This window comes from Cellulosimicrobium composti, assembly GCF_010287905.1.
Classification (GTDB): domain Bacteria; phylum Actinomycetota; class Actinomycetes; order Actinomycetales; family Cellulomonadaceae; genus Cellulosimicrobium; species Cellulosimicrobium composti.
In genome coordinates this window covers 1-43,339 of sequence record NZ_JAAFAN010000036.1, presented here as the reverse complement: position 1 = coordinate 43,339, position 43,339 = coordinate 1, and the positions used below count along the sequence as shown (strand labels likewise).

General features: G+C 75.3%; 37 protein-coding genes, 7 tRNA genes and 1 pseudogene. 25 read left to right on the top strand and 20 right to left on the bottom strand.

Features of this window, described 5'->3' with window-relative positions:
* From GYH36_RS11750 to GYH36_RS11735, 4 genes are all read right to left on the bottom strand, one after another.
* A partial coding sequence (locus GYH36_RS11750; RefSeq protein WP_312028609.1) for a tyrosine-protein kinase domain-containing protein occupies nucleotides 1-1,431 on the bottom strand: 1,431 nt, incomplete at its 3' end.
* Between the two features lie 124 nt (nucleotides 1,432-1,555).
* Nucleotides 1,556-2,545 carry a GDP-L-fucose synthase family protein gene (locus tag GYH36_RS11745; protein ID WP_034603586.1) on the bottom strand — a complete coding sequence of 330 codons (990 nt, stop codon included), beginning with the start codon at nucleotides 2,543-2,545 and terminating at the stop codon, nucleotides 1,556-1,558.
* Nucleotides 2,542-3,576 (bottom strand): GDP-mannose 4,6-dehydratase, encoded by a 1,035-nt coding sequence (gene gmd / locus GYH36_RS11740; RefSeq protein ID WP_024839576.1) that lies wholly within the window; start codon nucleotides 3,574-3,576, stop codon nucleotides 2,542-2,544. The genes GYH36_RS11745 and gmd overlap by 4 nt, the downstream gene beginning before the upstream one ends.
* A 66-nt stretch (nucleotides 3,577-3,642) precedes the next feature.
* Nucleotides 3,643-4,929 carry a glycosyltransferase gene (locus GYH36_RS11735; protein ID WP_115942485.1) on the bottom strand — a complete coding sequence of 429 codons (1,287 nt, stop codon included), beginning with the start codon at nucleotides 4,927-4,929 and terminating at the stop codon, nucleotides 3,643-3,645.
* Nucleotides 4,930-4,983: 54 nt separating this feature from the next.
* On the opposite strand from GYH36_RS11735, the gene GYH36_RS11730 reads away from it, so the two are divergent.
* On the top strand, nucleotides 4,984-5,550 hold the full coding sequence (locus tag GYH36_RS11730) for an LbetaH domain-containing protein (protein ID WP_115942484.1): 567 nt from the start codon (nucleotides 4,984-4,986) through the stop codon (nucleotides 5,548-5,550).
* Between the two features lie 17 nt (nucleotides 5,551-5,567).
* Here GYH36_RS11730 and GYH36_RS11725 read toward each other — a convergent pair whose 3' ends face one another.
* The 7 genes from GYH36_RS11725 to GYH36_RS11695 all read right to left on the bottom strand — a co-directional run bounded on the left by GYH36_RS11725 (nucleotide 5,568) and on the right by GYH36_RS11695 (nucleotide 13,766).
* Complete coding sequence (locus tag GYH36_RS11725) at nucleotides 5,568-6,155, bottom strand: acyltransferase (protein ID WP_312028608.1); 588 nt, start codon at nucleotides 6,153-6,155, stop codon at nucleotides 5,568-5,570.
* Nucleotides 6,152-7,249, bottom strand: a complete 1,098-nt coding sequence (locus GYH36_RS11720; protein WP_162289920.1) for a glycosyltransferase — start codon at nucleotides 7,247-7,249, stop codon at nucleotides 6,152-6,154. The genes GYH36_RS11725 and GYH36_RS11720 overlap by 4 nt, the downstream gene beginning before the upstream one ends.
* Complete coding sequence (locus GYH36_RS11715) at nucleotides 7,246-8,355, bottom strand: polysaccharide pyruvyl transferase family protein (protein ID WP_162289919.1); 1,110 nt, start codon at nucleotides 8,353-8,355, stop codon at nucleotides 7,246-7,248. The genes GYH36_RS11720 and GYH36_RS11715 overlap by 4 nt, the downstream gene beginning before the upstream one ends.
* Complete coding sequence (locus tag GYH36_RS11710) at nucleotides 8,352-9,602, bottom strand: lipopolysaccharide biosynthesis protein (protein ID WP_162289918.1); 1,251 nt, start codon at nucleotides 9,600-9,602, stop codon at nucleotides 8,352-8,354. The genes GYH36_RS11715 and GYH36_RS11710 overlap by 4 nt, the downstream gene beginning before the upstream one ends.
* Before the next feature lie 12 nt (nucleotides 9,603-9,614).
* Nucleotides 9,615-11,138 carry a sugar transferase gene (locus tag GYH36_RS11705; protein ID WP_115942480.1) on the bottom strand — a complete coding sequence of 508 codons (1,524 nt, stop codon included), beginning with the start codon at nucleotides 11,136-11,138 and terminating at the stop codon, nucleotides 9,615-9,617.
* Nucleotides 11,139-11,339: 201 nt separating this feature from the next.
* Nucleotides 11,340-11,906 carry a peptidase gene (locus tag GYH36_RS11700; protein ID WP_115942479.1) on the bottom strand — a complete coding sequence of 189 codons (567 nt, stop codon included), beginning with the start codon at nucleotides 11,904-11,906 and terminating at the stop codon, nucleotides 11,340-11,342.
* 93 nt (nucleotides 11,907-11,999) lie between these two features.
* Nucleotides 12,000-13,766 (bottom strand): DUF4012 domain-containing protein, encoded by a 1,767-nt coding sequence (locus tag GYH36_RS11695; protein WP_162289917.1) that lies wholly within the window; start codon nucleotides 13,764-13,766, stop codon nucleotides 12,000-12,002.
* Between the two features lie 227 nt (nucleotides 13,767-13,993).
* On the opposite strand from GYH36_RS11695, the gene GYH36_RS11690 reads away from it, so the two are divergent.
* A complete protein-coding gene (locus GYH36_RS11690) occupies nucleotides 13,994-14,539 on the top strand; it encodes an arsenate reductase/protein-tyrosine-phosphatase family protein (RefSeq protein ID WP_312028607.1) in 546 nt (181 codons plus the stop codon).
* Nucleotides 14,540-14,941: 402 nt separating this feature from the next.
* On the opposite strand, the gene GYH36_RS11685 is transcribed toward GYH36_RS11690, so the two are convergent.
* The 4 genes from GYH36_RS11685 to GYH36_RS11670 all read right to left on the bottom strand — a co-directional run bounded on the left by GYH36_RS11685 (nucleotide 14,942) and on the right by GYH36_RS11670 (nucleotide 17,509).
* Nucleotides 14,942-15,208, bottom strand: a complete 267-nt coding sequence (locus GYH36_RS11685) for a helix-turn-helix domain-containing protein (protein ID WP_162289916.1) — start codon at nucleotides 15,206-15,208, stop codon at nucleotides 14,942-14,944.
* 165 nt (nucleotides 15,209-15,373) lie between these two features.
* A tRNA-Val gene (locus tag GYH36_RS11680) sits at nucleotides 15,374-15,445 on the bottom strand.
* Nucleotides 15,446-15,500: 55 nt separating this feature from the next.
* On the bottom strand, nucleotides 15,501-16,409 hold the full coding sequence (locus GYH36_RS11675) for an aminotransferase class IV (protein ID WP_024839563.1): 909 nt from the start codon (nucleotides 16,407-16,409) through the stop codon (nucleotides 15,501-15,503).
* Nucleotides 16,406-17,509 carry a chorismate-binding protein gene (locus GYH36_RS11670; RefSeq protein ID WP_115942476.1) on the bottom strand — a complete coding sequence of 368 codons (1,104 nt, stop codon included), beginning with the start codon at nucleotides 17,507-17,509 and terminating at the stop codon, nucleotides 16,406-16,408. The genes GYH36_RS11675 and GYH36_RS11670 overlap by 4 nt, the downstream gene beginning before the upstream one ends.
* 176 nt (nucleotides 17,510-17,685) lie before the next feature.
* On the opposite strand from GYH36_RS11670, the gene GYH36_RS11665 reads away from it, so the two are divergent.
* The 9 genes from GYH36_RS11665 (at nucleotide 17,686) to GYH36_RS11625 (ending at nucleotide 20,132) form a co-directional block, all read left to right on the top strand.
* A tRNA-Gly gene (locus tag GYH36_RS11665) sits at nucleotides 17,686-17,758 on the top strand.
* A gap of 49 nt (nucleotides 17,759-17,807) precedes the next feature.
* Nucleotides 17,808-17,878, top strand: a tRNA-Cys gene (locus GYH36_RS11660).
* Nucleotides 17,879-17,898: 20 nt separating this feature from the next.
* Nucleotides 17,899-17,970: transfer RNA gene (locus GYH36_RS11655), tRNA-Val, on the top strand.
* Between the two features lie 158 nt (nucleotides 17,971-18,128).
* A tRNA-Gly gene (locus GYH36_RS11650) sits at nucleotides 18,129-18,201 on the top strand.
* A gap of 54 nt (nucleotides 18,202-18,255) precedes the next feature.
* Nucleotides 18,256-18,326: transfer RNA gene (locus GYH36_RS11645), tRNA-Cys, on the top strand.
* 16 nt (nucleotides 18,327-18,342) lie between these two features.
* Nucleotides 18,343-18,417 (top strand) — tRNA-Val (locus tag GYH36_RS11640).
* Nucleotides 18,418-18,474: 57 nt separating this feature from the next.
* Entirely contained in the window at nucleotides 18,475-19,341 is an 867-nt protein-coding gene (locus GYH36_RS11635) for a hypothetical protein (RefSeq protein ID WP_024839561.1), read from the top strand.
* A 44-nt stretch (nucleotides 19,342-19,385) separates the two neighbouring features.
* On the top strand, nucleotides 19,386-19,709 hold the full coding sequence (locus GYH36_RS11630) for a DUF2277 domain-containing protein (RefSeq protein WP_024839560.1): 324 nt from the start codon (nucleotides 19,386-19,388) through the stop codon (nucleotides 19,707-19,709).
* 105 nt (nucleotides 19,710-19,814) lie between these two features.
* Nucleotides 19,815-20,132, top strand: coding sequence for a hypothetical protein (locus tag GYH36_RS11625; RefSeq protein ID WP_024839559.1), 318 nt, complete (start codon nucleotides 19,815-19,817; stop codon nucleotides 20,130-20,132).
* Nucleotides 20,133-20,136: 4 nt separating this feature from the next.
* Here GYH36_RS11625 and GYH36_RS11620 read toward each other — a convergent pair whose 3' ends face one another.
* A complete protein-coding gene (locus GYH36_RS11620; protein WP_024839558.1) occupies nucleotides 20,137-20,352 on the bottom strand; it encodes a hypothetical protein in 216 nt (71 codons plus the stop codon).
* Between the two features lie 202 nt (nucleotides 20,353-20,554).
* On the opposite strand from GYH36_RS11620, the gene glgX reads away from it, so the two are divergent.
* From glgX to GYH36_RS11595, 6 genes and pseudogenes are all read left to right on the top strand, one after another.
* On the top strand, nucleotides 20,555-22,756 hold the full coding sequence (glgX, locus tag GYH36_RS11615; protein ID WP_162289915.1) for a glycogen debranching protein GlgX: 2,202 nt from the start codon (nucleotides 20,555-20,557) through the stop codon (nucleotides 22,754-22,756).
* Nucleotides 22,753-23,091: pseudogene (locus tag GYH36_RS20340) on the top strand (alpha-amylase family glycosyl hydrolase); the annotation flags it as partial. The gene glgX and the pseudogene GYH36_RS20340, both read left to right, overlap by 4 nt.
* 296 nt (nucleotides 23,092-23,387) lie before the next feature.
* Nucleotides 23,388-25,397 carry a malto-oligosyltrehalose synthase gene (gene treY / locus GYH36_RS11610; RefSeq protein ID WP_312028606.1) on the top strand — a complete coding sequence of 670 codons (2,010 nt, stop codon included), beginning with the start codon at nucleotides 23,388-23,390 and terminating at the stop codon, nucleotides 25,395-25,397.
* Between the two features lie 53 nt (nucleotides 25,398-25,450).
* Entirely contained in the window at nucleotides 25,451-27,289 is a 1,839-nt protein-coding gene (treZ, locus tag GYH36_RS11605) for a malto-oligosyltrehalose trehalohydrolase (RefSeq protein WP_162289923.1), read from the top strand.
* A 14-nt stretch (nucleotides 27,290-27,303) separates the two neighbouring features.
* A complete protein-coding gene (locus tag GYH36_RS11600) occupies nucleotides 27,304-28,215 on the top strand; it encodes a polyphosphate kinase 2 family protein (RefSeq protein ID WP_024839554.1) in 912 nt (303 codons plus the stop codon).
* Nucleotides 28,212-28,775, top strand: a complete 564-nt coding sequence (locus GYH36_RS11595) for a GNAT family N-acetyltransferase (RefSeq protein WP_034603489.1) — start codon at nucleotides 28,212-28,214, stop codon at nucleotides 28,773-28,775. The genes GYH36_RS11600 and GYH36_RS11595 overlap by 4 nt, the downstream gene beginning before the upstream one ends.
* Before the next feature lie 11 nt (nucleotides 28,776-28,786).
* On the opposite strand, the gene zapE is transcribed toward GYH36_RS11595, so the two are convergent.
* A complete protein-coding gene (zapE, locus tag GYH36_RS11590; RefSeq protein WP_376739823.1) occupies nucleotides 28,787-29,902 on the bottom strand; it encodes a cell division protein ZapE in 1,116 nt (371 codons plus the stop codon).
* Between the two features lie 37 nt (nucleotides 29,903-29,939).
* Here zapE and GYH36_RS11585 point away from each other — a divergent pair, with 37 nt between their 5' ends.
* Together GYH36_RS11585 and GYH36_RS11580 are read left to right on the top strand one after the other, a co-directional pair.
* On the top strand, nucleotides 29,940-30,812 hold the full coding sequence (locus tag GYH36_RS11585) for a dihydrofolate reductase family protein (RefSeq protein ID WP_312028605.1): 873 nt from the start codon (nucleotides 29,940-29,942) through the stop codon (nucleotides 30,810-30,812).
* A 5-nt stretch (nucleotides 30,813-30,817) separates the two neighbouring features.
* Nucleotides 30,818-31,303, top strand: coding sequence for a hypothetical protein (locus GYH36_RS11580; protein WP_115942472.1), 486 nt, complete (start codon nucleotides 30,818-30,820; stop codon nucleotides 31,301-31,303).
* Between the two features lie 38 nt (nucleotides 31,304-31,341).
* Here GYH36_RS11580 and cuyB read toward each other — a convergent pair whose 3' ends face one another.
* Nucleotides 31,342-32,082 (bottom strand): cysteate racemase, encoded by a 741-nt coding sequence (cuyB, locus tag GYH36_RS11575; RefSeq protein WP_162289914.1) that lies wholly within the window; start codon nucleotides 32,080-32,082, stop codon nucleotides 31,342-31,344.
* Nucleotides 32,083-32,201: 119 nt separating this feature from the next.
* Between cuyB and GYH36_RS11570 the strand changes: the two genes are divergently transcribed.
* Entirely contained in the window at nucleotides 32,202-33,434 is a 1,233-nt protein-coding gene (locus tag GYH36_RS11570) for a carboxylate--amine ligase (RefSeq protein ID WP_162289913.1), read from the top strand.
* A 36-nt stretch (nucleotides 33,435-33,470) separates the two neighbouring features.
* Here the strand turns inward: GYH36_RS11570 and GYH36_RS11565 are convergent, their stop codons facing one another.
* Together GYH36_RS11565 and gnd are read right to left on the bottom strand one after the other, a co-directional pair.
* On the bottom strand, nucleotides 33,471-34,640 hold the full coding sequence (locus tag GYH36_RS11565; RefSeq protein WP_155099723.1) for a DegT/DnrJ/EryC1/StrS family aminotransferase: 1,170 nt from the start codon (nucleotides 34,638-34,640) through the stop codon (nucleotides 33,471-33,473).
* 207 nt (nucleotides 34,641-34,847) lie between these two features.
* Entirely contained in the window at nucleotides 34,848-36,284 is a 1,437-nt protein-coding gene (gene gnd / locus GYH36_RS11560; protein ID WP_024839546.1) for an NADP-dependent phosphogluconate dehydrogenase, read from the bottom strand.
* 269 nt (nucleotides 36,285-36,553) lie between these two features.
* Here gnd and GYH36_RS11555 point away from each other — a divergent pair, with 269 nt between their 5' ends.
* The 5 genes from GYH36_RS11555 to GYH36_RS11535 all read left to right on the top strand — a co-directional run bounded on the left by GYH36_RS11555 (nucleotide 36,554) and on the right by GYH36_RS11535 (nucleotide 43,193).
* Complete coding sequence (locus GYH36_RS11555; RefSeq protein ID WP_024839545.1) at nucleotides 36,554-37,174, top strand: DUF3000 domain-containing protein; 621 nt, start codon at nucleotides 36,554-36,556, stop codon at nucleotides 37,172-37,174.
* Nucleotides 37,171-38,445, top strand: a complete 1,275-nt coding sequence (locus GYH36_RS11550; protein WP_024839544.1) for an HRDC domain-containing protein — start codon at nucleotides 37,171-37,173, stop codon at nucleotides 38,443-38,445. Before GYH36_RS11555 ends, GYH36_RS11550 begins: the two co-directional genes overlap by 4 nt.
* A gap of 21 nt (nucleotides 38,446-38,466) precedes the next feature.
* Complete coding sequence (locus tag GYH36_RS11545) at nucleotides 38,467-39,510, top strand: lipid II:glycine glycyltransferase FemX (RefSeq protein ID WP_312028604.1); 1,044 nt, start codon at nucleotides 38,467-38,469, stop codon at nucleotides 39,508-39,510.
* A 192-nt stretch (nucleotides 39,511-39,702) separates the two neighbouring features.
* The gene (locus tag GYH36_RS11540; RefSeq protein ID WP_162289912.1) at nucleotides 39,703-41,025 is read left to right on the top strand and encodes a thiolase family protein; all 1,323 of its coding nucleotides are present in this window, start codon (nucleotides 39,703-39,705) and stop codon (nucleotides 41,023-41,025) included.
* A gap of 2 nt (nucleotides 41,026-41,027) precedes the next feature.
* The gene (locus GYH36_RS11535; RefSeq protein WP_162289911.1) at nucleotides 41,028-43,193 is read left to right on the top strand and encodes a 3-hydroxyacyl-CoA dehydrogenase NAD-binding domain-containing protein; all 2,166 of its coding nucleotides are present in this window, start codon (nucleotides 41,028-41,030) and stop codon (nucleotides 43,191-43,193) included.
* Nucleotides 43,194-43,339: the final 146 nt, after the last annotated feature.

Sequence of the window (43,339 nt, the reverse complement as noted above, 5' to 3'; positions counted from 1 at the left end):
GGCGCGGGCCGTGCGGCGGTCCGCGCGCGTGCCCGCCGCGCCGCCCCGCGACGGCTCGTCGGCGGTGTACGCGTAGTACCCGTACTCGTACGCGTTCGCGCCCGGGCCCTTGACGGGCACGCGGTTGACGACCATGCCCAGCGGGCGGACGCCCACCGTGCCGAGCGCGGAGAGCGCCGTCTCCAGCTGGTGGCGGTGCACGGTGCCGGCACCCGCCACGACGATCGCCCCGCCGACGCCCCGCGCGAGGATCGCGGCGTCGGTGACGGGCAGGAGCGGGGGCGTGTCGACGACGACGACGTCGTACTCGGCGCGCAGGCGCTCGAGGAGCCGCGTCATCGGCTCGGCGCCGAGCAGCTCGCTCGGGTTCGGCGGGATCTGCCCGGCCGTGACGACGTCCAGGTTGCCGTTGCCCCAGGGTTGCAGCGCGTCCTCGAGGCCGACCTTGCCGATGAGGACCGTCGTGAGTCCCACGGACCCCTCGATCCCGAGGTACCGGGCGACGGACGGGCGCCGCAGGTCGGCGTCGACGAGGACGACGCGCCGGCCCGCGTCGGCGAGCGTGATCGCGAGGTTGATGCTCGTCGTCGTCTTGCCCTCGCCGGGCAGGGAGGACGTCATGACGTAGGTGCGGGCGGCGGTGCCGAGCTCGAGGAACTGCAGGTTCGTGCGCAGCCGGCGGAACGCCTCGGCGCGGACCGCCAGGGGCGACTCCTGGACGATGAGCGGGTGCTCGGGCGCGTCCTCCTCGTACCCGATGACGCCGAGCACGGGCGCGTCGGTGATCGCCTCGACGTCGGCCGTCGAGCGCACGCGCGTGTCCAGGCGGTCGCGCAGCACGGCGAGCGCGACCCCGAGCGCGAGGCCGACGAGCAGCCCGAGCACGAGGTTGAGCCGGAGGTTGGGCGACGCGGGCGCGTCGGGCACCGCTGCCGCGCGGACGGTGCTGATCTGGACGGGCGAGTCCCCGCCGCCCGCGGGCGTCTCGAGCTCGCGGACCACGGTCGCGAGCGAGGCGGCCGTCGCGTTGGCGACCTCCGCGGCGAGCTGGGGCGACTCGTCGGTCGCGGTGACGTCGATGAGCGCCGTGTCGAGCGGCGAGTCGGCGCGCACGCGCTGCGCGAGCGAGGCGGCGTCGTCGGTGAGGCCGAGTTCCTCGACGACGGGGTCGAGCACGCGCGGGCTCGTCGCGAGCTCGACGTACGACTTGACCTGGCGCACGGTGAAGTTGGAGCCCTGGAGCAGGTCCGTCGTCGTGTCCGAGCCCTGCACGGACACGTACACCTGGGACCGCGCCGCGTACGACGGCGTCGCGAGGAGCGAGTACGCGCCCGCGAGCGCCAGCCCGAGCGCGGCCACGACGACGACGCTCACCCACCTCTTGCGCAGCAGCAGCACGTAGTCCGCGAGCTCCATCGTCGTCCCCCTCACCGGGCCGCTCCCCCTGAGCGTCGACCCGCGACCGCCTCAATCTCGCACAGGGCCCCGGACGTCGCGACCCTGGGCACGCCCTCGCGGCGCGGGGCGTCCGCGCGCACGGCACCGCGCCTCGCGGTCACCGGCGCACCTCCCGCGCGTGCTCGCGGTACCACGCGACCGTGCGCTCGATCCCCTCGCGCAGGCCGGTCCGTGCCTCCCAGCCGGTCGCACGCAGGCGGGACACGTCGAGGCGCTTCTGCGGCGTGCCGTCCGGCATCGAGGTGTCCCAGGTCGTCGCGCCGTCGTAGCCGACGACGTCGGCGACCGTCTCGGCGATCTCGCGGATCGTCACGTCCTCGCCCGTGCCGACGTTGACCTGCACCGGGCCGTCGTAGTGCTCCAGGAGGTGCAGGCACGCGTCGGCCATGTCGTCGCTGTGCAGCAGCTCGCGGCGCGGCGTGCCCGAGCCCCAGTTCGTCACCTCGCGCGCGCCCGTGCGCACGGCCTCGTCGTAGCGCCGGACGAGCGCGGGCAGCACGTGCGACCCGGTGGGCGAGAAGTTGTCGCCCGGGCCGTAGAGGTTGGTCGGCATCGCCGAGATCCAGGGCAGCCCGTCCTGGCGCCGCACCGCCTGCACCTGGAGGATGCCCGCGATCTTCGCGATCGCGTACGCGTCGTTCGTCGGCTCGAGGTGCCCGGTGAGGAGCGCGTCCTCGGTGATCGGCTGGGGCGCGAGCCGCGGGTAGATGCACGACGACCCGAGGAACAGCAGGCGCTCGACCTCGACGGCGCGCGCAGCGTCGAGCACGTTGACCTGGATCCGCACGTTCTCGGAGAGGAAGTCGACCGGGTAGGCGGCGTTCGCCATGATCCCGCCGACCTTCGCCGCCGCGAGGACGACGTAGCGCGGGCGGTGCTCGCGGAAGAACGCGAACGTCGCGTCGCGGTTCGTGAGGTCGAGCTCTGCCGACGTGCGCCCCACGAGCCGGGAGAAGCCCGCGCGCTCGAGGCGGCGCCACACGGCCGACCCGACGAGGCCGCGGTGGCCCGCGACGTAGAACACCGCGTCGCGGTCGAGGGGCGCCGGGTCGTGCCGGACGAGGTCGCGCTCGTCGGGGGTCGTCACGCGGCCTCCCACGTGGCGAGGGCGACGCGGTCGATCCACGGCGACCCGGCATGCCCGAGGGCCTCCACGTCGGCGTCGACCATGATCCGCGCGAGCGCGCGCCCGTCGACGGTCGGCTTCCAGCCGAGCTCGGCGTGCGCCTTGCTCGGGTCCCCGACGAGCGCGTCCACCTCGCTCGGGCGCAGGTAGCGCTCGTCGAACCGCACGTGGTCCTGCCAGCGCAGGCCCACGTGCGAGAACGACTCGTCGAGGAAGTCGCGAACCGTGAGCCCGGTCCCCGTGGCGAGCACGTAGTCGTCGGGCTCGTCCGCCTGGAGCATGCGCCACATGCCCTCGACGTACTCGGCGGCGTACCCCCAGTCGCGGACCGCGTCGAGGTTGCCGAGGTACAGGTGCTCCTGGCGGCCGGCCTGGATCGCGGCGACGGCACGGGTGATCTTGCGCGTCACGAACGTCTCGCCGCGGCGCGGGGACTCGTGGTTGAACAGGATCCCGTTGACGGCGAACATCCCGTAGGCCTCGCGGTAGTTCTTCGTGATCCAGTACGCGTAGAGCTTGGCGGCCGCGTACGGCGAGCGCGGGTGGAACGGGGTGGTCTCGTCCTGCGGCGGCGGCGTGGCCCCGTACAGCTCCGACGACGACGCCTGGTAGTAGCGCGTGTCCACGCCCGCGAGGCGCACCGCCTCCAGGAGGCGGATGGCGCCCGTGCCGGTCGTGTCGGCCGTGTGCTCCGGCTCGTCGAACGACACGCGCACGTGCGACTGCGCCGCGAGGTTGTACACCTCGTCAGGCCGGATCTGCGAGATGAGCGTCACGAGGCGCGCGCCGTCGGACAGGTCCGCGTAGTGCAGGAACAGCCGTGCGTCCTGCTCGTGGGGGTCCTGGTACAGGTGGTCGATCCGTGCCGTGTTGAACGTCGACGCGCGGCGGATCAGCCCGTGCACCTCGTAGCCCTTGAGGAGCAGCAGCTCCGCGAGGTACGAGCCGTCCTGCCCGGTGATGCCGGAGATCAGCGCCTTCTTCGTGGTCATGGGTCCCCCTCGGTCGTGCGTCGTGCGTACGTCGTGCGTGCGTCGTGCGTTCCCTCGTCGCGCCCGTCAGGCGAGCGCCGCCTGCTCGTCCTCGGCGCGGGCGGCGCGGGGCGCCGCGCGCGGGCGCACCGTGCCCCACCGCGCGAGCCAGCTCTCGAACCGCTCGACCGCGGCGTCCTCGGACAGGACCGTGCGGCGGTACCGCCGCCCCGCCTCCCCGAGCCGGTCCGCGGCCGCCGCGTCGGACGCGATCCGCAGCACCCCGTCGACGAGCGCCTCCGGGTCCTGCGGGTCCACGCGCAGCCCGGCGCCCGACGCCGCGAGCTCCTCGGCCGTCGTCGACCCCGCCGCCGTGGCGGCGAGCACGGGCCGTCCGGCGTCGAAGTACGACGTGAGCTTGCTCGGCACCGACATCTGCGACAGTCCCGCGAGCTCGTTGACGAGCAGCACGTCGGCGGCCGCGAGCGCCGCGACGAACGCGTCGTCGGGCAGCGGGTCCACGAACCCGACCGACCGGATCCCGGCGGCCGCGGCCTCCAGGTCGCGCCGGCGGCTGCCGTCGCCGAGCAGGACGAACCGCACGGGCACGCCGCGCCGGTCCACGACCCGCCCCGCCTCGACGACGTTCTCGAGCCCCTGCTTGGCCCCCTGGTTGCCCGCGTGGAGCACGACGACCTCGTCGTCGCGCCACCCGAGCGCACGGCGCGCGGCCGCGCGGTCCGTCGGGGCGCGCTCGGCGAGGTGGGTCCAGTTGCGCACGGTCGTGACCCGCTCGGCGGGGACGCCGAGGACGTGCACGAGGTGCGCGGCGAAGCGGTCGTGGATCGCGACGACGGCGTCCGACCCGCGCGCGACCGCGCGCTCGACCGCCCGGACCGCGCGCGCCGCGGTACCCGTCGCGGTGCCGGTCTCCTCGACCCCGAGCGAGTACAGGTCCTGCGTCCACAGCACGACCCGGCGCCGGCGCCCGGCGAGCCGGCCCAGCCGTGCCCGCGCCAGGGCGGCGGCCGCGGCGAACAGCGACGGCGACACGAGCAGCACGACGTCGCTCGCGGGCCAGCGCACCGCGGCCGAGCGGAGGCCGAACGACGTCTCGGCGGCGAGCCGGCGGCCCGGCGTCGGCACGCGGGGCACGTAGTGCCGCAGGCGGCGGACCCGCACCCCGTCGAGCGTCTCGCGCGAGGACCACGCCCCGTAGCCGTCGCGCACGCGCCACTCGGGGTAGTGCGGGTGCGTCGTGACGACCTCGACGTCGTGGCCCCGGGCCGCGAGGCGCCGCGCGAGCGCGGCCGTGTAGGGAGCGTTGCCCGACGGCTCGGGCGCGTAGTTCGCGCCGACCACGAGCACGCGCATCGCCCAGGCCGTAGGGTCGGCGGCAGACCGATCGTCTCGACCCTGGGGGCTGAGTTGAGCACTGACCGGAACGACCACGACGTGCCCGTCGTCCCGCTGCGGGACGCGCCCGGGGAACGCCAGGCGTGGGACCGCCCCGCGCTCGTCGTCTACCTCTGGGGCGTCGTCGAGCTGCTGCTCGTGACGAACCCCTGGCAGATCAGCTCGCGCCTGCGCGTCGCGGCGCTGCGCGCGTTCGGGGCCCGCATCGGCGACGGCGTGATCATCCGCCCCCGCACGCGCGTCCGGTTCCCCTGGAAGCTGCGCGTGGGCGACGGGTCGTGGATCGGCGAGGGCGTGTGGTTCCACAACCAGGACCTGGTCGAGGTCGGGCGCGACGTCGTCGTCTCGCAGGACACGTTCGTCACCACGGGCAGCCACCGCCACCGCACCGACATGGGGCTCGTCACCGCGCCCGTGCGCATCCGCGACGGGTCCTGGGTGACGGCGCGCTGCGTCGTGCTCGGCGGGACCGACATCGGCCGGTCCGCGCTCGTCGCCCCGGCCTCCGTCGTGCGCGGCGAGGTGCCCGACGGGCGCGTCTGGGAGGGTCGTGCTCTCACCGACCGCCGCCGGTTCTGACCGCTCGACCTGGCGGCTCATCCGCGCCTCCTCCGGGCGCGCTCGTCGAGCGCCCTGCTGTGCCGGGCCGCGTCGGCGGCGTCGAAGCGCGCGCGGACGACGCGCGCGGGCGAGCCGACGGCGATCGAGTACGGCGGGAGGTCGCCGGTGACGACCGACCCCGCGCCCACGATCGTGCCCTCGCCGATCGTCACGCCGCTGAGCACGATCGAGCCGCCGCCGACCCAGACGTCGCGCCCGATGCGCACGGCGTCGCGCGGCGTGGCGGGCCGGTCCCCCGACCACGTGGACTCCGCGACGGGGACGCCCACCTCGTCGAACGCGTGGTCGTCACGCCCCACGACCTGCACGGCCTGGCCGATGAGCGCGAAGTCGCCGATCTCGCCGTCGACCTCGACGATCGACCACGGCCCGATCGACACGTCGTCGCCGATGACGAGCCGGTGGGGGGCGCTCACGACGGCGAAGCGCCCGAGGCGCAGGCCGCGGCCGTAGGTGACGTGCTGGCGCACGGCGAGGCGCCGCATCACCGCGCGCACGGGCCGCACGAGGACGGGCGCGAGCTGCGTCCGTGTGCCGTAGACCGGCGTCGTTCCGCTCGTCACGCGATGCTCACCTCCTGCGGGCGCTCGACCCGGGCGCCGAGGGCGTCCACGAGGCCGCGCGCCATCGACTCGGCCGAGTAGGACTCGCGGACCCAGGCCGACAGCGCGCGGTCCGGGACGCTCGCGCGGTCGTCCCACGCCGCGAGCGCCGCCGTCGCGAGCCCCTCCACGGAGTCCGTGGGGAACCACCGCACCGCGCCGTGGTCCGCGAGCTCGATCTCCGGCGAGTGCGGCTCGTCCCGCGACACGAGCGTCGGCACGCCGAACCCCGCGGCCTGCGTGAGCGACAGCCCCGCGAACCCGGGCGACACCGCCGCGAAGGCCCGCGCGTGCACGGCCCGGAGCGCGTCGACGTCGTCGACCCAGCCCGCGAACGTCACCGCGTCCTGGAGCCCCTGCTCGCGCACGAAGCGCTCGAGCTCGGGCCGCAGCTCGCCGTCCCCGACGAGCGTGAGACGCATGCCCGGGCGGGCCTGCCGGGCCACGGCGAACGCGCGGACGAGGAGGTCGACCTTCTTGGCCCGCACGAAGCGGCCCACGAACACCAGGTGGTCGCGCTCGCCGACCTCGTCGCCCGCCGGGACCCGGATGTCGTCGCGCCGGTACAGCGCGTTGGTCGCGACCCACACGGGCGAGCCCGGCAGGTCCGCGCGCGCGTCCGCGGCGTCCGCGACCGTGTAGGAGACCGTCCCGTGCGCGAGCCGGCGCATGAGGCGACGCACCGGCGCGGTCCGCGCGCCCTGCCCGGCCCGCGGGTGCACGTGGCCCCACACGAGCACCCGCCGCCCGGTCGCGCGCCGCAGCACGAGCAGCAGCCACGCGGTGAGGCTGCGGGGGTTGAGGTCGACGACGGTCGTGCCCCGGCGCAGCGCGTCGCGCCAGTGCCCGACCTGGAGGAAGGCGGCGCGGCGCACGCGCACCATGCGCACGCGCCGGTACCACCCGACGTCCGGGTCCGTGCGCACGCTCGGGTCGAGGTGCGCGTCGCTCACCCACACGGCGAGGTCGCCGGGCCAGGTCTGACGCACGATCTCGACGCACGCGCGCCGGTAGCGCGGCATCACGGCGAGGTAGAACCCTGCGCTGGCTGTCATACGCCCTCCTCGAGGGGGTCGGGGACTCGGTCCGGTCGTGCCGCGGCCGGGCGCGCGCCGGCCGGCGGAGCGTCGGGCGCGCCCCGCAGGCCCGCGGCGCGCGCGACGACGAGCGCACGCACGTCGTCGACCGCGGCCCGCGCGGCCGCGCGGTCGACGACGACCGGCTCGCCGAGCGCGGCGAGGTGCACGCGCAGGTCGTCCGGCGCCGCGGTCGAGGGCAGCACGGCGAGCGTCGTCGGCAGCTTGTCGCTCCCGGGCGTGGCGACCGGCACGACCACCGCGCCGTTGCGCGCACCGAGCAGCAGCGCGTGGAGCCGGTCGCTCACGACGACGCGCGCCGTGCGCATCGTCGCGGTCACCCGATCGAGCTGGGCACGGTGCTCCCCCTCCCACGCCACGTGCTCGATCCCGTGCTCCGCCGCGAGGCGCGCGTGCTGCGCGCCGTCGCGACGCACCTGGGTGACGAGCACGGGCCGCGTGCCGGTGCGGCGGGCCGCCTCGATCGCGCGGCGCACGAGCGCCGGGTCCACCTCGCGGTCCCCGCGGAACGACAGCACCATCGCGTCCGCCGCGCCGGTCGCGGGGCCGTCGTCCCCTGCGAGCGCGAGGTCCGGCGCGACCCGCACGCGCGGCCCGAGCACGCCGCGCGTCACGTCGTCCCGCGCGACGTACAGCGACTGGAGCCGCACGCTCAGCGCCTCGACCGCGCGCCCCGCCCGGCCCCCGGTGCGCACCGCGCGGCCGAGCGTCATCGCCTCGCCGCGGCCGAGACGCACGAGGACCACGTTGGCGAGGTTCGCGACGCCCTTGAGCAGCGACCGGCGGTCACCGCCGAGCCGCGCGGGCCCCGGCGCGAAGACGAGCAGCGGGCGCTCGCGGCCCAGCGCCGCGCGCACGAGCCGGGCCTGGAACCGCCCCGGGCGTGTGAGGACCGTCGTGCCGTCGAGGTCGTACGACGCGCGGTAGGACGCCCCCGAGCGGCCGGCGTACACGACGACCTCGTCGCACGTCTCGCGCAGGACGCGCAGCATCTCGCGACGGATGACGACGTCGCCGAGGTTGTCCTCCTGGGCGACGACCGAGCAGAAGCCGACGACTCTCACGGGCGCACCTCCTCGCGGACCGGTGCCCCGGCCCGCGTCGGCCGCTCGTCCTCGGCCCGGTGGTGCCGCACGAGCCGGGTCGCGAGGAGCGCCGCCTGCAGCACGAGCGCGCCGCCGAACGCGACCGCGGCGCCCTCCGCACCCGCGAGGACCGCGCCGACCCCGGCACCGACGAGGCACACGGCGGACATCGCGACCGCCGCGCGCGACACGAACGCGGCGTCGCCGTAGCCCTGCAGGAGCGCGGTGCAGACCGAGGCGACGGCGCCGAAGGGCAGCGCGAGGAGCAGGATCTGCACCGGGACGACGGCCGGGCGGTACTCGTCGAGCACCGGGACCGCGTCCACGAGCGCGGGCACCCACGCCGCGAGCGCCAGGTACGCCACGGCGACGCCGGCCACGAGCCACGCGAGGTGCGTCAGGACGCGCCGGCGCGCGGCCACGCCCACGGCGCGCGTCGCGTGCGGCAGCAGCGCGAGCGCGAGCGACGTGGGGACGAGCCGCAGCGGGACCGTCGCCCGGCTCGCGAGCGAGTAGAGCCCGCCGACCACGGCTCCCCCGGTCGCCGCGACGACAGGGACGTCGAGCGTGCGCGCCTGCACCGCGACCGTGTTGACCCAGAACGGCCGGGCCTCGCGCAGCACGTGCCCGAGCGGCGCGCGCCCACCCTCCGGGAGCCGGGTACGGTTCGCCGCGTTGAGCCACGCCACGGACAGGAGCGAGCCCGCGGCCATCGCGACGCCGTACGCGAGCACCGGGTCCGTCCCGGCGGCGCACAGCGCGGCGAACCCCGCCGCGGCGACCGCGCGGCGCACGACGAGGTTCGCCGTCGCGAGGGACGCGCGGCCGTCCGCGATCGCGACGCCCGCCACCGTCTCGGCGTTCCGCTCGGCCGCGGCCCAGACCGCGAGCGGCAGGACCGCCGCGCCGAGGCCGTCACCGAGGGCCGCCGTCACGAGCCACGCGGCGACCAGCGCCGTGACGAGCAGCGGCGCCGTCGTGAGCCGGTTGAGCACGACGGCCGCCCGGACGCGCCCGTCGTCCGGCGCCTCGGCGCGCGTCCGCACGACGTACGCCGACAGGCCCAGGTCGAACACCGCCTGGAGGACGGTGAGCACCGCGACGGCCGAGCCCACGACGCCGAGCTCGGCCGGCCCGACGAGCACGGCGAGCGCCCCGAACGTCACCGCCTGGAGCGCCGCGGCCGCGAGCCTGCCGGTCGTCAGCCACGCGAACGCCCCGATCACGCTGCCCCGCGCTCAGTAGGCACCGTCACGACCCACCACCGCGCGCAGCGTCCGCAGGAGGATGAGGAGGTCCCCCGTCACGGTCCAGTTCTCCACGTAGTAGAGGTCGAGCCGCACGCTCTCCTCGAGCGTGAGGTTGTTGCGGCCGGAGACCTGCCACAGCCCGGTCAGCCCCGGCTTGACCAGCAGGCGACGCCCGATCTCGTCGTCGTACTGGTCGACCTCGAGCGCGACCTGCGGCCGCGGGCCGACGAGGCTCATGGACCCGCCGAGCACGTTGAACAGCTGCGGCAGCTCGTCGATCGAGTAGCGGCGCAGGAACGCCCCGACCCGGGTGACGCGCGGGTCCTGCTTGGGCTTGTAGAAGACCCCGACGTTGCCCGCGCCGAGCACGTCCTCGAGCCGGGACTCGGCGTCCACGACCATCGAGCGGAACTTGAGGACCGTGAACGGCTCGCCGCGCAGCCCGACGCGCTCCTGCGTGAACAGCACCGGGCCGCGGCTCGTGAGCTTGACCGCGAGCGCCGTCACGACGAGGGGGACGGCGAAGAGCACGAGGAGGCCGAGCGCGCCGACGACGTCGAACGCCCGCTTGAGCACGTGCTGCGGACCCGAGTAGCCGGGCGCCTCGACGTGCAAGAGCGGCAGCCCCGCGACGGGCCGGGTCCGGATCCGCGGGCCCGCGACGTCGGTGAGCGCCGGCGCGAGGACGAGGTCCGCGCCCCACGGCTCGAGGTCCCACGCCAGGCGCTTGACGGTCCGGGGGGTGACGAGGTCGGACCCGGTGACCATCACCGTGTCCGCGTGCAGCGGCTCGACGAGGCGCGCCGTGTCGCCCACCTCCCCGACGACGGGCACGCCCGCCACCGTCTCGTGCGGCTCGAGCGGCCCGCCGGGGACGCACGCGCCCACGACCTCGTACCCGCTGTCCCGCGCCTCGCGGAGGCTCCCGACGAGGTGCGCGACGCCGTCGCGGCCCCCGACGACGACCGTCCGCGACCGGCACCGGCCCCGGCGACGCATCCGCACGAGCTGCCGCCGCACGGCCCACCGCCCGAGCACGAGCAGCACGAGGCCGACGGGCAGTGCGATCGCGACGTAGCCGCGCGCGAGGTCGTACCGCAGGAGGTAGGCCGCGATGGCCACGACCCCGAACACGGCGACCGTCGCGTTGACGACGCGCGTGTACTCGGGCGCGCCCGAGCCGAGGCTCCGGCCGTCCCGGGAGAACGCCGCGCGCAGCGCGCACCACCAGACGACCAGGAGCGCCGCGGAGATCGCGGCGTACTGGAGGTCCAGCGTGGTGCCGCCGATCCCGTCGAACCGCACGAGGTACGCGGTCGCGACCGCCGTCGCGACCGCGAGCGCGTCGACCACGGCGACGCGGCGCGCGAGCCGCGCCTTCCAGCCCGGGCGCCGGTACGCGCCCAGGGAGATCCGGACGAGCTGCCCGGTGTCGAAGGACGGCGCGTCGAGACGCCGTCCCGAGTCGTCGAGGTCGACGGCGTCGACCTCGTGATCCTTCTCCAACGTCATGGTGCCCCCTGCGACGTCCGTGGTCGCACGGGCCGCACGACGGCACGGCCGCCCGAGGGCGCGCTCGTACCGCCGCCCGACCGGCGGCCTGCTGAGTGTCTCCGTCACGGTCCGGGACGTCGTCGTCACGGCGACGGCCGGTCGCCGAGGCGACCGGGAGGTTCGGTCAGAGCCCTCGCCCGGGGGCGAGGGCTCGTCCCCTCAGGCCTTCGTCCCGGCGGAGCGCCGGCGGTTGCGCGCGACGAGGACCGCCGTCGTGCCGCCCGCGACGAGCAGCGCCGCGCCGCCGAGCAGGAGGACGTCGTCGGACCCGGTCTCGGCCAGTCCGCCCGACGAGACGTCGTCGCCGCCGCCCTGCGCCGAGCCGGAGCCCGAGCCGCTGCCGGCGCCGTCGGACGCGGGCACCGCGACGACCTGCTGGCTCGACAGGACGGTGCCGTCGGCGTCGGTCGCGACGAGGGAGTAGGTGCCGGGCTCCGACAGCGTCACCGCGAACGACGCGAAGCCGTTCGCGGTGTTCTTGGTGAGCGCCTTGGTGCCGGCGATGGAGATGGCGCCGTCCGGGACGTCGGGCGACGTGATGGTGAGCGTGATCGTCGGGTTGCCCGCCGGCCCGCCCACCGTGACGGTGAACGTCTGGCCGACCGAGGGCGTCGTCGTGGAGACGCCGACCTCGTACTCGTCCGCCTCGTAGGCGGTCGCGACGGCCGGTGCCGCGGCGATCGCCCCGGCCAGGAGCAGCGTGGTCGCTGCGCGTCGAAGCTTCATGTCAAAGGCCCCCTGCCTTCGTCGGTGACGCGGGGACCTCGGCCGACGGGCGTCGTCGACGCCCGTTCACGCACGTGCCCCCGCCGTGCTCCCTCAGGAGAACACACTCCCGCCGCACCCGGTAGCCGAGAGGGTGGTCGTCTCGGACCTGGAACCAGGAGTTTTCCTCACGGAAACTTCCCCGGGCTGGTTGCGGCCGCTCACGAGGTCGTAGTCGTACGTCACGGACTCCCCCGGGGCGAGCGCGACGGAGCGGGCCCCGACCACGAGCCCGTCGTGCACGTGCGAGAACAGTCCCGGGCCGTCGTCCGCCCCGGACGTCCCCCGGATCCCGCCGCCCGCCGGGGCGTACACGAGCAGGTTGGTGCGGATCGTCCCGTCCCCGCCCGCCCCCAGGACGTACTCGGGCAGGCGCGCCGCCTCGTCCGCGGTGAGCGTGGACGTGAGCGTGACGCGCAGCGTGAAGGACTGCGAGCCGTCGGGGCGGCACGTGACGTCGTCGAGCGCGACCGCGGAGTCGAGGTAGTAGCCGGTCTTGGACGCGGTCGTCGCGTTGAGGTACACGCCCACGACGGGCGACGCGGGGCCGCCCGCCGGGTCGACGCCGCGCCCCACGAGCTCGCCCGACAGGACGGTGCCCGCCAGGAGGTCCTGCTCGGTCGCGCGCGCCGACCACACGAGCAGCCGGCCCTCGCGCGCCGAGCCGGCGAGCGCGTCGACGAGGCGCGCCGGGTCGCCGGTGCCGCTCGTGAGCGCCGCGACGACCTCGCGCGCGACGAGCGCGAGCACCGCGTCCTGCTCCGACGGGTCCTCGTGGTCGCGGTACACGCCGTTGAGCAGGTACGCGGCCGCGTCGTCCTCCGTGAGCCGCAGCGCCTCGCCGTCCGGGGTGGCGACCTCCACGGGGCCCACGGCGCCCAGCACCCCCGCGAGCGCGACGGGGTCCACGGCGACGACGCCGTCGACGTCCTCGCCCGTCTGCCGCAGCCACGCCTCGCGCGCGACGCGCGCCGCGCGCGGGAAGTCGGGCGTCGACGTGACGTTGAGCATGTACCGGCCGAGGTCGTCGCCGAACAGGGCGGCCTCCGCGCCGCTGAGGTCGACGACGCTCTCCGGGAGCGGGCCGAGCGCGCTCCCCGGGCGGACCTCGACGAGCGCGACGTCCCCGCCGTCGGCGCGCAGGTGGAGCACCGACCCGGCGATCCCGCCCGTCGCGCGGGGCTCGGCGTTGTTCTGCACGAGCACGAGGTAGTCGCGCGCCTCGTCGGCACCGAGCATCGCGGGGACGAGGTCGACGGCACGCGCGGCCGTCGACGTCTGGGACGCCACCTGGGCGAGCTCGTCGCGCAGGTCGTCCACCGCGGCGGCCAGCGGCCCCACGAGCGAGGCCGTGTCGATGCCCGCGACGCTCTCGAGCGACGCGGTGACGGCGCGGTCGGCCGCGACGACGTCGTCGCGCGCGTCGGCGAGGGGCGCGAGGTCGAGGGAGCCGCCCGACGGCGCGAGGGCGGCGGGCGAGGCGACCTCCACCGCGGCGGCGAGGCGGGGCAGCGCGTCCTGCGCGACCCGGTCGACCGCGCCGGTGACCTCGCCGAGCGCGCGGGCGTCGTCGCCGACGAGCGGGAGGGCGCGGGCGAGCGTCCAGTGCGGGCCGTGCGTCGCCGCCGCCGCGAGCGCCGCGGAGCCGCGGACGTCCTCGACCGTGGCCGTCGCGTCCTGGCCGGACCGCACCTGCTCCTGGAGCACGGGGAGGCGCGCGGCCACGTCCTCGAGCGCGGCGCGGGCGCGCAGCGCGTCCACGAGGAGCCACGCGAGCCAGGCGACCACGACGACGAGCGCCAGCGCGACCGCGAGGCCCACTCGTCGACGCAGTCGTGGCCGTCTCGTCCGCGGACGCCTCGGCGTCTCCCGCTCCGGCTCGCGTCGTCCGGCCGGCGCGACCGTCGTCGCCGCTCCCGACCAGCCCGGACCCCACTCCTCGTGCACCATGCCGCCCCCTGCGACTCGCCCCCTGCGCGACGGCCCCGGCGCGCTGCCGTCGCTCGCGCTACATTACCCAGACCCACGCCCGCAGGGAGGCTCAGAGCGTGCTGTCCGTCCTCGTCGTCTGCACCGGGAACATCTGCCGCTCGCCCGCGGCGCAGCTCGTGCTCGACGCCGCGCTCGACGACTCGGTCGTCGTGACGAGCGCCGGGACGCGGGCGGTCGTGGGCGCGCCCGTCGCCCCGCCCATGGCGCGCCTCGTCGCGCGCCGCGGACTCGACCCGGCGGCGTTCGCCGCGCGCGACCTGACGCCCGACCTCGTGCGCGCGGCGGACGTCGTGCTGACCATGACGCGCCGCCACCGGGCCGACGTGCTCGACCTCGCGCCGGCCGCGCTGCGCCGCTCGTTCCTGTTCACCGAGCTCCCGGCGATCGCCGAGGCCGTCGGGCCCGGGGACGGCGCCACGACCGACGCCGCCCGCCTCGCCGCCGTCGTCGCGGCAGCCCCGCGGGCGCGGGCAGTCCTCGACCTCGCGCGCCACGCCCCGGACGTCGAGGACCCGTACGGTCGCTCCGACGAGGTGTACGAGCGCGTGCTCGGCACGATCGAGACCCAGACCGACCGGCTCGTCGCCGCGCTGCGCCGGTGACCGGTCCTCCTCCCTGCCCCCTGCACGGGGAGGAGGACCGGCTGCCGTCACGGCCGGTCGGGCTCCGCGACGGCGACCACCACGACCGCTTCCCGGACGACAGGGCCGCCGCACCCGAGAGCGGCCCCCGAGCCCGTCGTGCCACGGAGACGGGCGCGTCGTGCGGGGAGGTCCGCGGTCGCTGCACCGAGGGCGACCGACCGTCGGTCGACCGTCACCCCGGACATGGGTGCAGCGTGCACGCGGCTCGTGCGTCTCGCAGGCTGGACATCCGTTCAGAAGCGCGCGTGATGTCCGCCATGCGCGGTATGCCCCGCTTCAGCGCCCGGTATGCCCGCTAGATTCACCCCGCCGGCACCCGTGGGACCGCTCACATGGCGAGACGGCGACACCGGGACGGGCTCACGCGCGCTCGCCGTCACCGTCGACGTCCGCCGCCAGGCCCGTCAGGGCTCGCGCGGCCGGACCGATGCGGTAGCGGCGGTCGTCGCCCTGCACGAGCCACCGGTGCGCGACGAGCGTCTGCGCGATCCGGAACGCGCCCGGACGACTCACGCCCAGGCTCGCCGCCAGCTCCGCCAGGCGCATCGCGCCCGACGCGGCCACCAGCTCGACGGTGCGCACCGTGCGTGACACGGACGCGAGGATGTACGGCCCCCTGCTCGACATGCTCGCGACCCTAGGAGCGATCCCGGTCGCTCGCAGCGCCCGTGCTCCGGACCGCGCCCCCGCAGGGGTTGAGAACGTCACGGCGGCAGGGACCGGTGCTGTGGGGCGAAGAACGCGAAAGGCCCCCCGACCTGCGCGATGCTGGTCGGAGGGCCTTCGGCTCGGTGGGCGATACTGGGTTCGAACCAGTGACCTCTTCGGTGTGAACGAAGCGCGCTACCACTGCGCCAATCGCCCGAGTGCGAGGTCGATACTAGCCTGAAACGGACCGGATCGAAAAACCGGCTCGCGCTCAGGGGTCGAGACGCTCGCGCCGGCGCCGCTCGAACAGGTCGCGCGCGGCGAGCGACACCTCTCCGGCCGCCACGTCGACGCCGTCGAGCCACGTCACGGGCTGCACGTTGCGCACCGAGCCCGTGAGGAGCAAGGCCGCGTCCCCGGCGCTCACCTCGTCGAGCACGGCGAACGGCAGCTCGCCGGGGCGCGCCTCGCGCACGGGCAGGCCGTCCTCCGCGGCCCACTCCAGCAGGAGCTCGCGCGTGATGCCCGCGAGGCACCCCGACGACAGCAGGGGCGTGACGAGCTCGCCGCCGCGCTCGACGAACACGTTGGCGCCCGTGCCTTCGCACAGGTCGCCCGCGGTGTTGGCGAGCAGGGCCTCGTCGCCGCCCTTCGCGACGGCGTCGGCGAGCGCGACGACGTTCTCCGCGTACGACGTCGTCTTGAGCCCCGCGACGGCGGAGCGCTCGTTGCGCGCCCAGGGTGAGCGGACGGCGCGCCCGGCGGGGCTGATGGTCGCGGGGCCGGCCGCGACGACGACCGTCTGGGCGCCCGGCGTGCGTCCCGACCCGAGCGGGCCGACGCCGGCGGTCACGGTGATGCGCAGCCGCCCGACCGCGCCCGCGCCCTCCCGGGTGCGCGCGTCGGCCTCGGCGAGCACGGCGGTGACGCCCTCGAGGACGCGCCGCTCGTCGGGGGCGTCGAGCCCGAGTCCCGCGGCCGACCGCGCGAGCCGGCGCAGGTGGCGGGTGAGGGCGAACGCCCGGCCGTCGAACACCGCGCACGTCTCGAAGACGCCGTCGCCCACGGTCAGGCCGTGGTCGACGGCGCTCAGCGCGTCCTCGTCGGGCCGCACGAGCCGGCCGTCGGCCCAGATCACGAGGTTCTCGGAGGGAGGCGTCGGCGCCCCGGGGGTGCTCATGGCTCCAGTGTGCCCGAGGCGAGACCGACGAGGCGCCGGGCCTTGAGCTCGGTCTCCTCCCACTCGCGCGCGGGGTCGCTCCCCCACGTGATGCCAGCGCCGGTGCCGAACCGCAGCACGCCGTCCGACCACCAGAACGTGCGGATCCCGACGGCGAGCACCGCCTCGTCGCCGTCGACCCAGCCGACCGCGCCGCAGTAGGGGCCGCGCGGCTCGGGCTCGAGCGCGTCGATGATCCGCAGCGCGGAGGACTTCGGGGCGCCCGAGACGGACGCGGGCGGGAACGTCGCGTCGAGCAGGGCGGACCACAGCGCCGCCGGGTCGTGCAGGTCGGGGCGCACGCGGCCCGCGACCGTGCTCACGAGGTGCACGAGCCCGGGGTGCTGCTCGACCGCGAGGAGGCCGGTCACCTCGACCGTGCCGGGCTCGCACACGCGCTGGAGGTCGTTGCGCACGAGGTCGGTGATCATGACGTTCTCGGCGCGGTCCTTGGCCGTCAGGCCGTCCGGCGTCGCGGCGGTGCCCTTGATCGGGCCCGACGTCACGGTCCCGCCGGAGACGCGCAGGTACAGCTCGGGCGACGCGCTGACGACCCACACCGGGTCGACGCCCGCGGCCCGCGGGACGTGCAGCACGCCGCCGTACGGGGCGGGGTTGCCGCGCGCCAGACGCCGGGCGAGGGCGAGCGCGTCCGGCTCGCCCCCCGGGTCGGCGAGCGGTGCGGACAGGACGCGGCACACGTTGGCCTGGTAGACCTCGCCCTCGCGGACCTGCGCGCGCACGTGCGCGACGGCGGCCTCGTACCGCGCCCGGTCCATCGAGCTCGTCCACGCGTCGGCGGACGGCCCGCGCCACGCGCGTCCCGACGCCGGGCCCGCGGCGGAGAGGTCGCCCGGGTCGAGACGCTCGGCGAACCGCCACGCGCGCGCCCGCCCGCCGCGCGCAGGCGCGTCGAAGTCCACGACGACGAACCAGGGCCCGGGCTCGGCGAGCCGCTCCGGCGCGCGACGCAGGTCGACGACCTCGACGACGCCCGCGGCGGCGCGGCCAGCGAGGTGCGCGATCCCCTGCCGCGGCGACGTTCTCCCAGGTCCAGGCACGGGACCACGCTACCGACCGCGCGCACGGCGCCCCGAGACCGCCCGACGCGCCGTGCGCGGCACGCCCGCCGGGGCCGGTTGGACGTAGGACGCGAACGTGGACTAATGTCTGGGACGCGCCGGAACGCCGGGGGCACACGGGAAGCGATTCTCGAGGGCCTCGAAGCTCCGGCCGCGCGGATGTGGCTCAGTTGGTAGAGCATCACCTTGCCAAGGTGAGGGTCGCGGGTTCGAGTCCCGTCATCCGCTCGGAGGCCCACTCTCTCGTCCGCCCTCGCGGTCGCGGAGGGCAGGTCGCGGTGGAGTGGCCGAGAGGCGAGGCAGCGGCCTGCAAAGCCGTATACGTGGGTTCGAATCCCATCTCCACCTCGCAGACAGCACCACCCCTCGGGCGATTGGCGCAGCGGTAGCGCGCTTCCCTGACACGGAAGAGGTCACTGGTTCGATCCCAGTATCGCCCACGAGCACGACGCGAGAGGCCGCCCCGGCACCGTCCGGAGCGGCCTCTCGCGTGCCGACCGTCACCCGGACCGATGCACGGTCCGGGCCGGAAGTCGGCTAGTATGTGCTTCGCGCCGGATCACCGGGAGCCCTACCGGGCTTCTCACGAGCCGGCCGCGCGGATGTGGCTCAGTTGGTAGAGCATCACCTTGCCAAGGTGAGGGTCGCGGGTTCGAGTCCCGTCATCCGCTCGGAGGCCCACTCTCTGGCCTGCTCTCTCGGGAGCGAGAGAGGACGCGTCTCAAGGTGGAGTGGCCGAGAGGCGAGGCAGCGGCCTGCAAAGCCGTATACGTGGGTTCGAATCCCATCTCCACCTCGCAGTGCAGCACCCCGGGCGATTGGCGCAGCGGTAGCGCGCTTCCCTGACACGGAAGAGGTCACTGGTTCGATCCCAGTATCGCCCACCACCACAAGGCCGTCCCGGCATCCCCGGGGCGGCCTTCGTCGTCCGCTAGCCTCGGCCCATGCCGGACCAGTCCCCCGCCCACGACGTGCTGCCCCTCGGCACCGCGCCGCGCCCCACGACCGCCGTCGAGCTCCTCGCGCGGTTGCGCCCCGCCGTGCTCGACGTCCTCGGGCCCGCCGTCGAGGGCACCGACGCCGTGCGCCTGGACGCCGGCCTCGACGGCCCGGACGTCACGCACCTCGACGTCGACGTCACCGCGGTGCGCGTGCACGCGAGCGGCACGTCGGGCCCGCCGACGCCGACCCGTCACGTCGAGGACGTCCGCTCGCGCGAGGACGCGACGCTGCGCCGCCTGCGCGTCGACGCGCACCCGCTCGTCGTCGAGGGCGTCCCCGTCGACGTGACGGCGGAGGTCGAGGGCGTGCGCTTCCGGTGGGTCGAGGGCACCGACGGCACGCTCGCGGTCGAGGCCGTCGAGCCCGACGACGACGCACCCCTGAGCGGGCACGTGCGCGTCGCCGCGCCGCGCGACGAGGTCGTCGACACCGTCCGGCGGATCGTCGCGACGGAGCTCCACGGCATCGGCCTGGCCCTCACGGCGCTCGACGTCGAGGTCGTCGCGCGCGGGCCCCGCAGCGTGTCCCTGCGCGCCGACGCGCGCGTCCGCAAGGGCATCCTGTCCGCGAGCGTGCGCGCGACGGCCACCGCGGTCGTCGACGAGCGGATGGTCCTCACGGTGCGGGACGTCGAGCTGTCGAGCCGCAACCCCGTCGTCGCGGCGCTGCTCGTCGTGGCGCGCGGCGAGCTCGCCAAGATCGAGGGCCATCGCGTGGACCTCGCGGCCGACCTGCCGCCCGGCATCCGGGTCGCGGACGTGCGCGTGGAGGTCGGCGAGACGCTCGCCGTCGCGGCGCGCCTCGCGTGACGGCGCCCTTGTGGTGCCACCGGCGTCCCCGTAGCGTCGAGAGCATGTGCCGGAACATCACGACCCTGCGCGGCCTCGAGCCCCCCGCGACGGACGAGGAGATCGAGGCGGCCGCCCGCCAGTTCGTCCGCAAGGTGACGGGGATCCAGCGCACGAGCGCCGCGACCGAGGAGCCGTTCGAGCGAGCGGTCGACGAGGTGACGGCGATCGTCGCACGCCTCCTCGGCGAGCTGCCCGAGCGCCGCAACCCGCCGTCCACCGTGCCCCCGCTGCGCCGCGAGGAGGTCCGGGCGCGCATCGCGGCGCGCGAGGCGGCCGAGCGCGAGCACGAGCGCGCCCACGCGCTGGGGATCGCCCACTCCCACTGAGGCGGGCCACCGAGCCCACGCTGTGCGCCGAGCGCGGGGCGGGGTGCGGGCCGTGGCACCGCCGGGTGTGCCCCGGCCCGGCGACGGCGTCTAGGCTCGGGACCCGTGAACGCCGCACCCGCACCGTCCCCCGCCCCCGAGGCCCCGCGCCCCGAGCCGGTCAGCGCGAGCATGCGCCGGGCGAAGGCCGACGCGCGGTCCGCGCACGTGACGATCGGTCAGGTACGCGAGGACGCGGCCGGGCACGTGACCATCGACTGCTCGTGCGGCATGGCGCTCACGAACGGGCCGGACTGGACGGTCGACGAGCACATCCGCCTGCACCGCGCCGAGGCGCGCTACCTCGCGCTCAGCGCGGTCGCGCCGGCCGGGATGCCGCGTCTCATCCCGGTCGACGCCGACCGGCTGCCGCGGGTCGACTGACCTTCTAGAGCTCGTCCGGGTCGTCCCAGGACGTGCCCGACGACGCGCCGTCGATCGGCCGGCGCTCGTTCTCCGAGAGGGACTGCGGCGCCTTCGTCGCGTCGCCCCCGGTGAGCACGTCCCCGGTCCCCTCGGCCTCGTCCTCGCGACGCGGGGACAGGCGCGCGGAGGCGACGTCGGACTCGTTGAGGTCGTCACGGTGGTGTGCGTGGGTGCTCATGGGACGAGGTCTACCAGGTCCCACGACCACCTGCACGGCCGTCCACCTCCGGGCTCCGGGGGTGAGACGACGAGCCGGGCGCGGGCCGCGCCATCATGAGCGCTTGGCACACTTTTTCTGCGACGTCATCCGGAAACGGAGTTTCGCCACGGAAGGCGTCCTGCGACGACACGGACCGGGGCCCCGTGAAATCCTCGGGGACATGCAGACCTGGCCAGGCCACCCCTACCCGCTCGGCGCCACGTACGACGGCTCGGGGACCAACTTCGCCCTCTTCTCCGAGGTCGCCGAGCGCGTCGAGCTCTGCCTCTTCGACGACGACGGCACCGAGACCCGCGTCGACGTCGAGGAGGTCGACGCGCACGTCTGGCACGTCTACCTGCCCGGCAAGGGCCCCGGCACGCGCTACGGCTACCGCGTGCACGGGCCGTACGACCCCGCGAACGGCCACCGCTGCAACCCGGCGAAGCTGCTCCTGGACCCGTACGCGAAGGCGATCGAGGGACAGATCGACGGCGACGAGTCGCTGTTCTCCTACCGCTTCGGCGACGGCGGCGAGGTCACCGCGGACGACGACGCGGGCGAGGGCGACGACGGCGACTCCCCCGCTCCCCCGCGCAACGACGACGACTCCGCGGGCCACACGATGATGTCGGTCGTCATCAACCCCTACTTCGACTGGGGCCACGACCGCCCGCCGAACCGGGACTACCACGACAGCGTCATCTACGAGGCGCACGTCAAGGGCATGACGATGCTCCACCCGGACGTGCCCGAGGAGCTGCGCGGCACCTACGCGGGGATGGCGCACCCGGCCGTGATCGAGCACCTCGTGACGCTCGGCGTCACGGCGGTCGAGCTCATGCCGGTGCACCAGTTCGTCAACGACCCGACGCTCGTGGAGCGCGGGCTGTCGAACTACTGGGGCTACAACACGATCGGCTTCTTCGCGCCGCACAACGGGTACGCGGCGTACGGGACGCGCGGCCAGCAGGTCATGGAGTTCAAGACCATGGTCAAGGCCCTGCACGAGGCCGGCATCGAGGTCATCCTCGACGTCGTCTACAACCACACGGCCGAGGGCAACCACCTCGGGCCGACGCTGAGCTTCCGCGGGATCGACAACAAGGCGTACTACCGGCTCGTGGACGGCGACGAGGCGCACTACTTCGACACGACGGGCACGGGCAACTCGCTGCTCATGCGCTCGCCGCACGTGCTCCAGCTCATCATGGACTCGCTGCGGTACTGGGTGACCGAGATGCACGTGGACGGGTTCCGCTTCGACCTCGCGGCGACGCTGGCCCGCCAGTTCCACGAGGTGGACCGCCTGTCGGCGTTCTTCGACATCGTGCAGCAGGACCCGGTGATCTCCCAGGTCAAGCTCATCGCGGAGCCGTGGGACCTCGGCGACGGCGGCTACCAGGTGGGCGGCTTCCCGCCGCTGTGGACCGAGTGGAACGGGCGCTACCGCGACACGGTGCGCGACTTCTGGCGCGGCGAGCCGTCGACGCTGCCCGAGCTCGCGAGCCGGCTCACCGGGTCGTCCGACCTCTACGAGCACAGCGGCCGCAAGCCCATCGCGTCGATCAACTTCGTCACGGCGCACGACGGCTTCACGCTCAACGACCTCGTGTCCTACGACGAGAAGCACAACGAGGCCAACGGCGAGGACAACAACGACGGCGAGAGCCACAACCGGTCGTGGAACTGCGGCGTCGAGGGCCCTACCGACGACCCGGAGGTGCGGGCGCTGCGCGCGCGCCAGCGGCGCAACATCCTCGCGACGCTGCTGCTCTCCCAGGGCGTGCCGATGCTCGCGCACGGCGACGAGATCGCGCGCACGCAGGGCGGCAACAACAACGGGTACTGCCAGGACAACCCGATCACGTGGATGGACTGGGGCGGCGAGGACGGCCTCGACGACGAGCGGGCCGCGCTCCTCGACTTCGCGCGCCACGTCGTGTGGCTGCGGCGCGACCACCCCGTGCTGCACCGCCGCCGGTTCTTCGTCGGGCGCGGCGAGGGAGCGAGCGTCGAGGCGCCCGCGTCGCCCGACGACCTGCCGGACATCGAGTGGCTCGACATCACGGGGTCGCGCATGAACCAGGAGGACTGGGACCAGTCCTACGCGCGCAGCGTCATGGTCTTCCTCAACGGCGACGCGATCCCCGAGCACGACCGGCGCGGCGAGCCCGTGGTCGACGACTCGTTCCTGCTCCTGCTCAACGCGCACTCCGACGAGCTCGAGTTCACCGTGCCGCCGGCGGCGTACGGCGAGAGCTGGGACGTCGTGCTCGACACGGACGGCACGGTCGACGCGGGCGACTCGCTGCACCCCGGGGACACGGTGCCCGTGACGGGTCGCAGCGTCATCGTTCTGACCCGGCCGCCGCTGCGATGACGGCCGCCACCCCCGGCGCGCACGGCGCGCCGCCCCGCGTCCCCGTGTCCACGTACCGGCTCCAGCTCGGCCCCGACCTCACGTTCGACGACGCCGCGCGCCAGGTGCCCTACCTCGCGTCGCTCGGCGTCACGCACCTCTACCTGTCCCCCGTGCTCCAGGCGGCGCCCGGGTCGACGCACGGGTACGACGTCGTCGACCACGCGCGCGTGAGCGCCGAGCTCGGCGGGCGCGACGGGCTCGAGCGCCTGTCGGCCGCGGCGCGCGCCGCCGGCCTCGGCATGGTGCTCGACGTCGTGCCGAACCACATGGCCGTCCCGACGCCCGCGTGGCACAACCGCGCGCTGTGGTCCGTGCTCGAGGAGGGACCGGACTCGCCGTACGCCCGGTGGTTCGACGTCGACTGGTCGGCGGGCGAGGGCGCCGTCCTCATGCCGGTGCTCGGCGCGCGCCTGGGCGACGTCCTCGCCGCGGGCGAGATCGCGCTCGACGAGGTCGAGGTCCCGGGCACGCCCGGCCCCCGGCGCGTGCTGCGCTACTACGACCACGTCTTCCCCGTGCGCGCCGGACGGAGGACCTGCCGCTCGCGGAGCTCGTCGAGCGCCAGCACTACCGGCTCGCGTACTGGCGCGTGGGCGACGAGGAGCTCAACTACCGCCGCTTCTTCGACGTCGGGTCGCTCGTCGCGGTCCGGGTCGAGGACGAGGAGGTGTTCGACGCGACGCACGCGCTCGTGCTCGACCTCGTCGCCGACGGGACGGTCGACGGGCTGCGCATCGACCACCCGGACGGGCTCGCGGACCCGGGGCAGTACCTCCAGCGGCTCGCGGACCGCACCGACGGGGCGTGGGTCGTCGTCGAGAAGATCCTCGCGGGCGAGGAGCAGGTGCCGCCGGACTGGGCGACCGTCGGGACGACGGGCTACGACGTCGCGTGGCGCCTGCAGCAGCTCTTCGTCGACCCGGGCGGCCGGGCCGGTCTGGACGCGGTGATGACGCGCCTCACGGGCGCCGCGCCCGGGGGGCTCGGCGCGGTCGTCGAGCAGGCGAAGCGCGAGGTCGTCACCGGGCCGCTCTACGCGGAGGTGCACCGCCTCACGGACCTCGCGGCCGCCGTCTGCCACGACGACCCCCGCTTGCGCGACCACACGTGGCGCGGCCTTCACCAGTGCCTGCGCGAGCTGCTCGTCGCGTTCGACCGGTACCGCGCGTACGTGGTGCCGGGCACGCCGCCGCGGCACGAGGCGGTCCGGGCGGTCGAGGAGGCGGCCGACCGGGCGCGCGCCCGGCTCGACCCGCAGCGCGCGGAGACGCTGGACGTCGTCGTGGACCTCGTGCTGGGCCGGGAGGCCGGCAGCGCGGGCCGGCGACGCGAGGCACGCCGCGACGAGCTCGTCGTGCGGTTCCAGCAGGTGTGCGGCGCGGTGACGGCGAAGGGCGTCGAGGACACCGCGTTCTACCGGTGGACCGAGCTCGTCAGCCTGTGCGAGGTCGGGGGCGAGCCGGACCGGTTCAGCCTCGGCGTGCACGACTGGCACGCGTTCGCGCAGCGGTTCGCGGCGCTCACGCCGCACGCGCTCACGGCGGGCTCGACGCACGACACCAAGCGCGGCGAGGACACGCGCGCGGCCCTCGGCGTGCTGTCCGAGGACGCCGCCGGGTGGTCGCGGCTCGTCGACGAGGTCCGCGCGGCGACCGCGCCCTACCGCGGGGTGCTCGTCGACGGCCTCGCGGAGAACCTGCTGTGGCAGACCGTCGCCGGGACGTGGCTCCCGGACGCGGGCGCCGCGGCGGAGGGCGCCGCGGGGGCGACCGACACCGCGATCGCGCCCGACCGCCTCGTCGACTACCTGCGCAAGGCGCTGCGCGAGGCGAAGGTCGCCACGTCGTGGACGAGCCCGGACGAGGCGTACGAGGAGGCCGTGGCCGACCTCGCGCGCCGCGCGCTCGCCGACCCGGTGGTGACGGGGGCGTTCGCCCGCTGGGCGCACAAGCACCGCGAGCACCTGCGCGCGGCGAGCCTCGGCCTCACCCTGGCGAGGCTCACCGCGCCGGGCGTGGCCGACGTCTACCAGGGCGCCGAGTCGTACGCGCCGACGCTCGTGGACCCCGACAACCGGCGGCCCGTGGACACGGTCGCCCTCGGGGCACGGCTCGCGCGGCTCGACGCCGGCTCCCCCGCGCGCACGCTCGCCGACGAGAAGCTGCTCGTCACGGCGCGCGCCCTGCGCGTGCGCCGCGCCCTCGCGGCCGCGTTCGTCGGCGAGGGCGCGGGCTACGCGCCGGTCGCGACCTCGACGCCGTGCGCCCTCGCGTTCGCGCGCACGACCCCGGGCGACGACGCGGGTGACGACGGCGCGGGCGGCGACGGGACGGGCGTCGCGCGCGTCGTGACGGTCGCGACGCGCCTCGCCGGGACGGTCGACCGCCTCGGCGGCTGGCGCGACCACGTGGTGACGCTGCCCGAGGGCGCGGGCGCGTGGGTCGACGTGCTCACCGGCCGCGAGCACGCACCGGGCACGGTGCGCGTCGCCGACCTGCTCGCCGACCTGCCGGTCGCGCTGCTCGTCGAGCCGTCCGCCGCGAGCGCCGCGACCGCGGGCGCGCCGGCCGGGCACGAGGACGCCGGGGGCGCGTCGTGACCGCCGACCCGCCCGTCCCGCCGTCCTCCGTGCCCGCGCCGCGCGCGACGCCGATGCTCGCGGTGCCCGGCCCGCGGCCCGTGGTGTGGGCACCGACCGCGCGCAGCGTCGACCTGCTCCTGCCCGAGCCGGGCACGGGCACGTTCGAGGGCGCGCGACGCCTGCCGCTGCGCCTCGTGGGCGCGCACGTCCCGGGCTGGTGGGGCTACGACCACGAGCTGCCGTGGGGCACGGACTACGGGTTCGCGGTCGACGGCGGGCCCGGCCGGCCGGACCCGCGCAGCCCGTGGCAGCCGTACGGCGTGCACGGGCCGAGCCGCACGTTCGACCCCGCGTTCGCGTGGACCGACGACGCGTGGCCGGGCCGCGACGTGCGCGGCGAGGTGGTCTACGAGCTCCACGTCGGGACGTTCACGCCGCAGGGCACGCTCGACGCCGCGATCGACCGGCTCGACCACCTCGTGGACCTGGGCGTCGGCGCGGTCGAGCTCCTGCCCGTCGCCGCGTTCGGCGGTGAGCGGGGCTGGGGCTACGACGGCGTGCACCTGTACGCGGTGCACGACCCGTACGGCGGGCCGCGCGCGCTGCAGCGGTTCGTCGACGCGGCGCACGCGCGCGGGCTCGCCGTCGTGCTCGACGTCGTCTACAACCACCTCGGGCCGTCGGGCAACTACCTCCCGGAGTTCGGCCCGTACTTCACGGACGCGCACACGACCCCGTGGGGCGCTGCGGTGAACCTCGACCGCCCGAGCAGCCGCGAGGTGCGCGAGTGGGTGATCGACAACGCCGAGCGGTGGTTCGTCGAGTTCCACGTGGACGCGCTGCGCCTCGACGCGGTCCACGCGCTCGTCGACGAGTCGCCCACGCACCTGCTGGCCGAGCTCGCGCGCCGCGTCGAGCGCGTCGAGGAGGCGCTCGGACGCCCGCTGACGCTCGTCGCCGAGTCGGACGAGAACGACCCGGCGACGGTGACCGGCGTCGAGCAGGGCGGGCGCGGGATGCACGCGCAGTGGGCGGACGACGTCCACCACGCCGTGCACGCGCTCCTCACGGGCGAGCGCCAGGGGTACTACGTCGACTTCGGGTCGGTCGCGGTGCTGCGCAAGGCCCTCACGGGCGTGTTCGTGCACGACGGCACGTACTCGACGTTCCGCGGCCGCACGTGGGGGCACCGCGTCCCGGCGGGGACGGACGGGCACGCGTTCGTCGTGAGCTCCCAGAACCACGACCAGGTGGGCAACCGCGCGCACGGGGACCGGCCGTCGGCCACGCTCGACGGCGGCGGCCTGGCCGCGGCCGCGGCGCTCGTGCTGGTCTCGCCGTTCACGCCGATGCTCTTCATGGGCGAGGAGTGGGGTGCGTCCACGCCGTGGCAGTTCTTCACCGACCACGCCGAGCCGGAGCTCGCCGAGGCGGTCCGGCGCGGGCGCGCCGCGGAGTTCTCCGACCACGGGTGGGGCGACGGCTCGCCCGTGCCCGACCCGCAGGACCCGACGACGCGCGACGCGAGCGTGCTCGACTGGTCCGAGCGCGAGCGGGGCGAGCACGCGCGGCTGCTCGCGTGGTACCGCACGCTCGTCGGCCTGCGGTCGCGGCCGGACGTGCGCTCGGGCGACCTGTCGGTCGTGCGCCTGCACGGCCCGGGCGGCGCCGACGACGACGCCGCCGGGGAGGAGGCGCGCACCGCCGCGGCCCCGCTCGACGGCCCGGCGTTCGTCGTCGACCGGCGCACGGTCGCGGTCGCGGTGAACCTCGGCGCCGAGGCGCGCCGGCTGCGGCTCGCCCTGGGCGGCACGCCGCGCGTCCTCGCAGCGTGGGACCCGGCGACCCGCGTCCAGCGGCGCTCGGTCGAGCTGCCCGCGCGTTCGGTCGCCGTCCTGTCCTGGGTGTGACTACGCTCACGCCCATGTCGACGACGAAGAAGTCCACGAAGCCGAGGAAGGCGTCGAAGGGCGCCGCGGACCCCGCGCTCGACGCGGACTGGGAGGTCGCGCCGACGCAGGCGCTGCGCGTCGGACCGGGCTTCGACCTCGCGGCGTTCGACCGGCGCTCGACCCCGGGGTTCGCGGGCGACAAGGCGTCCGGGCAGGCGCTCGTCGCGCGGCACGCGGACGAGCTGTCCGAGCTCCAGGAGAGGCTCTTCGCCGAGGGCCGCTCGGGCGGCTCGCGCTCGGTGCTCCTCGTCCTGCAGGGCATGGACACCGCGGGCAAGGGCGGGATCGTCCGGCACGTCGTCGGCCTCGTGGACCCGCAGGGCGTGGCCCACCGCTCGTTCGGCGTCCCGACGCCCGAGGAGCGCGAGCACGACTTCCTGTGGCGCATCCGCAACGCGCTCCCGCGGCCCGGGTACATCGGCGTGTTCGACCGCTCGCACTACGAGGACGTGCTCGTCGCGCGCGTGGACGAGCTCGTGCCGCCGGCGGTGTGGGAGGCGCGCTACGACGAGATCAACCGCTTCGAGGAGGAGGTCGTCGCGGCCGGTACGACGATCGTCAAGGTCGCGCTCCTCGTGTCCTACGAGGAGCAGCGCGCACGGCTCATGGAGCGGCTCGAGCGCCCGGACAAGTTCTGGAAGTACAACCCGAACGACGTGGACTCGCGCCGCAAGTGGCCCGCGTACCAGGAGGCGTACCAGGCCGTCCTCGACCGGACGAGCACCGAGACGGCGCCGTGGTACGCGATCCCCGCGGACCGCAAGTGGTTCGCGCGCCTCGCCGTGAGCGAGCTCCTGCTCGACGCGCTGCGCGGGCTCGACCTCGGCTGGCCCCCGGCGGACTTCGACGTCGAGGCCGAGAAGAAGCGCCTCGCGGCGACGTGAGCCCGCCCGGCGACCCCGAGATCGCGTTCCGGCGCCTCGCGCGCGAGGACCTGCCGACGCTCGGCGCGTGGCTCGCCCAGCCGCACGTCGCGCGCTGGTGGCACCACGAGACGACGCCGGACGCGCTCGAGCGCGACTTCGGGGCGTCCGTGCGGGGCGAGGAGCCGGGAGAGGACCTCGTGGTCCTCGTCGACGGCGTGGCCGTCGGGCTCGTGCAGCGCTCCTTCCTGCGGGACTACCCGCCGTACCGCGACGAGCTCGTCGCGGCCGGGGTCGACGTGCCCGACGGCGCGGTCACGCTCGACTACCTCCTCGGCGACCCCGCGCGCACGGGGCACGGGCTGGGCACGCGCGTCGTCGCCGAGGCCGTGCGCCGCGCGTGGGCCGAGCTCCCGGGCGCGAGCGCCGTCGTCGTGCCGGTCCCCGTCGGCAACACGGCGTCGCGGCGCGTGCTGGAGAAGGCGGGTCTGCGGCGCGTCGCGGACGCCGACCTCGAGCCGGACAACCCCGCCGACCCGCCGCAGCACGCCGTCTACCGGGCGGACCGCCCCCGTGAGTGACCCCGGGAGGGTCAGCCGGCCGCGCGGGCCAGTGCGCGACCGTCCTCGGCGAGCGCGCCGAGCCGCGAGAGCGCACGGAAGTACTTCTTGCGGTACCCGCCGCGGAGCATCTCCTCGGTGAACAGGCTCCGCTCCCCCGTGTACGTGGCCGACCCGGCGAGCAGCACCGGCACGTCGCGGTCGTAGAGCCGGTCGACGAGCACGACGAGGCGCAGCGCCGCCGACTGCTCGGTCACCGTGTGCACGCCCATGAGGGCGACGGCCTCGACGCCGTCGAGCAGCGCGCGGTAGCGGCTCGGGTGGACCTGCGACAGGTGGGCGAGCAGGTCGTCGAACGCGTCGAGCGTCGCGCCAGGCAGCCCCGCCACGGCGGCGCGCACGTCCGCCTCGGGGACCGGCGCGGAGTCCGTGACGACCGCGCGGTGCCGGTAGTCCTCGCCGTCGACGCGCAGCACCTCGAAGCGCGCCGCGAGCGCCTGGATCTCGCGCAGGAAGTCCTCGGCGGCGAACCGGCCCTCGCCGAGCGCCTCGGGCAGCGTGTTCGACGTCGCGGCGAGCGCGACGCCGCGGTCCGCGAGCTCGCGCAGGAGGCGGGACATGAGCACGGTGTCGCCCGGGTCGTCGAGCTCGAACTCGTCGATGCACACGAGCTTCTTCGTCGCCAGGGCGTCGACCGTCGCGCGGAACCCGAGCGCCCCGACGAGGTTGGTGTACTCGACGAACGTGCCGTACGCGCTGACGTCGAGCCCGACGGCGTGCGCGAGCGACGTGAGCAGGTGGGTCTTGCCGACGCCGAACCCGCCGTCCATGTAGACCGCGGGGGGCGTCTGCTTCCGCGAGCCGAACAGCCCCTTGCGCGCGGGCCTCACGACGGCGGCCGCGACCTCCTCGAGCCGGGCGACGGTGCGGGCCTGGCTCGGGTACGCGTCGTTCGCGCGGTAGGTCGAGAAGCGGGCGTCCGCGAAGTGGCGCGGCGGCACGAGGTCGGCGAGGAGCCGTGCGGGCGGCACCGCGGGCCGGACGTCCGTGAGGGCGCGCACGCGCGGCGCGTCCGGGAGAGCGGACGCGTGGGCGGTGCCGGGGAGTGCTGCGGGGGCCGGGGAGCCGCCGGTGGCGGGCGAAGTCACGAGGATCCAGCCTACGCCTGCGGCTAGCCTGGCCGCTGTGACCTCCACCACGACGCCCGCGGGCGGCGCGGCCGAGCCGCCGCGCGAGCCGGCCAGGCGCACGGACCTCCCGCCGCTCGACGTGCTCGTGCCCGCTCCCGAGCACCTCCCCCCGGACGCGCGCGAGGAGCGGCTCGCGGCGCTCTACGCGTACGGCCCGCCCGAGCGCGGCCCGAGCGTCGTGCGCGCGAACATGGTCGCGAGCGTCGACGGCGGGGCCTGGGGTCCGGACCACCGCTCGGGGTCGATCAACGACGCCGCCGACTGGCGGGTCTTCCGCGTCCTGCGCGCGCTCGCCGACGTCGTGCTCGTCGGCGCGGGGACGGCCCGCGCCGAGGGGTACACGGCGCTCGACCGGCCCCGCGGCCTGGGGCACCTGCACCCGCGCCCGCTCGAGCTCGCCGTCGTGACGCGCTCCGGGCGCGTGCCCCCGGTGCTCGCGCGCGGCGACCGTCCCCCGCTCGTGCTCACGGGCCCCGCCGGGGCGGACACGGCGCGGGGCGACGTCCCCGCGGACCGCGTGGTCGTCGTCGGGCACGACCCCGCGGACGGGGAGGAGGGAGCGCCGGACGACGCCGTCGACCTGGCCGCCGGCCTCGCCGAGCTCGCGCGCCGCGGCCTGGGGCGCGTGCTCGCCGAGGGCGGCCCGACGCTCCTGGGCGACCTGCTCGCCGCGGACCTCGTCGACGAGCTGTGCGTGACCACCGCGCCGAGCCTCGTCGGGCCCGGTCCCGGCCGGATCGTCGCCGGCGCGGGCCCTGCCACGACGCCCCGCGCCGTGCGCCTCGCGCACCTGCTGCACAGCCCCACGTCGCGGCCGGGATCGCCCGCCGGTACGACCGTCGCGCGATGGCTCGTGCCGATAGGCTGACCCGCGTGACCGACACGATCCTCGTCCTGACCGAAGACACGCTGAACCCGGCCGACGTGCAGCACATCCTGTCCCTGCACGAGGACGAGCGGCTCGCCTACCGGGTGCTGGTCCCGGCGGACACGGAGCGCAACGTCATCTCGGGGATCATCGACCACCTCAGCGTGGGCGAGCTCAAGCAGGCGTGGGACGAGGTCCTGGGCCGCGAGCCCTCCCCGACGGCGGCCAAGGCGGAGGCGAGCGAGCAGCTCGAGCGCAGCGTGGCCGAGCTCCGCGCCGCGGGCCGCGAGGCCGACGGCGCCGTCGTCGACGACGACCCGCTGCCCGCGCTGCGCACCGCCGTCGCTGCGGGCGGGGTGCGCGAGGTCGTCGTCGTCACGTACCCGCACGCCGTCGAGGACACGTTCCACACCGACTGGGCGTCCCGCGCGCGCGACGAGCTCCACGTCCCCGTGCTGCACCTGTACTCGGGCACGAGCGAGCTCGGCTGACCCGTCGGGCGGTGTGTCGGGTGCGCCCGTGACGACGGTCAGCGCTCGCGCACGCGGTGCCCCGCGCGGCGGATCGTCGCGCGCGCGAGCTGGTCGGTCGAGTCGAGGTAGAGCGGGTCGGCGAGCAGGTCGTGGTCGACGGCGACGACCGACAGCTCGGTGCAGCCCAGCACGATGACCTGGGCGCCGCGGTCGACGAGCCGACCCGCGACGGCGCGGAACGTCTCGATGTCCACCGGCCGGCCGGCCTTGACCTGCGCGTAGATGATCTGCGACACGAGCGCCTGGTCCGCCTCGTCCGGCACGAGCGCGTCGACGTCGTGGCGCGCGAACGCGTCCTGGTAGACGCCGGACGCGGCCGTCCCCGCCGTGGCGAGCAGCCCGACGGCACGCAGGCCCGGCACGCGCTCCCGGGCGGCGTCGACCGTCGTGTCGATGATGGAGACGAACGGGACGCGGATCGCGTCGAGCACCTGCTGCGTGAAGTAGTGCGCGGTGTTGCACGGCATGACGAGGAAGTCCGCGCCGAAGCGCTCGAGCCGCTGCGCGTCCCGGGCGAGCACGGGCCCCGGGTCCGCGTCGGAGCGCCCGAGGATGAAGTCCGTGCGGTCGGGGATCGTCGCGTGGTTGAGCACGACGGCGTCGACGTGGTCCTGGTCGCGCTCCGCCTCGGTGAGCTCGACGAGGAGCTGGAGGAAGTAGGCCGTGGCGAGCGGCCCGACCCCCCCGAGCACTCCGACGAGGGGCTGGGCGCTGTCCTGGTCCGGTCGCGACGTCACCCGTGGATCCTACGGCGGCCCGGGCGGGGCGCCGCCACGGCCACAGGTCCCGGCGGCGCGACCGGCCCGTAGGATGGCGACGCCCGCCGCCCGCACCACCGAACGGACCACCCGCCGCGATGACCTACGGCAACGCCGACTTCCTCCCCGTCGTCCTCGGGACCAACCTCAACACGTACAACATCGCGAGGTCGTTGCACGAGGCGTACGGCGTCCGCACGCTGGCCCTGGGCCGGTTCCCGCTGCGCGAGACCGCCGACTCACGCATCGTCGACGTGCGCACGTACCGCGACTTCGACGACCCGGAGCGCATCGTCGCCGTCCTGCGCGAGCTCGCCGCGGAGTTCCCGGGCCGCAAGCGGCTGCTCATCGCGAACATCGAGTTCTACACGAACGTCGTCATCGCGCACCGCGCCGAGCTCGAGGACCTCTACGTCATCCCGCTCGTGGGCCAGGACCTCGCCGCGCGGCTCATGAGCAAGACCGACTTCTACCGCACGTGCGCCGAGCTCGGCGTGCCGCACCCGGAGACGGTGATCGCCACGGCCGCCGACGTCGACGCCCCGGGCTTCGGCGAGGGCCTGCCGTTCCCCTACCCGCTCATCCTCAAGCCGTCGGACACGGACACCTACCCGCGCCTGCAGTTCGAGGGCAAGAAGAAGGTGTACCTCGTCCAGGACGCGGCCGAGCTGCGCGACGTCGCGCGCCGCATCTACGCCGCCGGGTACACCGACGACCTCGTCGTGCAGGAGTACCTCGCGGGCGACGAGTCGGTCATGCGCGTGGTCAACACGTACTCCGACCGGCACGGCCGCCTGCGGTTCCTGTCGGCCGCCCAGATCGTGCTCGGCGAGTACGACCCGAAGCTCGTGGGCAACTACAACGCCGTCGTGACGATGAAGGACGACAAGCTCACCGAGTCGATCCGGCACCTGCTCGACAGCCTCGGCTACGTGGGCGCGGCGAACCTCGACGTCATGTACGACCGCCGCACCGGCACGAGCAAGATCCTCGAGGTCAACCTGCGCCAGGGCGCCGCGAGCTTCTACACGATGGCCGCCGGGGGAAACCTCGCGCGCTGCTACGTCGAGGACCTCGTGCACGGGCGCGAGATTCCCGAGCAGATCACGCCCGAGGGCCGGCTGTGGGTCAACGTGCCGTACCCCGTCGTGCGCGCGCTCGTCCCGGTCTCGCTGCGCCACCGCGTGAAGAAGGCGCGCAGGCACGGCGTGTGGCACACGCTGCGCTACCGCCCGGACATGAGCCTGCGACGCCGCCTCAGCGTGTGGCGCGTCGACCTGCGCCACACGCTCGACTACGTGAAGTACGCGCGCTCGCGCCCGTCGGCCTGACTGCGGACGGACGTCGGGGTCGCCGGGTCGACGACCTCAGGCTCCGAGCGCGGACCGCACCGCCTCGACGACCCGGCGCGCGGTCGCGACCCCGACCGTCGTCGGCAGGTTCACGACGCGCGCGACGAGGTCCTCCGTCGTCGCGAGCGCGGGGTCGCCCGGCGTGTAGCCGTACACGGCCGGGTCGTCCGGGCCCGGGAACAGCGCGGGCCGGTACCACTTGCCGACGTAGAACCCGGCGGCCGTGAGCTCCCGCACGAGACGGTCGGCGGTCGCCGCGTCGGGGGCGAAGAACGGGAACCGGACGAGCGGCGCGCGCTCGCCGATCCCGGCCGGGACCTCGACGACGCCGGACAGCCCGCGCACGTACTCCGCGACCGTGTCCGCACGACGCGCCTCGACGTCGCCGCTCGACCGCAGCGCGTCGACCATGCGGTCCGTGATCCACGGCGACGGACGCTGCGGCGGGTGGGCGAGCCCGCCCCGGTTCTCCACGGGCGCGATCGCGGGCTCGTACGCGCCGACGGCGGTCAGCGCGTCGCGCACCGTCCCGGCCGCCGCTCCGGGGAGCCGGTTGAGCACGCGCACCTGGGTGCGGAAGCTGCGCGCCGCGAGGTCGAGGCGCGCGCCCACGACGGGGAGCGCGTCGAGCGCCGTGACGACCGCCGACCGCAGCGCGGGGTCGAGCGCGGGGCTGACCCACACCGCACCCCCGAACCTCGTGGGGAGCATCTTCTCCACGCCGAACGAGTGGAACGACACGTCCGCGACGGGCGAGCCGTCGGCGTCGCGCGCGAGGCGCGTCACGCAGTGCGCGCTGTCCTCGACGAGCAGCGCGCCGACGGAGCGTGCCGCGTCGCGCAGCCGCCGCGCGCCCGCGGAGTCGACGATCCCGAACGTGTTCTGCAGCACGACGGCGCGCGTGTCCGGGCCCACCGCGAGGCGGTCCGGGTCGATCGCGACGGTCGCCGGGGACACCTCGGCGTAGACCGGCCGCAGCCCCGCGACGAGGATCGGGTCGACCGCCGTCGAGCACGTGAACACCTGCGTGACGACGTCACCCGGCCCGCGCGTCCCGGCGAGCGCGCGGAAGACGACCTCCATCCCGTAGCGGGCCTTGAACACGAGGAACCAGTCGGCCGGGTCGGTGCCCGTCCGGTCGGCGAGCATCCTCGTCGCGGTCGCGTCCTGCGGGTGGCGGCTCATCGTTCTCCTGTCGTCTCGCGGCTGCTCCGGGCTGCCGGTGCCGGACCAGCCTGCCACGTCCGCGCGGGCCGTCCGCGCGGGCCGTCCGCGGGGCGTCAGCGCGGGTGCCCACACGCGGCCCCTCCTCCCGCGTCCGGCACGGACCTTCCCCCGGACGCGCCGACGGCGGTCGCCGCGCCGGAGCGCGACGACCGCCGTCGGGAGGTCTCAGGCGTCGGACTCGGTCCGGTCGCCCGACCACTCGGTGTGGAACACGCCCGGCTTGTCGACGCGGCGGTAGGTGTGCGCGCCGAAGAAGTCGCGCTGCGCCTGGATGAGCGCGGCGGGCAGGCGCTCGGCCCGCACGCCGTCGTAGTAGGCGAGCGAGGACGAGAACGCGGGCGTCGGCACGCCGTTGAGGGCCGCCTGCGACACGACGCGGCGCCACGCGGCGAGGCCGTTGCTCACCGCGCCGGTGAAGTACTCGTCCGCGAGGAGCAGCGGGAGGTGCGCGTCGCGCTCGTACGCCTCGGTGATGCGGTTGAGGAAGCGCGCGCGGATGATGCAGCCGCCGCGCCAGATGCGGGCCATGGCGCCGCGGTCGATGTCCCAGCCGTACTCCGCGGACGCCGCCGCGATCTGGTCGAAGCCCTGCGAGTACGCGACGACCTTGGACGCGTAGAGGGCGAGGCGCACGTCCTCGACGAACGCGTCGCGGTCCTGCACGTCCCACGCCGCGGCGTCGGCGGGCAGCGCCGCGCGGCCCGCCTCGCGCTGCGGGACGGAGCCGGACAGCGCGCGGGCGAACGTCGCCTCGGCGATCCCGGTGATCGGCACGCCCAGGTCGAGGCCGTTCTGCACCGTCCAGCGGCCGGTGCCCTTCTGCTCCGCCTGGTCGAGCACGACGTCGACGAACGCCTTGCCGGTCTCCGCGTCCACGTGCTGGAGCACGTCCGCGGTGATCTCGATGAGGAACGACTCGAGGTCGCCCGTGTTCCACTGCGCGAAGATCTCGCCGATCTCCTGCGCGGACGCCCCGAGCCCCTGCTTGAGCAGGTCGTACGCCTCGGCGATGAGCTGCATGTCGGCGTACTCGATGCCGTTGTGCACCATCTTGACGAAGTGGCCCGCGCCGTCCGGACCCACGTACGTGCAGCACGGCACGCCGTCGACCTTGGCGGAGATGTCCTCGAGGATCGGGCCGAGACTCTGGTAGGACTCGCGCGTGCCGCCGGGCATGATCGACGGGCCGTTGAGCGCGCCCTCCTCGCCGCCCGAGACGCCGGTGCCGACGAAGTGCAGGCCCTTGGCCGCGAGCGCCTTCTCGCGGCGGATCGTGTCGGGGAAGTGCGCGTTGCCGGCGTCGACGACGATGTCGCCCTCCTCCAGCAGCGGCACGAGCTCGTCGATGACGGCGTCGGTCGCCGCGCCGGCCTTGACCATGACGACGACCTTGCGCGGGCGCTCGAGCGAGGCGACGAAGTCCGCCATCGACTCGGACGGGACGAAGTCGCCCTCGCTGCCCGCCTCGGCGATCAGGGACTCGGTCTTGGCGTACGAGCGGTTGTGCACCGCGACCGTGTAGCCGTGCCGGGCGAAGTTGCGGGCCAGGTTGCGACCCATGACGGCGAGTCCGGTCACACCGATCTGTGCGCGTGCTGACATCTGCTTCCCTGCTCCTCGAGGGTCGGTCCCGGTGCGCGCGGCGCGCGCGGGAGGGCGCGGAGCCGGTCCGGGCCGGGCGCGGGGCACGGCCGGGTCGCACACCGGTGGATGGGTACGCGACCAGCGTAGTCCTCGTGCGCCGGGCCGCTCCCGGGGTGCCACGATCCGGTCACCCGCAGGGATCGTCACGAATCGCCGGTCACGATTCGGTGACGCCCGCGCGCCGGACGTCCGGTTCGTCCCTCCTCGCTCGTACTGTGCCTGGTGTGATGACCGCTCACGGGACCGACGCTCCCCCGGAGTTCCGTGCCGTCCTCGACGCGCTGGGCGCGCGGCGGCTGCGCCCCGAGGTCACGCTGCGCGAGGTCCCGGCGCCGCGCCGTGTCGCGCCGTGGTCGGTCGCGCTCACGGGCGAGGTGGAGGCCGCGCGCTCGGACGACCCCGAGCTCGCGTCGGGCCGCTTCATCGTGCTGCACGACCCCGAGGGCCAGGAGGCGTGGGAGGGCACGTTCCGCGTCGTGACGCTCGTGCGCGCGACGCTCGAGCCCGAGATGGCGTCGGACGAGATGCTCGCCGAGGTCGCGTGGACGTGGCTCCAGGACGCGCTGCACGCGACGGGCGCGCACGTGCGCGCCGAGGGCGGCACGGTGACGCGCGTGCTGTCGCAGAGCTTCGGGGCCCTCGCCGGCAAGCACAACGACGTCGAGCTGGAGATGCGCGCGTCGTGGACGCCGGTGCCCGCGAGCGGCACCGGTCCGGCGGACCTCGGGGACCACCTCGCGGCGTGGGCGCACCTGCTCTGCACGGCCGCCGGTCTGCCGCCCCTGCCCGACGGCGTGACGTCCCTCGGTGCCCGGCCCCGGTCGCGACGCAATACCGTGGGTCCATGAGCTCGACCGCAGCACCCGCACCTCCCCCGCTCGACCCGGAACCCGGGGCGGGTCCCGCGCCGACCGTCGTCACCCCTCTGACGGAGCCGTCCGACGGGGTCGGCCCCGTCGTCGACACCCCCGCCGCGCTCGCGCGCGTCGTCGAGGCGTTCGCCGCGGCGAGCGGACCCGTCGCCGCCGACGCCGAGCGCGCGTCGGGCTACCGCTACGGCCAGCGCACGTACCTCGTGCAGGTGCGCCGCGAGGGCGCCGGCACGGCGCTGATCGACCCCGTCGCCCTGCCGGACCTCTCGCCGCTGCGCGAGGCCGTCGGCGACGCGGAGTGGGTGCTGCACGCCGCGTCCCAGGACCTCCCGGGCCTCGCCGAGCACGGCGTGCTGCCGGCGAGCGTGTTCGACACCGAGCTCGCCGCGCGCCTGCTCGGGATGGAGCGCGTCGGCCTCGCGGCCGTGGTCGCCGAGGTCCTCGGTCTCGGCCTCGCCAAGGAGCACTCCGCCGTCGACTGGTCGACGCGCCCGCTGCCCGAGGACTGGCTGCGCTACGCGGCGCTCGACGTCGAGGTGCTCGTCCCGCTGCGCCAGGTCCTCGGGGAGCGGCTCGACGCGGCCGGCAAGGCGGAGTGGGCCGCGCAGGAGTTCGAGGCCGTGCGGACCGCGGCCCCACCCGCGCCCCGGCCCGAGCCGTGGCGTCGCACGTCGGGGACGCACACCCTGCGCGACCCGCGCCGGCTCGCGGTCGTGCGCAGCCTCTGGGAGGCGCGCGACGCGACCGCCCGGGCGCGCGACATCGCGCCGGGCCGCGTGCTGCCCGACCGCGCGATCGTCGCCGCGGCGGAGGCGCTGCCCCGCACGGCGGGTCAGCTCGTCGAGCTCCCCGCGTTCGCGGGCAAGGGCACGCGGCGGCGCGCGGCGTACTGGCAGCGCGCGATCGACGCCGCGCTCGCCCTGCCGTCGAGCGCGCTGCCGTCGACGCGCGGCCCGCGCACCGACGCGCCGCCGCCGCCGCGCGCCTGGCCGGACCGCGACCCCGGCGCGGCCGCCCGCCTCGAGGCCGCGCGCGCCGTCGTGCAGGGCCTCGCGGAGCGGTACGCGCTCCCCGTCGAGAACGTGCTCCAGCCCGACGCGCTGCGACGCGTGTGCTGGACGCCGCCCGACCCGGCGGACGCGGCCGGGATCGCCGCGTTCCTGCGCGGCCGGGGCGCGCGCGAGTGGCAGGTGTCCCTCGTCGCGGAGCCGCTCGCGGACGCGTTCGAGCGCGCCGCGGCGGCCTAGGCGCGGGGTAGGGTCGTCCGCGTGCACGACGCGAACCTGACGATCCGGACAGTGACCGACCGCGCCTCCTGGGACGCGCGGGTGAACGACCTCGGCGGCCACCCCCTGCAGCTCTGGGGCTGGGGCGAGGTCAAGGCCACGGGCGCCTGGACCCCGCACCGCGTGGAGGCGGTGGACGCCGACGGCCGCGTCCGCGGGCTCGCGCAGGTGCTCGTGCGGTCGCTGCCCGCGCAGTTCAAGGCGCTGTGCCACGTGCCGCGCGGCCCCGTGATCGCCCCCGCGGGCGACGGTTGGGGCGCGGGCCCGGGCGTGGGCGACGACGCGACGCGCGACGCGGTGACCCGAGCGGTCGTGGCGTGGTGCAAGTCGGCCGTCGGGGGCGTGGGCATCACGATCGAGCCGGACTGGCCGGTCGGGACGCACCTCGCGCTGCCCGACGCGCGCCCCGCGGCGAACCCGATCCTCTACCCGGTCACGCTGATCCTCGACCTCACGAGATCGCAGGACGAGCTGACGAAGGCGATGGGCAAGTCGACGCGGTACGACATCCGCAAGGCGGCGCGCACGGGGCTCGAGGTGCGCCGCGTGACGGACGAGGCCGAGGTGCGCCAGGTGCTCGACGTCTACCACGAGACCGCGGAGCGCGCGGGCTTCGCGCTGCACGACGACGAGTACTACCTCGCGATCCACCGCGAGCTCGGGGAGCACTCGGTGCTCGTCGCCGCGTTCTCGGAGGGCGCGCCCGTGTCCTTCGTGTGGTGCGTGTCGTCGGCGACGACGTCGTTCGAGCTGTACGGCGGGATCAACGACGCGGGGCGCAAGCTGCGCGCCAACGCGCCCGTGAAGTGGCACGCGATCACGCTCGCGCAGGAGGCCGGCCTCGTGCGCTACGACATGAACGGGCTGCTCAACGACGGGATCAGCGAGTTCAAGCGCAGCTTCGCGCAGCACGACGACGAGCTCGTGCACAGCGTCGACGTGCCGTTCTCGATGTGGTACTCCGCGTGGAACAAGGGTCTGCCGACCGCGAAGAAGGTCGTGCGCAAGCTGCGCGGGAGCCGCTGACCGCACCGTTCCCCCGGGCCCGACCGCCCGTCGAGAGACCCGGTATCGCACGATGCGATACCGGGTCTCTTGATGTCGTAGCATCGGTCTCGTGTTTTACCGATACTCGCGGTAGCGTGTATCGCACGTACGACCCGAGCGGTGCCGCTCCGGACACCGCCGTCCCGACCATCTGCATCGGATGGAGATGCCATGACCGTGGCCAACGAGGCCCCCACCGGCGCGACAGGCACCGCCGTCGACACCCCCGCCGGCTCTCCCACCCCGGCACCCACCCAGGCCGCGCGCCGCCGCCCGGTCCGCGACGTCGTCTTCGTCGAGGGCGTGCGCAGCCCGTTCGGCAAGGCGCGCCCCGACGGGATCTACGCCGAGACCCGCGCGGACGACCTCGCCGTGAAGACGATCCGCGAGCTCCTGCGCCGCCGGCCCGAGCTGCCCGCCGAGCGCATCGACGAGCTCGCGCTCGCCGCGACCACGCAGACCGGCGACCAGGGCCTCACCCTCGGCCGCAGCGTCGCCGTCCTCGCGGGCCTGCCCAAGTCCGTGCCGGGCTTCGCGATCGACCGCATGTGCGCGGGCGCGATGACCGCCGTGACGACGACCGCGGCGAACGTCGCCGTCGGCGCGCAGGACGTCGTGGTCGCGGGCGGCGTCGAGCACATGGGCCACCACCCCATGGGCGAGGGGTCGGACCCGAACCCGCGGTTCGTCGCCGAGAAGCTCGTGGACTCATCCGCGCTCGTCATGGGCGCGACGGCCGAGAACCTGCACGACCGGTACCCGCACCTCACCAAGGAGCGCGCCGACGCGTACGCGGTCGCGAGCCAGGCCAAGTACGCCAAGGCCCTCGCGAACGGCGACATCGCCCCCGACCTCGTGCCCATCGCGACCCGGTCGACCGAGCTCGGCTGGGGCCTGGCCACCGCGGACGAGCTCCCCCGCCCCGGCACGACCCTCGACGCGATCCGCGACCTCAAGACCCCGTTCCGCCCCGGCGGCAAGGTGACCGCGGGCAACGCGTCGCCGCTCACCGACGGCGCGACGGCGTGCCTGCTCGCCGCGGGCGACGTCGCCCACGAGCTCGGGCTGCCCGCGCGCATGCGCCTCGTCGCGTACGCGTACGCGGGCGTCGACCCCGAGGTCATGGGCATCGGCCCGGTCCCCGCGACCGAGCGCGCGCTCGCGTCGGCGGGCCTGACGATCGACGACATCGGCCTGTTCGAGATCAACGAGGCGTTCGCGGTCCAGGTGCTCGCGTTCCTCGACCACTTCGGCATCGCGGACGACGACGAGCGCGTCAACCAGTACGGCGGCGCCATCGCCATGGGTCACCCCCTCGCGTCGTCGGGCGTGCGCCTCATGACGCAGCTCGCGCGCCAGTTCGAGCAGCACCCCGAGGTCCGCTACGGCCTGACCACGATGTGCGTCGGGCTCGGCATGGGCGGCACCGTCATCTGGGAGAACCCGCACCACGCCGACTACTCCGGCCACACCTTCGAGACCGCGGAGAACTGACGATGAGCGCACCGACCGACACCCAGACGCCCACCGCCTCCCCGGACGCGACGACCGCCGCCCCGCGCGGCGAGCGCGTCACGCACTCGCTCGTGCGCGACGTCGCCCTCCCCGGCGGCACGGGCACGCTCGCCCTCGTCACGCTCGACAACGGGCTCGACCACACCAAGCCGACGACCCTCGGCCCGGCGGGCCTCGCGGAGCTGCACGCGGCCCTGGAGACGCTGCGGCGGCGCGCCGCGGACGGCGAGATCGTCGCCGTCGCGATCACGGGCAAGCCGTACTTCCTCGCCGCGGGCGCGGACCTCACGCAGGCCGCGGCCGTCCAGGTGCGCGACGACGCGCTCGCGCTCGGCCGCGCAGGGCACGCCGCGTACACGCTGCTGCAGGACATGGGCGTGCCGACGTTCGCGTTCGTCAACGGCGTCGCGCTCGGCGGCGGCCTCGAGGTCGCGCTGAACTGCACGTACCGCACCGTCGCGTCCGACGCCGGCGCGCTCGCGCTGCCCGAGGTCGGCCTCGGGCTCGTCCCCGGCTGGGGCGGCGCGTACCTCGTGCCGCGCCTGCTCGGCGTCGAGAAGGCGATGGACGTCATCCTCGCCCGGCCCGCCGCGAACAAGCCCTTCAAGGCGAAGGAGGCGTACGAGATCGGGCTCGTCGACGCGCTCTTCGAGGCGCCCGACTTCCTCGAGTCCTCGCTGCGCTGGGCCGAGGCCGTGCTGCGCGGCGAGATCGTCGTCGAACGGCGCGAGCTCGACCCGCAGCCCGTGTGGGACGCCGTCGTCGCCGGGACGCGTCAGCGCCTCGACGCCGTGGTCGCCGGCTCGCGCCCCGCCCCGTACCGCGCGCTCGACCTCGTCGCCGCCGCGCGCACCGCCTCGCGCGAGGAGGCGTTCGCCGCCGAGGACGAGGCCCTCGCGGACCTCATCATGAGCGACGAGATGCGCGCGAGCGTCTACGCGTTCCAGCTCGTGTCGAAGGGCAAGCGGCCCCAGGGCGCGCCCGACGCCAAGCTCGCCCGCCCCGTCACCCGCGTCGGGATCGTCGGCGCGGGTCTCATGGCCGCGCAGATCGCGCTGCTGTTCGCCCAGCGTCTCCAGGTGCCGGTCGTCATGCGCGACCTCGACCAGGAGCGCGTCGACAAGGGCCTCGGCTACGTCCGCTCGACGGTCGAGAAGCTCGTCGGTACGGGCCGCATGTCCTCCGACACGGGCGCGCGCATCCTCGGCTCCGTGCACGGCACGACGGAGATCGGCGACTTCGCGGGCTGCGACGTCGTCATCGAGGCGGTCACCGAGATCCTGCCGCTCAAGAAGAAGGTCTTCGCGGAGCTCGAGGAGATCGTCTCCCCCGAGGCGGTGCTGCTCACCAACACGTCGGCGCTGTCGATCACGGAGATGGCGGCGGACCTGCGCCACCCCGAGCGCGTCGTCGGGATGCACTTCTTCAACCCCGTCGCGCAGATGCCGCTCGTCGAGATCATCCAGGCGGCGAAGACCGACGACGCCGCCCTCGCGACGGCGTTCGCCATGACGAAGAAGCTCCGCAAGACGGCCGTGCTCGTCGCCGACCGGCCGGGCTTCGTCGTCAACCGCCTGCTCATCCTGCTCATGGGCAAGATCGTCGAGGCGGTCGAGAACGGCACGCCCGTCGAGGTCGCGGACCGTGCGGTCGCGCCGCTCGGCCTGCCGATGCCGCCGTTCGCGCTGTTCGACCTCGTCGGCCCGGCCGTCGGCCTGCACGTCCTCACGTCGCTGCGCGAGGACCTGGGCGACCGCTTCCCGGAGTCCCCCGGCCTCCAGCGCATCGTCGACGAGCAGATCCCCGTCGTGCTCGACGCGCCGAAGGGTCTGCCCAAGCCGGTCGACCCGGCGATCCAGCGGGTGTTCGGCACGGGCGAGGCGGGCGGCCCGCGTGAGCTCGACGAGGCGGGCGTGCTCGACTCGGTGCTCACGGCGCTCACGGCGGAGATCGGGCTCATGCTCGACGAGGGCGTGGTCTCGAGCCCCTCGCAGATCGACCTGTGCATGATCCTCGGCGCGGGGTGGGGCTTCCACCTCGGCGGCATCACGCCGTACCTCGACCGCACGGGGTACAGCGAGAAGGTCCTGGGCCGGCGCTTCCTGCCGGACGGCGTCGCGAACGTCCCGGCGGCGTCGCGCGTCTGACGAGACCCGGCAGCGATCCGGCTGCCGAGCATGTGGTTTTTGGCCCGCACCCGGGGGGGGGCGGGCCACAAACCCTAGACGGGCCCCCGGGGGGGGGGCCGGGGGCGGGAGGGGTGCCCCCCCCCCGGCCCGGCCCACAACCCCCG

What these genes read in the sequence shown, in the direction of transcription:
- gmd (WP_024839576.1), bottom strand. Translation starts at nt 3,576, where the DNA reads ATGACCACGAAGAAGGCGCTGATCTCCGGCATCACCGGGCAGGACGGC.
- GYH36_RS11735 (WP_115942485.1), bottom strand. Translation starts at nt 4,929, where the DNA reads ATGCGCGTGCTCGTGGTCGGCGCGAACTACGCGCCCGAGCCGTCGGGC.
- GYH36_RS11720 (WP_162289920.1), bottom strand. Translation starts at nt 7,249, where the DNA reads ATGACAGCCAGCGCAGGGTTCTACCTCGCCGTGATGCCGCGCTACCGG.
- GYH36_RS11705 (WP_115942480.1), bottom strand. Translation starts at nt 11,138, where the DNA reads ATGACGTTGGAGAAGGATCACGAGGTCGACGCCGTCGACCTCGACGAC.
- GYH36_RS11700 (WP_115942479.1), bottom strand. Translation starts at nt 11,906, where the DNA reads ATGAAGCTTCGACGCGCAGCGACCACGCTGCTCCTGGCCGGGGCGATC.
- GYH36_RS11685 (WP_162289916.1), bottom strand. Translation starts at nt 15,208, where the DNA reads ATGTCGAGCAGGGGGCCGTACATCCTCGCGTCCGTGTCACGCACGGTG.
- GYH36_RS11675 (WP_024839563.1), bottom strand. Translation starts at nt 16,409, where the DNA reads ATGAGCACCCCCGGGGCGCCGACGCCTCCCTCCGAGAACCTCGTGATC.
- GYH36_RS11635 (WP_024839561.1), top strand. Translation starts at nt 18,475, where the DNA reads ATGCCGGACCAGTCCCCCGCCCACGACGTGCTGCCCCTCGGCACCGCG.
- GYH36_RS11630 (WP_024839560.1), top strand. Translation starts at nt 19,386, where the DNA reads ATGTGCCGGAACATCACGACCCTGCGCGGCCTCGAGCCCCCCGCGACG.
- GYH36_RS11620 (WP_024839558.1), bottom strand. Translation starts at nt 20,352, where the DNA reads ATGAGCACCCACGCACACCACCGTGACGACCTCAACGAGTCCGACGTC.
- glgX (WP_162289915.1), top strand. Translation starts at nt 20,555, where the DNA reads ATGCAGACCTGGCCAGGCCACCCCTACCCGCTCGGCGCCACGTACGAC.
- treZ (WP_162289923.1), top strand. Translation starts at nt 25,451, where the DNA reads ATGCTCGCGGTGCCCGGCCCGCGGCCCGTGGTGTGGGCACCGACCGCG.
- GYH36_RS11600 (WP_024839554.1), top strand. Translation starts at nt 27,304, where the DNA reads ATGTCGACGACGAAGAAGTCCACGAAGCCGAGGAAGGCGTCGAAGGGC.
- GYH36_RS11570 (WP_162289913.1), top strand. Translation starts at nt 32,202, where the DNA reads ATGACCTACGGCAACGCCGACTTCCTCCCCGTCGTCCTCGGGACCAAC.
- GYH36_RS11565 (WP_155099723.1), bottom strand. Translation starts at nt 34,640, where the DNA reads ATGAGCCGCCACCCGCAGGACGCGACCGCGACGAGGATGCTCGCCGAC.
- gnd (WP_024839546.1), bottom strand. Translation starts at nt 36,284, where the DNA reads ATGTCAGCACGCGCACAGATCGGTGTGACCGGACTCGCCGTCATGGGT.
- GYH36_RS11555 (WP_024839545.1), top strand. Translation starts at nt 36,554, where the DNA reads ATGACCGCTCACGGGACCGACGCTCCCCCGGAGTTCCGTGCCGTCCTC.
- GYH36_RS11550 (WP_024839544.1), top strand. Translation starts at nt 37,171, where the DNA reads ATGAGCTCGACCGCAGCACCCGCACCTCCCCCGCTCGACCCGGAACCC.
- GYH36_RS11540 (WP_162289912.1), top strand. Translation starts at nt 39,703, where the DNA reads ATGACCGTGGCCAACGAGGCCCCCACCGGCGCGACAGGCACCGCCGTC.
- GYH36_RS11535 (WP_162289911.1), top strand. Translation starts at nt 41,028, where the DNA reads ATGAGCGCACCGACCGACACCCAGACGCCCACCGCCTCCCCGGACGCG.